Source organism: Clostridium sp. YIM B02555, assembly GCF_022320955.1.
In the GTDB taxonomy this organism is placed as follows: domain Bacteria; phylum Bacillota; class Clostridia; order Clostridiales; family Clostridiaceae; genus Clostridium; species Clostridium saccharoperbutylacetonicum.
In genome coordinates, this window is record NZ_JAKJJY010000029.1 from 1 (window position 1) to 57,671 (window position 57,671).

At 29.8% G+C, this 57,671-nt stretch carries 53 protein-coding genes and 1 riboswitch (1 of these 54 running past the window's edge); of the genes, 12 read left to right on the forward strand and 41 right to left on the reverse strand.

Annotated elements, in window-relative coordinates; genetic code table 11:
* Positions 1–147 precede the first annotated feature (147 nt).
* Positions 148–1,086 (forward strand): LysR family transcriptional regulator, encoded by a 939-nt coding sequence (locus L3B98_RS25895; protein WP_275298505.1) that lies wholly within the window; start codon positions 148–150, stop codon positions 1,084–1,086.
* Between the two features lie 61 nt (positions 1,087–1,147).
* On the opposite strand, the gene L3B98_RS25900 is transcribed toward L3B98_RS25895, so the two are convergent.
* The 19 genes from L3B98_RS25900 to L3B98_RS25990 form a co-directional block, all read right to left on the reverse strand.
* Positions 1,148–1,705: a TlpA disulfide reductase family protein gene (locus L3B98_RS25900; protein ID WP_238918828.1), complete on the reverse strand. Its 558-nt coding sequence runs from the start codon at positions 1,703–1,705 to the stop codon at positions 1,148–1,150.
* Positions 1,706–1,714: 9 nt separating this feature from the next.
* The gene (locus tag L3B98_RS25905) at positions 1,715–2,392 is read right to left on the reverse strand and encodes a cytochrome c biogenesis CcdA family protein (RefSeq protein WP_238918829.1); all 678 of its coding nucleotides are present in this window, start codon (positions 2,390–2,392) and stop codon (positions 1,715–1,717) included.
* Positions 2,393–2,607: 215 nt separating this feature from the next.
* Positions 2,608–3,786 (reverse strand): acetyl-CoA C-acetyltransferase, encoded by a 1,179-nt coding sequence (locus L3B98_RS25910; RefSeq protein ID WP_015391822.1) that lies wholly within the window; start codon positions 3,784–3,786, stop codon positions 2,608–2,610.
* A gap of 463 nt (positions 3,787–4,249) precedes the next feature.
* Positions 4,250–5,068, reverse strand: coding sequence for a sulfite exporter TauE/SafE family protein (locus L3B98_RS25915; protein WP_015391821.1), 819 nt, complete (start codon positions 5,066–5,068; stop codon positions 4,250–4,252).
* Positions 5,069–5,246: 178 nt separating this feature from the next.
* Positions 5,247–6,023: a prolipoprotein diacylglyceryl transferase gene (gene lgt, locus L3B98_RS25920; protein WP_238918830.1), complete on the reverse strand. Its 777-nt coding sequence runs from the start codon at positions 6,021–6,023 to the stop codon at positions 5,247–5,249.
* A 45-nt stretch (positions 6,024–6,068) separates the two neighbouring features.
* Positions 6,069–7,211 carry an ROK family protein gene (locus tag L3B98_RS25925; protein WP_238918831.1) on the reverse strand — a complete coding sequence of 381 codons (1,143 nt, stop codon included), beginning with the start codon at positions 7,209–7,211 and terminating at the stop codon, positions 6,069–6,071.
* Between the two features lie 525 nt (positions 7,212–7,736).
* Entirely contained in the window at positions 7,737–8,069 is a 333-nt protein-coding gene (locus L3B98_RS25930; RefSeq protein ID WP_238918832.1) for a hypothetical protein, read from the reverse strand.
* Between the two features lie 81 nt (positions 8,070–8,150).
* The gene (locus tag L3B98_RS25935) at positions 8,151–8,411 is read right to left on the reverse strand and encodes a hypothetical protein (protein WP_238918833.1); all 261 of its coding nucleotides are present in this window, start codon (positions 8,409–8,411) and stop codon (positions 8,151–8,153) included.
* A gap of 92 nt (positions 8,412–8,503) precedes the next feature.
* The gene (locus L3B98_RS25940; protein WP_238918834.1) at positions 8,504–9,013 is read right to left on the reverse strand and encodes a hydrogenase maturation protease; all 510 of its coding nucleotides are present in this window, start codon (positions 9,011–9,013) and stop codon (positions 8,504–8,506) included.
* Positions 9,010–10,401 (reverse strand): nickel-dependent hydrogenase large subunit, encoded by a 1,392-nt coding sequence (locus tag L3B98_RS25945; RefSeq protein ID WP_238918835.1) that lies wholly within the window; start codon positions 10,399–10,401, stop codon positions 9,010–9,012. Before L3B98_RS25945 ends, L3B98_RS25940 begins: the two co-directional genes overlap by 4 nt.
* Positions 10,402–10,410: 9 nt before the next feature.
* Positions 10,411–11,286 (reverse strand): hydrogenase small subunit, encoded by an 876-nt coding sequence (locus L3B98_RS25950; protein ID WP_238918836.1) that lies wholly within the window; start codon positions 11,284–11,286, stop codon positions 10,411–10,413.
* Between the two features lie 536 nt (positions 11,287–11,822).
* Positions 11,823–12,071, reverse strand: a complete 249-nt coding sequence (locus tag L3B98_RS25955) for a hypothetical protein (RefSeq protein ID WP_238918837.1) — start codon at positions 12,069–12,071, stop codon at positions 11,823–11,825.
* 124 nt (positions 12,072–12,195) lie between these two features.
* Positions 12,196–12,357: a FeoB-associated Cys-rich membrane protein gene (locus tag L3B98_RS25960; RefSeq protein WP_015391817.1), complete on the reverse strand. Its 162-nt coding sequence runs from the start codon at positions 12,355–12,357 to the stop codon at positions 12,196–12,198.
* Between the two features lie 61 nt (positions 12,358–12,418).
* Entirely contained in the window at positions 12,419–14,566 is a 2,148-nt protein-coding gene (gene feoB, locus L3B98_RS25965) for a ferrous iron transport protein B (RefSeq protein ID WP_238918838.1), read from the reverse strand.
* A gap of 17 nt (positions 14,567–14,583) precedes the next feature.
* Positions 14,584–14,805 carry a ferrous iron transport protein A gene (locus L3B98_RS25970; protein WP_015391815.1) on the reverse strand — a complete coding sequence of 74 codons (222 nt, stop codon included), beginning with the start codon at positions 14,803–14,805 and terminating at the stop codon, positions 14,584–14,586.
* A gap of 17 nt (positions 14,806–14,822) precedes the next feature.
* Positions 14,823–15,032 carry a FeoA family protein gene (locus tag L3B98_RS25975; protein WP_015391814.1) on the reverse strand — a complete coding sequence of 70 codons (210 nt, stop codon included), beginning with the start codon at positions 15,030–15,032 and terminating at the stop codon, positions 14,823–14,825.
* Positions 15,033–15,619: 587 nt separating this feature from the next.
* Positions 15,620–17,020, reverse strand: a complete 1,401-nt coding sequence (locus L3B98_RS25980) for a HAMP domain-containing sensor histidine kinase (RefSeq protein ID WP_238918839.1) — start codon at positions 17,018–17,020, stop codon at positions 15,620–15,622.
* Positions 17,017–17,733, reverse strand: a complete 717-nt coding sequence (locus tag L3B98_RS25985; RefSeq protein WP_238918840.1) for a response regulator transcription factor — start codon at positions 17,731–17,733, stop codon at positions 17,017–17,019. Before L3B98_RS25985 ends, L3B98_RS25980 begins: the two co-directional genes overlap by 4 nt.
* 97 nt (positions 17,734–17,830) lie before the next feature.
* Positions 17,831–18,040 (reverse strand): SHOCT domain-containing protein, encoded by a 210-nt coding sequence (locus L3B98_RS25990; RefSeq protein WP_238918841.1) that lies wholly within the window; start codon positions 18,038–18,040, stop codon positions 17,831–17,833.
* 373 nt (positions 18,041–18,413) lie between these two features.
* Here L3B98_RS25990 and L3B98_RS25995 point away from each other — a divergent pair, with 373 nt between their 5' ends.
* From L3B98_RS25995 to L3B98_RS26010, 4 genes are all read left to right on the forward strand, one after another.
* Positions 18,414–19,397 carry an FAD-dependent oxidoreductase gene (locus L3B98_RS25995; RefSeq protein WP_238918842.1) on the forward strand — a complete coding sequence of 328 codons (984 nt, stop codon included), beginning with the start codon at positions 18,414–18,416 and terminating at the stop codon, positions 19,395–19,397.
* Positions 19,398–19,423: 26 nt separating this feature from the next.
* Entirely contained in the window at positions 19,424–20,062 is a 639-nt protein-coding gene (locus L3B98_RS26000; protein ID WP_238918843.1) for a thioredoxin family protein, read from the forward strand.
* A 283-nt stretch (positions 20,063–20,345) separates the two neighbouring features.
* Positions 20,346–20,516, forward strand: a riboswitch (M-box (ykoK) riboswitch).
* Positions 20,517–20,748: 232 nt separating this feature from the next.
* Positions 20,749–22,005: a CBS domain-containing protein gene (locus tag L3B98_RS26005; RefSeq protein WP_238918844.1), complete on the forward strand. Its 1,257-nt coding sequence runs from the start codon at positions 20,749–20,751 to the stop codon at positions 22,003–22,005.
* Entirely contained in the window at positions 22,002–23,243 is a 1,242-nt protein-coding gene (locus L3B98_RS26010; RefSeq protein ID WP_238918845.1) for an Nramp family divalent metal transporter, read from the forward strand. The genes L3B98_RS26005 and L3B98_RS26010 overlap by 4 nt, the downstream gene beginning before the upstream one ends.
* Before the next feature lie 120 nt (positions 23,244–23,363).
* On the opposite strand, the gene L3B98_RS26015 is transcribed toward L3B98_RS26010, so the two are convergent.
* From L3B98_RS26015 to L3B98_RS26050, 8 genes are all read right to left on the reverse strand, one after another.
* Complete coding sequence (locus tag L3B98_RS26015; protein ID WP_238918846.1) at positions 23,364–23,624, reverse strand: DUF1871 family protein; 261 nt, start codon at positions 23,622–23,624, stop codon at positions 23,364–23,366.
* Positions 23,625–23,852: 228 nt separating this feature from the next.
* Positions 23,853–24,812: an ankyrin repeat domain-containing protein gene (locus L3B98_RS26020; RefSeq protein ID WP_238918847.1), complete on the reverse strand. Its 960-nt coding sequence runs from the start codon at positions 24,810–24,812 to the stop codon at positions 23,853–23,855.
* Positions 24,813–24,981: 169 nt separating this feature from the next.
* Positions 24,982–25,500, reverse strand: a complete 519-nt coding sequence (locus L3B98_RS26025; RefSeq protein WP_238918848.1) for a hypothetical protein — start codon at positions 25,498–25,500, stop codon at positions 24,982–24,984.
* Between the two features lie 376 nt (positions 25,501–25,876).
* Entirely contained in the window at positions 25,877–27,676 is a 1,800-nt protein-coding gene (locus L3B98_RS26030; RefSeq protein ID WP_238918849.1) for a heme NO-binding domain-containing protein, read from the reverse strand.
* Between the two features lie 263 nt (positions 27,677–27,939).
* Positions 27,940–28,353, reverse strand: a complete 414-nt coding sequence (locus L3B98_RS26035; protein ID WP_015391769.1) for an Rrf2 family transcriptional regulator — start codon at positions 28,351–28,353, stop codon at positions 27,940–27,942.
* Positions 28,354–28,420: 67 nt separating this feature from the next.
* Positions 28,421–29,302: a DUF1002 domain-containing protein gene (locus L3B98_RS26040; RefSeq protein WP_238918850.1), complete on the reverse strand. Its 882-nt coding sequence runs from the start codon at positions 29,300–29,302 to the stop codon at positions 28,421–28,423.
* Between the two features lie 570 nt (positions 29,303–29,872).
* The gene (locus L3B98_RS26045) at positions 29,873–31,297 is read right to left on the reverse strand and encodes an amino acid permease (RefSeq protein WP_238918851.1); all 1,425 of its coding nucleotides are present in this window, start codon (positions 31,295–31,297) and stop codon (positions 29,873–29,875) included.
* A 282-nt stretch (positions 31,298–31,579) separates the two neighbouring features.
* Positions 31,580–32,965: an amino acid permease gene (locus L3B98_RS26050; RefSeq protein WP_238918852.1), complete on the reverse strand. Its 1,386-nt coding sequence runs from the start codon at positions 32,963–32,965 to the stop codon at positions 31,580–31,582.
* 751 nt (positions 32,966–33,716) lie between these two features.
* Here L3B98_RS26050 and cooS point away from each other — a divergent pair.
* Together cooS and L3B98_RS26060 are read left to right on the forward strand one after the other, a co-directional pair.
* The gene (gene cooS / locus L3B98_RS26055; RefSeq protein WP_238918853.1) at positions 33,717–35,636 is read left to right on the forward strand and encodes an anaerobic carbon-monoxide dehydrogenase catalytic subunit; all 1,920 of its coding nucleotides are present in this window, start codon (positions 33,717–33,719) and stop codon (positions 35,634–35,636) included.
* A gap of 372 nt (positions 35,637–36,008) precedes the next feature.
* A complete protein-coding gene (locus L3B98_RS26060) occupies positions 36,009–36,572 on the forward strand; it encodes a 3D domain-containing protein (RefSeq protein WP_238918854.1) in 564 nt (187 codons plus the stop codon).
* Positions 36,573–36,595: 23 nt separating this feature from the next.
* Here the strand turns inward: L3B98_RS26060 and L3B98_RS26065 are convergent, their stop codons facing one another.
* Positions 36,596–37,669, reverse strand: a complete 1,074-nt coding sequence (locus tag L3B98_RS26065) for a galactose ABC transporter substrate-binding protein (protein WP_238918855.1) — start codon at positions 37,667–37,669, stop codon at positions 36,596–36,598.
* A 565-nt stretch (positions 37,670–38,234) separates the two neighbouring features.
* Positions 38,235–38,735: a prolyl-tRNA synthetase associated domain-containing protein gene (locus L3B98_RS26070; RefSeq protein ID WP_238918856.1), complete on the reverse strand. Its 501-nt coding sequence runs from the start codon at positions 38,733–38,735 to the stop codon at positions 38,235–38,237.
* Positions 38,736–39,457: 722 nt separating this feature from the next.
* On the opposite strand from L3B98_RS26070, the gene L3B98_RS26075 reads away from it, so the two are divergent.
* On the forward strand, positions 39,458–39,817 hold the full coding sequence (locus L3B98_RS26075) for a hypothetical protein (RefSeq protein WP_238918857.1): 360 nt from the start codon (positions 39,458–39,460) through the stop codon (positions 39,815–39,817).
* Here L3B98_RS26075 and L3B98_RS26080 read toward each other — a convergent pair.
* Positions 39,814–40,989 (reverse strand): cyclopropane-fatty-acyl-phospholipid synthase family protein, encoded by a 1,176-nt coding sequence (locus L3B98_RS26080; RefSeq protein ID WP_238918858.1) that lies wholly within the window; start codon positions 40,987–40,989, stop codon positions 39,814–39,816. The two genes, L3B98_RS26075 and L3B98_RS26080, sit on opposite strands and share 4 nt — an antisense overlap.
* A 76-nt stretch (positions 40,990–41,065) precedes the next feature.
* A complete protein-coding gene (locus L3B98_RS26085) occupies positions 41,066–41,311 on the reverse strand; it encodes a hypothetical protein (protein ID WP_238918859.1) in 246 nt (81 codons plus the stop codon).
* 173 nt (positions 41,312–41,484) lie between these two features.
* Here L3B98_RS26085 and L3B98_RS26090 point away from each other — a divergent pair, with 173 nt between their 5' ends.
* Together L3B98_RS26090 and L3B98_RS26095 are read left to right on the forward strand one after the other, a co-directional pair.
* Positions 41,485–41,874, forward strand: a complete 390-nt coding sequence (locus L3B98_RS26090) for a hypothetical protein (RefSeq protein WP_238918860.1) — start codon at positions 41,485–41,487, stop codon at positions 41,872–41,874.
* 105 nt (positions 41,875–41,979) lie between these two features.
* Entirely contained in the window at positions 41,980–42,231 is a 252-nt protein-coding gene (locus L3B98_RS26095; RefSeq protein WP_238918861.1) for a hypothetical protein, read from the forward strand.
* Positions 42,232–42,348: 117 nt separating this feature from the next.
* On the opposite strand, the gene L3B98_RS26100 is transcribed toward L3B98_RS26095, so the two are convergent.
* The gene (locus L3B98_RS26100; protein ID WP_238918862.1) at positions 42,349–42,798 is read right to left on the reverse strand and encodes an Hsp20/alpha crystallin family protein; all 450 of its coding nucleotides are present in this window, start codon (positions 42,796–42,798) and stop codon (positions 42,349–42,351) included.
* Between the two features lie 259 nt (positions 42,799–43,057).
* A complete protein-coding gene (locus L3B98_RS26105) occupies positions 43,058–44,245 on the reverse strand; it encodes a class I SAM-dependent rRNA methyltransferase (RefSeq protein WP_238918863.1) in 1,188 nt (395 codons plus the stop codon).
* Between the two features lie 111 nt (positions 44,246–44,356).
* Between L3B98_RS26105 and dcd the strand changes: the two genes are divergently transcribed.
* Entirely contained in the window at positions 44,357–44,875 is a 519-nt protein-coding gene (dcd, locus tag L3B98_RS26110) for a dCTP deaminase (RefSeq protein ID WP_238918864.1), read from the forward strand.
* 440 nt (positions 44,876–45,315) lie between these two features.
* Here dcd and L3B98_RS26115 read toward each other — a convergent pair whose 3' ends face one another.
* From L3B98_RS26115 to L3B98_RS26145, 7 genes are all read right to left on the reverse strand, one after another.
* Complete coding sequence (locus tag L3B98_RS26115) at positions 45,316–46,509, reverse strand: DegT/DnrJ/EryC1/StrS family aminotransferase (protein WP_238918865.1); 1,194 nt, start codon at positions 46,507–46,509, stop codon at positions 45,316–45,318.
* Between the two features lie 13 nt (positions 46,510–46,522).
* Positions 46,523–47,683 (reverse strand): methyltransferase domain-containing protein, encoded by a 1,161-nt coding sequence (locus L3B98_RS26120; RefSeq protein WP_238918866.1) that lies wholly within the window; start codon positions 47,681–47,683, stop codon positions 46,523–46,525.
* Between the two features lie 187 nt (positions 47,684–47,870).
* Positions 47,871–49,046, reverse strand: coding sequence for a DegT/DnrJ/EryC1/StrS aminotransferase family protein (locus L3B98_RS26125; RefSeq protein WP_015391754.1), 1,176 nt, complete (start codon positions 49,044–49,046; stop codon positions 47,871–47,873).
* Positions 49,047–49,309: 263 nt separating this feature from the next.
* The gene (locus tag L3B98_RS26130) at positions 49,310–51,019 is read right to left on the reverse strand and encodes a ribonuclease J (protein ID WP_238918867.1); all 1,710 of its coding nucleotides are present in this window, start codon (positions 51,017–51,019) and stop codon (positions 49,310–49,312) included.
* Positions 51,020–51,675: 656 nt separating this feature from the next.
* Positions 51,676–52,446 (reverse strand): DUF4931 domain-containing protein, encoded by a 771-nt coding sequence (locus L3B98_RS26135; RefSeq protein ID WP_238918877.1) that lies wholly within the window; start codon positions 52,444–52,446, stop codon positions 51,676–51,678.
* Positions 52,447–52,480: 34 nt separating this feature from the next.
* Positions 52,481–54,454, reverse strand: coding sequence for a type I pullulanase (pulA, locus tag L3B98_RS26140; RefSeq protein ID WP_238918868.1), 1,974 nt, complete (start codon positions 54,452–54,454; stop codon positions 52,481–52,483).
* Positions 54,455–54,512: 58 nt separating this feature from the next.
* On the reverse strand, positions 54,513–55,856 hold the full coding sequence (locus L3B98_RS26145; RefSeq protein ID WP_238918869.1) for an alpha-amylase family glycosyl hydrolase: 1,344 nt from the start codon (positions 55,854–55,856) through the stop codon (positions 54,513–54,515).
* Between the two features lie 162 nt (positions 55,857–56,018).
* Here L3B98_RS26145 and L3B98_RS26150 point away from each other — a divergent pair, with 162 nt between their 5' ends.
* Positions 56,019–56,498: a hypothetical protein gene (locus L3B98_RS26150; RefSeq protein WP_238918870.1), complete on the forward strand. Its 480-nt coding sequence runs from the start codon at positions 56,019–56,021 to the stop codon at positions 56,496–56,498.
* Between the two features lie 132 nt (positions 56,499–56,630).
* Here the strand turns inward: L3B98_RS26150 and L3B98_RS26155 are convergent, their stop codons facing one another.
* Positions 56,631–57,671: the 3' portion of an HD domain-containing phosphohydrolase gene (locus L3B98_RS26155; protein WP_015391748.1), read on the reverse strand. The gene runs 18 nt beyond the window's last position; only the last 1,041 of its 1,059 coding nucleotides appear in the window; its start codon lies beyond the right edge, outside the window — the gene reads right to left on this strand; its stop codon occupies positions 56,631–56,633.

The window sequence follows — 57,671 nt, forward strand, 5'->3', positions numbered from 1 at the left end:
AAGCCCACATTTAGAACCTTCCAGCGAAAATTTCACTAGTCCTGTGGAAGACAAATGTATTGGATTTCGGTAAGTTCCGCATATGTCTAATTCTTGCTTTGAATATCTATAATTTAGAAATTATTTAAGAAAGGAACAGGTGAATACATGTATAAAGTTTCTTTTCAGCAAATCAACTATTTTCTGGTAATGGCAGAAAAATTAAATTTTACTGAGGCTTCAAAATCATTATATATTTCGCAGCCTGCACTCAGTAAACAAATACAAATATTAGAAAAGGAATTGGGATTATCCCTTTTTATACGTAATAATCAATCCATCTCCTTAACACCAAGTGGGCAAGCTCTTGTCAAGAAATGGAGCAATTTAGAAGAAATGTTTACACAATCCGTTTCTGATGCTAAACTCTTAAGTCATACTTCGACAGGCACATTAAATATTGGAAGTACTGAAACCTTCGACTGTGAAGAATCCATTCTTGAATTAGTTGAAACTTTTCGAAAAGCTTATCCAAATATAAATATTAATTTAGAGTTATATGGTTTTAAGGAGCTACGTGAAAAGTTAAATTCAAAGGCCTTAGATATTGTCTTTGTTCCATATTTTGAACTTGCAGCCTATAAAGATATTACAAGTATTCACTTTAAAGAAGTTGAACTTGCAATTGCCATATCAACTTCTAATCCTTTATCTAAATTAGATAACTTAACAATAAAAGATTTGGTGGATGAACCTTTCGTAGTTATATCTTCTGATGAATCTTCCAATGGAATTGAAAGAATTAAAGAAGCCTGCAAACTAAATGGATTTTCCCCAAATATAGTAAAATACACTAAGAATATGAATTCCTTAATTCTAGCTGTTAAAAATGGCGATGGAGTTACCTTTTGTAATAATAAAATACCAGTTGATAAAAAAATTCGCCTATATAATTATTCTAACCCTTCAAGGGACTCTGATATTTTTGCGGTATGGAAATCAAATAACCTAAAAATAGAATTAAATTTTTTTAAAGATGAACTTTTAAAATTCAATAATAAAGAAGAACTTAATGGCACTCCACTACCTCAGAGAAATTCTTCATAATTTACAAGAAAACCATAGAGCATTGTGCTTCTCTATGGTTTCTTAATTATAATATGCCTCACTAACTTAATAGGCCTTTAATTTGAGCATCCATTTCTTTTTTACTTATCTCTCCCAAATGATCATTAACTATATCTCCATTTTTATCAATAAACAAAGTTCTAGGGATAGATTCAATATTATAACTTCGTGCTGCAGAAATATCTTTATCAAATAATACCTTCATATTATAATTATTATCACTTATATATTTCTTAGCAATATCAACAGTTTCTCTTTGTCCATCAGTCATATTCACCATTAAAACTACCAATTCTTCTTGCTTATATTTACTTGAAACTTCATTGAATATTGGCATTTCATCTTGACAAGGTGGACACCAGCTAGCCCAGAAATTTACTATAACTGGTTTTCCTATATAATCTGATAATTTTACTTTATTCATATTTTCATCATATACAACGAAGTCTTTTTCTTTCTTTTTGTTTTGTGAATTATCTGTTTGACTCTGAGTATCCTTTTGGCTATAAGAGGTACTCAAGGAGTTATAGCCTATATAAGCTATTCCCAAAAATCCTACAAAACATATTATTGCTATTAACAATTCTTTCTTTTTCATAAAATCCTCCTATACAGTTAAAAATGAAAGTAATTTATTTAAATATCCAGTCATAATAGAAATACCAATAACAATAAGAATTATTCCAGATACAGTATTGATAATTTTATAATTTCTCTTTATAAAATCAAAGGTTTCTTTAACTTTATCAATTAAAATGGCACATAGCACAAAAGGAATTCCTAAGCCCAAACTATATATTAAAAGCATTATCGCTCCCTTTGTAACGTCTTGAGCATTAACAGCAAGCATAAGAGCTGCTCCCAAAAAAGTTCCAACACATGGTGTCCAACCTATTGCAAAAATCATTCCAAAAAGAATTGAAGATAAGAATTTCAAATTTTTTATTTGTGCATTTAGCTTCAAACTTCTTTCCAAAAATGGAATTTTAAATATTCCAATATAATTCATCCCAAAGATAATTACTAATAATCCACAAAAAAAGTTGATAATAGAATTTTCCTCTTTAATAAAGCTTCCAAAGGTTCCTGCTAATGTCCCTAGTAATGTAAATATTATGGTAAAGCCTAATACAAAGCCCACTGAATTTGCAAATGCATCATATTTACCTCTTTTCTCCTTTTCATTGCTTCCAATAAAATAAGAAACATATAAAGGCAAAAGTGGTAAGATGCAAGGTGATATAAAAGTTATAATGCCTTCTAAAAATAACAAAAAATATTCCATCTCTTATCCTTTCTATATTTTTATTTACTTAAACTATAATTCTTCACCTTATATTATAGATGATTTCCATATTTTTGTATGTGATTAAGTTACATATGAATATCCAAGTTTGGTTATGTAAAGCATAAAAAAGCGACTTAACTTTAAGTCAAGTCACTTTTTTCAACTTACTCTTTGTGAAGGTATAATAGTTATACGTATCAATTTATCTATTATTATAATCTTTCTACAATAAGTGCAGTACCCATACCCCCACCTATACATAAAGTTGCTAATCCATATTTTGAATCTCTCTTTTGCATTCCATAAAGCAAAGTAGTAAGTATCCTAGCGCCTGATGCTCCAACTGGATGCCCAATTGCTATAGCTCCTCCACTTACATTAACTTTCTTCATATCAAAATTCAAATCCTTTGCTACAGCTAAACTTTGAGCTGCGAAAGCTTCATTTGCTTCTATTAAATCTATATCTTCTATCGTTAGATTTGCTTTCTCTAAAGCCTTCTTAGTAGCGTGAAATGGTCCATATCCCATAATAGCTGAATCTAATCCTTTTGATCCATAAGATACTATTTTTGCCATTGGCTTTAAGCCAAGTTCTTCTGCTTTTTCAGCACTCATAACTACTATAGCTGCAGCACCATCATTTATTCCCGAAGCATTTCCAGCTGTAACAGTTCCCTCTTTCTTAAAAGCTGGTTTTAGCTTAGCTAAATCTTCTATAGTTGTTCCAAATCTCGGAAACTCATCTGTATCAAACACTATCTCGCCTTTTCTAGTTTTTATAACTACTGGAACTATCTCAGCTTTAAATATCCCTTCTTCTATAGCCGCTTGTGCTTTTTGTTGAGATGCTGTTGCAAATTCATCTTGCATTTCCCTCGTTAAATTCCATTTTTCAGCTATATTTTCTGCTGTAATTCCCATATGATATCCCTCAAAAGCATCTGTTAAAGCATCATTAACCATTGTATCTACAATAGTTCCATTCCCCATTCTTTGTCCCCATCTTGTAGTTGGTAGTACATATGGTGCTGCTGACATATTTTCCATACCACCAGCTACTATGACATCAGCATCTCCTGCTTTTATTAATTGAGCTGCTAAACTTACTGCTCTTAATCCTGACCCACAAACTTTATTCAAGGTAAATCCAGGAACTTCTTCTGGTAAACCAGCTTTTACTATAGCCTGTCTAGTTACATTTTGACCTAAACCTGCCTGTATAACATTTCCCATTATAACTTCATCTACTAATTCTGGTTTAACTTTTGCTCTATTAAGCGCTTCTTTAATAACTAATGCCCCTAGTTCAGCTGCTGGAACTTCCTTCAAAGCTCCACCAAACTTTCCAACTGCAGTTCTAACAGCACTTACAATAACTACTTCTTTCATTTATGCTCCTCCTATATTATTATTTAAAAATACCTCTTGCTTTATCCTTAGTTACCTGATTAATATCTTTGCTTCTCTTTTATCTTTACGCATCATTGCAATTATTACTATTTCTCTCTATTGATATCAATCATACTCTCTTCTATTTAAGTTCGTACTATCAATTAAGAAGCAATTACCATGCCACAAATTATAATTTTTCAACTCTTCCTCATACAAGAAATATGTATAATGTTCTAAATTCCACATTTAGCCATCAAATTTTTTTGTAAAATTTGTTTTCAATTAACCAAAAACATTCTGCCCATGAAAATGTTAATTCGAAATCAACTTAACTATATTATTTATTTTAAGTCAGGAATGTATTATATTTTCACATAACTCTATTTTAAACTAAAAAATTATGGATAGCATTTCTTCAAAATACTATCCATAATTCTTATTACAATATTTTTATATCACTTTAAAAGGCCATAATAAATATTCTTACTCCCACAATAGCTAAAGCAACTGCAAGACTTTTAATTATTGCTGTCCCACAGATTTTCTTAGAAAATCTTGCACCTATCTGTGCTCCAAATAATACTCCTATTGATAAGGCCACTGTCTGTATAATGCTAGATTGAAGCACTCCATTTACTACATGAACTGCTGTCCCTGAAAAGGACATTACTGCTAAAACAAAATGGGAAGTTGCAGTTGCAATATGTACAGGGTAATTTAAAAGATTAACTAGTACAGGAACATGTATTATTCCTCCACCTATTCCTAAAAAGCTGGACATAAATCCTACAAATACACTTACAACAATCCCTGTTATAGGATTGTAGGAAAATGTATGTTCATTTCCTTCAACATCAATTACTGTTCTTGTTACGTATCCATTCTTTACTGCTATAGTAGTTTCTTTTGTTTCATTTTTAGTCTTAAATATCAAAAATATTCCTACTACAACTAATATCACTCCAAATATTCCATTAAAAAGTTGTCTTGGTACATATGAGGTTATTATTGAACCTAATATTGAACCTGGCAGTGTTGCAATTGCAAAAACTATTCCAGATTTATAATCTATACGCTTCATTTTATAATATGCAAAAGAGCCAGATAATGCATTAAAAAATACAACTGTTAATGAAATACTAGTTATTGTATCTGGACTTTTATCCGGATATAACAGCAATAATATAGGCACTAAAATAAATCCTCCACCAGCTCCTATTAAAGTTCCAAAGGCACCAACAAGGAAACCTAACGGGGTTAACCATAAAAATTGCAACAAATTTAAGACCTTCTTCCATATTACTTATAATTTTTAGTATCTATTGACCAATCTCAACTTTCTCATTATATTAATTTACAAATCCTTTATTAAATATTATACCATACTTTTAACCATTTTGGTGATAAGTTTTCATATTTTTAGAAACCCCTTAAGAGATTTCTAAAATATAATTAAATCAATTTCTACTTGTCTTAAGTCCTACTCTATAATAACTTACTGCTAAAAAAATTATCCAAGCTATAACTCCTGTTAAACTTACAAACTGAGCCATTCTAATATTTCCAAGCATCAAGCTATCAGTTCTCATACCTTCAATTACAAATCGTCCTATTGAATATAGTCCAATATATGTCATAAATACAATTCCATTCTTTTTACTCTTTCTAAGTAAAAGCATTAATATTACGAAAACACTAATATTCCAAACAGATTCATATAAGAACGTAGGATTATAATAAACTCCTTGTATATTCATTCCCTTTTGTATGAACATAGGAAAATGTTTAATAAATTCATAGCTTACTGCATCCCCATGAGCTTCTTGGTTAAAGAAATTCCCCCATCTGCCTAAGGCTTGGGCCAAAATAATTGAAGGTGCAGCAACATCTGCAAACCTAATAAAGTTTAATTTTTTGACTTTTGTATAAATCAATGCTGTTCCTATAGCAAAAATAAGCCCTCCATGTATAGCCAAACCTCCATTTCTTATGTTAAAAGCATCAATAATATTATTTTTATAATTATCAAATTCAAATATAACATAATACAATCTTGCCCCTACAATACCAATTGGCAGTGACCATAGTACAATATTTAATAAATTTTCATAATCAACTTCTCTCCACTTGCAATTATATTGTGAGATTAATATCCCTAGTACAATTCCTGTTGCAATTAATATTCCATACCATCTTACATCAAAGCCTCCAATTGAAAACGCTGTTGGATTCATAATTTCACATCCTTATCATTTCTCGTGTAGCCGGCGCTAAACGGATTAATTTAGTATTTTTTCTATAACCATAGCACATGCTCCCACTGCTATAGAATTATCTTCAAAGTATCCTCCTTTGCTAAATTTAATGCGTGTATCTTTTATATGACACTTTTGAGTAGCAATTTCTTTTGCTTTATCATAAAACAACTTTGAATGTTGTATTAATGGCCCACTTAAAATTATAAGTTCTGGATTGAATAATTTTATATAATTTGCAAGTCCAATTCCAAAATATAAAGCTGAATTTTTAATGATATTTTCAGCAATTTCATTTTTTCTTTCTGCTAAACTGCAAACATCCATGTAGTTTATGTGGTTTAGATCTTTCTTTAAGGCTAATGCTTTACTTCCTTTCATTTCCTCTATAAATTTATCCGTTATGTTTGATATAGATACATAACTTTCTATACATCCATAATTTCCACAGGAACACTTTTGTCCATTTGCTTCTACAATCATATGTCCAAAGGCATCCTCTAAATTATTAATTGTTCTTATTAGTACCCCTGACGATATAATTCCAGTTCTTATTCCAACACCACAATTAATATATGCTATGTTATTTTTGCCCTTTCCCATTCCAAAATTATACTCTCCAATAACTGCTGCATTAGCACCATTATCAATAAATATTGCTGAAGCAAATTTTTTTTCTAATTCTTTCTGCAATGGAATGGCATTAAAACCACCAACTATACCTATACCTATACCAACAATATACGAATCATTAATATGCACTTTTTCAGCTAACTCTTCTATGGCATTAGGTATAATTTCGGATATAGAGTCAATATTATATTCATTACTTAACAATCTTTCTCCCTTTATATCCAACTTTAAATTTGTTATAACTATTTTTGTGTATATTCTGGATATATCAAGCCCTATAAGATAATATTCCTCTTTATTTACATCATATAAGCTTGGTTTTCTTCCTCCTGTAGATTCTCCAATTTCACTTTCTACAATTAGTTTTTCACCAAGTAATATCTTAAGACTTCTATTTAATGTGGTTAACTTAATTTTTGTCATATCTATTAATTCGTTTTTAGTAATAGGCCCCTTTTCTTGTAGAACACTAAAAATGTATTTACATCTTTCATCTAATGCTTCAAAGCCCTTATATGTTTTCAAGAAATCCACTTCCTTTCTCCTTACTTAAGAATATCATCTTTTAACCACCTTGGAAATAAGTATTTAAAATAAAAATAGATAGATTTTTATATAGATATCCAAATGAATAATCAAACTTATAAATGGAATATGCATACACTCTTGAGAACACTACACTAGAAATATGATATATTTTTTTCTGGAGCAGGCATGTGAAATTGAGCTGTTGAAGGGTATTAAGCAGAGAACCCAAATCTATGATTTGGTGTGAATCGCTTACTCAGCGAACGAACGTGAGTCGAGTTTCCCCTACGGCTTGTTTCATTTTCAGCTTGTCAAGATTTTATATCTGGAGCACGCTGAAATGACTGCAAGCCCACATTTAGAACTTTCCAGCGAAAATTTCACTAGTCCTGTGGAAGATAAATGTATCATATTTCGGTAATTGTTGCATAAGTCTAATTCTTGCATTGTATATCTATATATTTAAAAATCTATCTATAGACATCAATATTGTTAAAAGGCCCCAGAACTAATTTTCTGAGACCTTTTTATTTATTCTAATTTTTCTTTTACTCCTTCAACCTCAAAATCAGGAACTACATTTTTTATATCTTTAAGTTTGGTTTCTTTTGAAATTGATGTAGGTAGATCAATCTTTATATATATTTCACTTAAATCCATTCCTAAACCCTTAGACAAATCTTCTAAAGTCATATAAAGTTTGATTTCATCCAAATTTATCTTATTCTCACCTGTTATAGATTTAGCTATGATTTCAAAGTTTCCTGTAATTCTTGCAACTCCTATGCCTCCAAAGAATATCAAAAATACTATTACAAATATATATATTGGTTTTACTGCTTTATCCTTAACTTTAAATTCCAATGTAGAATATAATTATTCTATTTTTTCCTTACATTCATCAAATTGTATATCTTAATAATATGATATTTCTAAGCTAATTTTTTAGTTTTCATTTTGTTCCCCTACAATGCTTTTAAGAATCGCAGTTTGATCTTGTACATCCTCTCTTTGTATATCAATTTTTGTCCATTCTCCAACTAAATCCCCACAAGTATGCTGAAGATGATCATAAAGATTGTCCGAATGTACATGGCTTCTAGGATTTGCAATAACAGTAAATGTCTTAACTTTATTAATATTATTAGCTACACATATGGTTTTTAATTCCTCTGAAATCTTACTTAATAAAATAGTATCATGCATATTTTTCACTCTCCCTTATTTTTACATTCCACTTGTAAATTGTCACCTAATTGTGAAATTTCTTCAGGATTTCTTAAATTGAGATTATAATCTTAATTAGAACTTATATATTTATCTATTTGATCTAAAATTTCTTTAGAAATGACTTCTAATTTCTCTTGTAATCCAGAACTTAATCCGAAACCAAATTCAACTTCCTTTACCTCAATTGCAAAAATCCTTCCTTTAATACTAGGATAATAAAGTTTCAATAGATCTAAAAAACTATAATTATGCTGAGAACATCCTTTTTTCTTAGAAATAAAAGTACTTAATGGCAGGCAGGTAATTTCACCTGGATTTTTTCCATAACACGCTGCATCCAAAACAATTATATGAACATCTTCTTGTATATTTGAAATGCCATATTGAATATCAGTTTCAGCATAAATAACTTCAATTCCTCTTTCTAAAAGTCTTTCTTCTATACCTTTTGCTACTTCAATCCCTATAGCATCATCTTTCATCAAACTATTTCCCACAGCAATAACCTTAATATTGAAGCTTGTATTTCCTGGACTATCTACTTCTTTGACTTCCGAACTATTTACATTCGTATTCAAACCAAAACCTCTACTATTTCTGTATCACCTGTACTTCCAATCACATGAGTTGCACAAGATACGCAAGGATCAAAGGTTCTTACAATACGACCAATTTCTATGGGTTCTTTAATATTTTTTAATTTAGTTCCAATAAGTGCTCTTTCTATAGTTCCAGGAATATTTGATGCATCCTTAGGTGATAAATTCCATACAGTAGGAGTTATAATATTATAATGATTAATAACTTTTTTATCTATCTCAATCCAATGTCCAAGAGAACCTCTAGTAGTATCTATCATACCCACTCCATATGCTTTTTCTGGAATATCGTAAACCTTTTGATTATTTGATTTTAGTTCTATCCTTTCAGCAAGTTTCTTCATTATGCCGAGTATCTTTTCTGTTTCTAATACCCTTGCGATGTTTCTATCCATTGATGAATGTCCATTTGTGTACTCACCACTAACTATTAGTCGTGCTAAGGGACCAACCTCCATAGGCAGACCTAAATAGCGAGGAGCTTTTATAAAAGTGTATGCATCCGGTTTAGATAAATCTACTTCTTCTAATCCTGCATCTTTTCTATACCACGAATAATGAATTTGCTCTGTAATTTTATCTGGTTCTAAATTATATTTAATATTATCCTTCATTACTCCTGGTTTAACATAAGTAATATCTGGATCATCATATTTATCAAATACTCCATAAGTCATAAAATATGGATAAGATGCTCCTTTATTAAAATAATCAGAATAATATTTAGAAATAATTTCTACATCTTCTCTCATTTTGGTTGTTACAAAAGCTTCTATATTTCTAATGATACTTTTTACTTTTTCTAACTTGTAGGCATCTATATTTACCGTGACCCCTCCTACAAAAATCCCATGATTATGTGGAGCCTTTCCTCCCAAAAGCGCAAGTCCTTCATGGGCTAATCTGCTAAGTTCAATACTTTTCACATAATCCTCTTCGATTTTCTTATTTATTCTTTCTGGAAGTCTAAAATCAGTATATTGCTGTTCTTCTATTAATTTAATGCTGGATATTTTGGCATAGCTTGGCATAGAAAGCAAATAAAAATGTCTTAAATGATTTTGTATAAATTCAAAGCCATGCATAATATCTCTAATATAATTATCATTTAAGCTAACTGTTATCTTAAGCGCATCTTCTAATGCTAAAGTAGAAGTCATAGCATGAGCTGTTGAACATATTCCACAGATTCTCTCTGTAAAATATACAGCATCTAAGGGTGCTCTTCCTTTTAACATTTTTTCAAAGCCTCTAAAAAGCAATCCACTAGCATTTGCTTTAGCAATTGTATTGCCTTCTACTTCTGCTCTTATTTCTAAAAAACCACTGATTCTAGTTACTGGATCTATAGTGATTGTCTTTCCCATATCTCCCTCCTAATACCTTACAAAAGGTTCCATTCCATCTGGGAATTGTGCTTGTGCACATCCAATGCAATTTGTGTTATCTCCAATAGGCCAATTAACATATCCATTCCATTTTCTTCTTGGGCAATCAGTTTTTGTTACAGGACCTCTACAGCCTAATTTAAACATACAGCCTTCTTCACCAAATTTTTGTGCAAAGATACCTTTATCAAAAAATCCTCGCCTAGTGCAAGTATCATGGATTGTAACTCCATAAAAAAGAAGAGGTCTTCCTTCATTATCTAACTCAGGCGTACCATAACCAACCAAATGCGCTATAGTTCCAACTACCCAATCTGGATGACAAGGGCATCCAGGTAGTTTTATAACTTGGCGTTCTAAAACTTCTTGTACACTTTTACTTTCTGAAGGATTTGGTTTTGCAGCAGATATTCCACCATGAGAAGCACAAGTTCCCACCGCAACTACATACTTTGCTTTTCCTCCAGCTAATTGTATTGCCTCTAACGCTGTAATACTTTTTCCATTGTAATTAGCTACAATATTATAACGTCCATTTTCTTTAGTAGAAACTGCTCCATCTACTAATAATATAAAATCTGTATCTAATGTTTCTAAGAACTTTTCAAAAGCAAACTCTCCTTCTGAACCCATAAGTGCATTATTAAAAGTAAAATTCACAATATTAGTTAAAACATCATAAAGTCCAGGATTTTCACTATTAAGTAGGGATATTATGTTTCCAGAACACCCTGTTACCTCCAACCAAATAGCATTCATCTTTAGGGTTCTTTTATTGTTAACTATTTTCACAACATCATCTGCAATTCTCTTTGAACTATGAATCTTAACTTCTGTAAGTGGACATACTTTCCCACTGTTCAACTTAATTCCTCCAATATACATTTCTTTATTACAAGTTAAATATCAAATTATTTTTTTGCCTGTAATAATTATTATATATATGCTCTATATAGTTTTAAATTAAGGTAAATATACACTAAAGCCTTCAATTTTAAATTTATGATTATATTACTGTAAAAATGTATATAGACAAAAAAGATGAGATAAATCATTTTAACACCATTATCTTTTCCAATTACCTATGACTCTTTGACTATATTTATAATAAATTGTTAATTACTCTAAATACAGTAATAAACTCAATCAAACTGAATATATTAATTCTGTAAAATCAATTTTTGTAAGAGGTTACAATGAATAACTTTCCCTCATTTTCTTCACCTCCTGATTATTGTAGTTTTAATCAAATGCAGAAACCCTATAAGACCTTAGATGAAGCTCTCATTTTAGTTAAAAATGCAGTACAGGGTGAAAGAGAAGGAAAATTGCAAAAAAAATGGCTAGGGAGCTCTCTTACTCCCTAACCTATCTATAATACTAGTAATTCAATTTTACACTTACGCCATTTTCATGCGCATTTTTATTTGTGCTATCTCAAAACTATTTTGTGCTGTTGCTAGTTCTGAATTTCTTGCATCTTCTCTAGTTTCTTTTATATTCACTTTAATCGAACCAGTATCAACTTTTATGTCTTTTATGTCAGATTCTATTCTGTCTAATCTTCCATTAATACTTTTAATGTCAGCTTTCATTTCCTGCTGATCCTTTTGCATTTGTTTTAGTATCTCTAGGATTTCATTATCCACTAAATATGCACCTTTAAAAAGAGCAGCTCTGCTGCAATAAGGAACTTATATTAGCAATTTTTGACTTGTTATTTATTTTCATGTGCCTAACATAAAAATATATGAAGTGTCATAATTATTTTTATCAATTTTTTATTTTAATTCCGTGACATGAATCGCTTGAAGAGCAGCCACTACAGCCGCATCCACAGCCACTTTCACCACTTTTAGCTTTTTTGATTTGTTTACCAATTACAAATGCTATAAATCCAAATATAATTGCACTTAATACTATTGTTGCTATCATAAATACCACTCTCCTATTTCTAAAATTTGAGGCAGTGAATGAACACTGCCTTTTTTCTTTATTATCTTGTATAACTCAATTGTCCCTTAACTTCTTTTTCTTTAGTATTTCTTCCAGTTAGTATAACTATTGCCACAACACCAACTGCAATAATTACAGATACTACTGCACCAATTAAACTTCCTGTTCCTAATATATAATTTCCCACTTGATTAATAACCAAGGCAACTATATATGCAGTACCAGTTTGGAAACCTAAAGTAATAAATGTCCATTTCCAATTTCCCATTTCACGTCTTATCGCACCAATTGCTGCAAAACAAGGAGCGCAAAGTAAGTTAAAGGCCATAAATGCAAAGCCACTTGCTGCTGTAAACATTACTCCAATATTACTAATTAAAGCTGGATCAGTTTCTGACGCACCATCAATTCCATATAAAACTCCAAATGTACCAACAAGATTTTCTTTAGCTACAAGCCCAGTTACAGTTGCAACTGCTGACTGCCAATTTCCAAAACCAAGCGGTGCAAATATAGGTGCTACAACATTTCCTATACTAGCTAGTATACTATTATCTGCATCGACCATTTCAAACGACCAGTTAAAGGTCTGTAAGAACCATACTGCCGAACAAGAAACAAGAATAATTGTTGCTGCTTTTTTCATAAAAGCTGTTACTCTATCCCACATATGAATCATAACACTCTTTAAACCTGGAATATGATATTGTGGAAGTTCCATAACAAATGGTGATGGATCACCGGAAAACAATCTAGTTTTCTTTAAAATGATACCACAAGAAACAATCATAATTATTCCTAAGAAGTAAGCTGATGGAGCAACCCAAGTTGCATCATCAAAGAAGGCTGAAGCTATTAAAGCTATTACTGGAAGCTTAGCACTACATGGAATAAAAGTAGTTAACATAATAGTCATTTTTCTATCTCTTTCATTTTCCATTGTACGAGTAGACATTATACCAGGCACACCGCAGCCTGAGCTAATTAACATTGGTATAAATGATTTTCCTGATAAACCAAACTTACGGAAAATTCTATCCATTATAAAGGCAACACGTGACATATATCCACAATCTTCGAGGATAGACAAGAATAAGAACAATAAAGCTATTTGTGGAACAAACCCGATAACAGTTCCAACACCACTAATTATTCCACTTGATATTAATCCTTGTAACCAATCTGCAACTCCTGCCGATGTCATCCAATCAGAAACATTTCCTTGAATTATTTCTCCAAACAAGGTGTCATTTATCCAGTCAGTTCCTATTGTTCCTATTGTTATCGCAATATAATATACAACATACATTATAGCCACAAAAATAGGTAAAGCTAAAAATCTATTAGTTACAATTTTATCTATTCTATCAGAAGTTGTTTCCTTAATATTACTATTTTTCTTAACAGCAGCTGAAACTACTTCTCCAATAAATGCATATCTATCACCTGTGACAATACTTTCACTATCATCATCAAGTTCAGTTTCACATTCAGTAATTAAGATCTCAACTTCATCTAATATAGCTTTAGAAATTTTTAACTTTTCAATTATATTTTCATCTCTTTCAAAAAGTTTAACTGAAAGCCAACGTTTCTCTATTCCTTCAATTGAAATATTTTTAGTTATGATTTCTTCAATTTTTTTGAAAGCGTCATTTGCTTCCTTTGAATATTGTAATGCAAATTTAGGTTTATTATTTGAATTAGCGACCTCAATTGCTTTTTCCGCTGCTAATTTAATACCTTCACCTTTAAGGGCAGAAGTTTCAACTACAGGGCAGCCAAGAGTTTTTGATAATTTATTTATATCAATTTTATGACCATTTTTCTGAACAATATCCATCATATTAAGAGCTATAACTGTTGGTATTCCAAGCTCTAAAATTTGAGTTGTTAAATATAAGTTTCTTTCAATGTTAGATGCATCTATTATATTAATTACTGCATCAGGCTTATCATTTAACATAAAATTACGAGTTACAACTTCTTCAAGAGTATATGGTGATAAAGAATATACACCTGGTAAATCTACAATTTCAACATCCTTATGACCTCTTAATTTACCACCTTTTTTTTCAACTGTAACCCCTGGCCAGTTTCCAACATATTGAGATGAACCTGTAAGTTCATTAAACATAGTCGTTTTACCGCAGTTAGGATTACCTGCTAAACCTATTTTAATTGACATTTCTATTCCCCCTAATCTTACTCTACAATTATCATTTCAGCATCAGCTTTACGAAGTGATAATTCATAACCTCTAACTGTAACTTCGATTGGATCTCCAAGTGGTGCTACCTTACGAACATAAACTTCACAACCTCTTGTAATTCCCATATCCATGATACGTCTGCGAACAGCTCCAAGCCCATCAACCTTTTTTACTTTAACTGTTTCTCCACATTTTATTTCTTTTAAAGAACTCATTATAATTCCATTCCTTCCTAAACTATTATTCTGCTTGCTAAACTTTTATCTAATGCAACTCTACTGTCCTTTACACTGATTATGAGATTTCCTCCAAGTTCAGAAATAACCTTTATGCTTTCTCCAATAACTAAACCTAAGCTATTTAGAAATCTTTTTGTTTCATCATTTCCAGTAATTTTTTTAATATTCATTTCATTACCTTTGTCTGCTAGTATCAATGGCATACAAATCTCCCCCTCTTCTATTTTCATATAGTTAAATCATAGTTTTAGTTAAATCCAGTACTTAAACTACAAAAAAATTTAAATTAATAATTCCATTCAATTGATACTTTCTATCAATCACTACACTTATATGATACCACTCTTTTCACTTATTGAAAATGATTTTCATTCATATTTTGTCAAAATGCAACTTTATCATTGATAACGTTCTATTTTTATTTTTTTTTCATTTTCTTCATTAATTTCATATACTTTTTTATTAATATATCATTCTGCTATCATTTCAATTCTCAACTACCGCTTAAGAAACCTTTATATATTTACTTTAAATAAGCTTTTTTTTATTATTTATTACTTAGCCCTTTTATAATTCATTCCACAAAAAAGCACTTCCTTTAAGAATAGAGCTTTTCTATATCTTATCAAGGGAAGTGCTTATAATATATTTACTAAATGTTTATTAATTATATTAAGCATATCAATGGTTACTTTACGATATTAATTGATTGTAATTTCATTTTCTAAAATTTCTTTTAGATAGTTAATGATTTTCTCATTCTCTCCAACATATTATGCTATTTCAGTTTTTATTTTATTAATCCCGGAAGTACTATTGTAAATGTAGTACCAACATTCACTTCACTTTCTACTTCGATCTTCCCTCCATGAGCTTCAACAAAAGCTTTTGTTATTGTAAGCCCTATCCCTGAGCCTCCAGTATTTTTATTTCTAGATATATCACTTCTATATAACCGTTCAAAAATGTAAGGAAGATCTTTTTCAGGTATTCCTAACCCGTTATCCATAACTTTGATTATAATATTATCCTTCTCTTCTTTTAATATAACTGTAACTTTTCCTTTATCCTTCAAATATTTATAAGCATTTGAAAGTAAGTTATTCATAATCTGTACCAATTTATCTTTATCTATCATTCCTGTTATGTCTGGAACTATGCTGCTTATTAATTCATAATTCTCTTTATTATAAATAGGTTTATAATTATCTATAATTTTCTCTATTTCAGCTGAAACATTAATTTTACTTTTGCTTAAGATCATATTCATTTGTTCGAGCTTTGCTAAATCTCGTAGATTATCCACCATTTTAGTTAGTCTTTCTATTTCCTCATAAAAAATTTCAAACCGTTCATTAGTTGGTTCCCAAATTCCATCCATAAAAGCTTCTACATGAGTCTTTAAGGTAGTTAATGGAGTTCTAAGCTCATGAGCCATATCTGAAGTCATTCTCTTCCTAAGCATTTCTTGATTACTTAAGGTTTCTGCAAGGTAATTTATAGAATTTGAAAGTTCAATTATTTCTTTTGTATTTGAATTAGTCTTTACCCTAACATTCAACTCACCATTTCTCATTAAATTTGCTGTTTCTGTTATCTTAGCTAGAGGCTTTGATATTTGCCTTGAAATAACTACACTAAGAATAATTCCAAAAACTAATGCTGCTAAAGCTGATATCATAAAGGAATGATTTAAAGTACTAACAAAGGTTACTGATGCTGAAGATAAGTAAGACGTTCCAAAATAACCTATAATTATACTTCCAATATTTTTATCATTAACAGTTAAAGGATATTTATTTTCATTATATTCTCCAACATTAATGCCTGAAAAATTTCGCATCATTCCTCCACCCATCATAGATCCCATCATATTTTTATGCTGCAAATGAGCTTTTCCCGAAGAATAAATTGTATTGTTATTTATATCTTTAATTTCTATATACATTTCTTGTAACTCAGCATATCTTTGTATTTCATCTGTGTTTATTTTGCTGTTTCCATTTTGTGTACTATATAATTCATCAATAATTTTAACAACATTTTCTACCTTTGCATTATGCTCATCGACTAAATAATTTTTAAATTTACTTCCTACTGTGTAATTGGAAATAACACTTACTAAGATAATTGACCCTAAAACAGCCAAAATAAAACCTAAGGATAATTTTTTTACTAAAGATATTTTCATTTCTCCACCTCTTCAGCATTTGGTTTAAATTTATATCCAATTCCATATAAGGTTACTATGTATCCAGGTTCCTTGGGATTACTTTCTATTTTTTGGCGAATATTTTTAATATATGTATCTACTGTTCTGTCAAAACCTTCATACTCCCCTCCAAAAGCTTTTTCCACTAATTCTTCTCTTGAAAATACTTTTTCAGGGTTCATGATAAAAATAGTTAATATTTTAAATTCATTTGCTGTTAAACTGGCAAGTTTGCCTTGTTTTTTAACAAGCATTTTTTTGATATCAACTTCTAAATCCTTATTGTTAAAGGTTAATATATCTGCCATAGGCGCAAAATCCTTATAGGTTCTTCTAAGTAAAGCCCTAACCCTTACAACAAGTTCACGTACACTGAAGGGCTTTGTTAAATAGTCATCAGCTCCTATTGATATTCCTTCTATTTTTTCATCTTCTTCTGCTTTAGCTGTAAGCATAATTATTGGTACGCTGGAACTTGCCCTAATCCTTCTGCATACTTCTTCACCTGTTAGCCTTGGAAGCATTAAATCCAAAATTATTAGATCAATGTTTCCACTATTAAATATATCTATTGCTGTCTTTCCATCCATGGCAGAAATAACTTCAAAGTTTTCTTTTTCAAGGTATGCCTTAACTACATCTAATATATTTTGTTCATCATCAACAACTAATATTTTAAAGTTATTACTCAATTCTCTCACCGCCTTTATCCTATGACTATATTATATAGCTATAAAAAAGACTAGAGTATAGATTATTTTAAAATTACCTTACTCTAGTCCTTATGCTTTACTTAATTTTTCTGTCTAAAAGTATATTTCTTCTCTTTATATATTCTTCCTCGCTAATTTCTCCACCTGCATATTTTTCATTAAGTATCTTTAAGGCTGAATTAGATTTATTGATAAATTCTTTATATAATTTTACACCTATAAATATTACTGCAATAAATATCAATAATCTAAAGCCCATTCCTAAAAACATTCCTTCATATCCCATAGCATTACCTGGTCCAAAACTACCACGTCCTACAAAATTACTACAAAATATAAATCTTTTCCTCCTTTACACATATTATAATGTATTGCTTTCTATATATTTATTATATAAAGGAAATGTGGGGGAATTATGAAGATAAATTAATTATCTCTTATTCCTTATTATTACAAATTATGATTTTTATTTCGTTTTTTCTTTAACATTAAGTTTTTTTGTGTATAATTAATATTAAGAAAGAATTTTTAAAATTTTTTGAATTTTAAAAATTCATATAAAAATAACTATATAAAATTTAAATAAAATTTTCTGTGACTTTGTCACAAATCAATTAATAATATTTTGTTAAAATTTTTTTGAATAAGGAGGGATTTATATGGATTTTAATTTATCCTTCAGTACTGCAGATATATTTAGAAGTCAGCCAGAGCTTGAACCTGACAACATCTATGATTTACTAATTATCGGAGCCGGTCCAGCTGGACTTAATGCTGCTTTATATGCAAAACGTAAAGGTCTTGATGTTGCAATTATTACAAAAAGAAAAGGTGGTCAAATCCTAGATACTTCTACCGTTGATAACTATCTAGGTTTTGCAAATATCAGTGGCGAGGGCTTAGTTGATGAATTTTTAAATCATGTTGAAAAATTAGAAATACCTATTCTAGAAGATACTGAAGTTATTGATACTTTTTCTGATAATTTAATACACCAGATTGTATTATCAACTGGTGAAACTTATAAAACCAAAACATTATTGATTGCCACAGGCTCAAAACCTCGACAATTAGATGTACCTGGTGAAATTAAGTATGCTGGCAAAGGAGTTGCTTATTGCGCAATATGTGATGCTCCTCTATTTAAAAATAGAAATGTATTCATTGCTGGTGGCGGTAATTCAGCTGTCGAAGCAGCACTCGATATTGCTAAATTTGCAAATTCTGTAACTTTAATTCACAGAAGCCAGTTAAGGGCAGATAAAATTTTAGTGGATCAACTTTATAGTCATTCCAAAATATCTGTATATTTAAAAACAAAGATATTAGAAATTACAGGTGATGATGTTATGACGGGGCTATCGCTAGAAAATACTGAAACCCTTAAACACTTCCGCTTAAAAGGCGATGGAATATTTATAGAAATAGGCCATACACCTAATATAGGTCCTTTTAAAGATATTTTAAAGCTTAATGAGCGTGGCGAAATTATAACTAATGAAAGAAAAGAAACTAATATACCAGGGATTTTCGCTGCTGGTGATATAACAAATTCGATGTATAAACAAATTATTATTGCTGCAAGTGATGGCGCTGTTGCTGCACTTGCAATCAATGAATATATTAATCAAAACAAATTATAGAAATTATTCAAGGAGGAATGAATATTATGAAACTTTTTAATAAAGAATTAGAAGAACAATTAAAAGATGTATTTAGTAATTTAGTTGATGATGTGAATATACTTTTATTTACAGATAACAACTGTGACAGTTGCGCTGCAACTATAGATTTTGTAGATGAAATTGAAGCACTAAGTGGTAAAATTCACTTAGAAAAATATACTTTAGCAGATAATGCTGATTTAGCTGATAAATATAACGTAAAATTAGCACCAAGTTTGGTTTTATTAGATGCAAAAAGGAACTATCTAGGTATTAAATTCAATGGAGTACCTGCTGGGCATGAAATAAATTCATTTATTAGTACTATATTAGAGGTTTCTGGAGCTCAAAAAGGCCTTCCAGAAAGTATAGTAGCTAGAATAAAGGCAATAGACAAACCTGTTAATATTAAAGTCTTTGTTACACTAACTTGCCCTCACTGCCCTGGTGCAGTTCAAACAGCTAATAAGCTTGCATTAATGAATGAAAATATTGAAGCAGAAATGATTGAAGCTCAAACATTTAGAGATTTATCTTCTCGCTTTAAGGTATCAAGTGTACCTAAAATTGTCATTAATGACAAGTATGAGCTAGTTGGAAATCAACCAATACAAGAATTCTTAAATGCAATAGAATCAATGTAAAAATAGACTTATTATAAAGCAAGGAAAACAGTAATTTTCCTTGCTTTTATTTTTGGCACATTCAAACAAATAACAAGTCTATTTTCTAGCCTATTTTCCATCATTCTACGTCGGCAAATTGCCCTAATAGCTCGCTATAAGAGCAATTTGCCTCCTTGCCTGATGAAAAATATGCATAGAAACTTTTGACTTGTTATTTACTTTCATGTGCCTTATTTAATTAAATATTAACAAAGATACACTTGACTAAACATTATATATAGTAGTAAAATTATCAAGAAAATTGAAACTTTGTTAGGTGAGGCTCCTATACAGATACATGCTGCTGCCCGGAAACGTCGAAAGACGCCAATGGGTCAACAGGTATTACCGGATTAAGGTTCTACTTAATGTAGCCGAAAACTTTAGTTTTTCTATGCTGTATAGTGCTAAAACTCAACGAGTGAAGGCAAACATCAAAATTAATATTAGTATAGGCATTTTATGTGCATTTATATGATTTTTATTTAGATTACTACCCCTTCACCTTAAGTGAAGGGGTTTATTTTTTAAGGAGGTGTATCCAAATGGATGATAATGATACGGATGAGGATAATATGTATTTTTATTTAAGTTCAAGTAATACTATTTTTATGGGCATTAATTTGGATACCCTTTTGATGCCCTAATTTAAAGGGGTGAAGTACATGAAAAGAACAACAAATTTCTTTTTCAGTAAAATTCTCAATAAAGAGGTTCATAATATTTCAGATCAAACTATTGGTAAGTTAAAGGACTTCGTTTTAGACTTTAACAAAGAAAAACCAGCAATAGTTTATGTACAAATTACTAGCGGCAGAAAATCCTTTTATATATCTGCTGAAGCGCTTGATGTTTTTAAAGATGATAGAGAAAAATATTATATTAAAATTAACAGCGAAAGTCTTGTAATGAAATTTCCAAATGAAAAAGATGTTTTTTTAGTAAGAGATTTCTTAGACAAGCAAATAGTAGATATTAATGGTAGAAAAGTTGAGCGTGTAAATGATGTGCGACTTGGAAACATAAATTCTCTCTGGCAGATTGTTGCTGTTGATATAGGAACAAGAGGTTTACTTAGACGACTTGGTATTGAGTATCCGTTTATTAAAGTTATAGAAACTTTTAATTATAGATTAAGAAATAAATTAATTATTTGGAATGATGTTCAAACTCTATCCACAGATATTAATAATTTGCAGCTTCATATGCCTGCAAATAAAATTGAAACTTTACATGCAGCTGATATTGCAGATATAATCGAAGATCTTGATACTAAAAGTCGAGATATATTATTCCACAGTTTAAATAATCAAAAAGCTGCTGAAGTTCTTGAAGAAATTGAAACTGATGTCCAAGTAAATATCTTAAAGTCAATGTCTGACGAAAAAGCTTCTGATATTCTTGAAATAATGCCATCTGATGAAATAGCTGATATCTTAGAAGAAATAGAAGAAGACAGAGCTGAAAAGTTATTAACTCATTTAGATGAAGAAAGTCAAGACGAAATCAGAGAACTTATGGAATACGAAAAAGAAACTGTAGGAAGTATAATGTCAAAGGATTTCCTAACTTTTCTACCTGACATAACCGTAAGCGATGTGTTGAAATGGATTGAAGATAATACACCTGATGATGAAGAAGGCTATTATATATACATTACAAATGATAAGGAAAATCTTATAGGCATGATTTCTTTATTTTCTCTTATTACTTCAAATAAAAATGATAAACTTTATAACATTATGAATACTAGACCTCAAAGTTTACACGATACTGATGAAATAGAAGATGCAATCAGCCTAATGCATAAGTACAATCTTGTTTGTGTTCCTGTTATGGATGAAGAAAATTATTTAGTTGGTGTAGTCTCCTTAAATGATAGTATTCACGAATACAAACAATTAAGGAGGGTTGTATTATGAAGAAAGTATTCTCAGGAAAATCAAAAAAATTATTCTTTATTATGACAATTATCGGACCAGGCTTAATAACTGTAAACGCTGGAAATGATGCAGGTGGAATTACAACCTATGCAACTGTTGGAGCTAGCTATGGCTATAAAATGTTATGGGGATTACTTTTAATCACCTTCAGCCTTGCAGTAATTCAAGAAATGAATGCTAGAATGGCAGTAGTAACAGGCAAAGGCTTATCTGACTTGATTAGAGAAAAATTTGGAGTTAAATTAACTTTTTTTGCAATGAGTATTTTACTTATAGCCAACATGGGAGTTGTATTTGGAGACTTTGCTGGTATTGCTGCAAGTTTAGAATTATTTGGTATAAGTAAATTTATTTCAATACCTATAGTATCGATAGCTATATGGCTTCTTGTCACTAAAGGTTCTTATAAAAAAGTTGAAAATATCTTCTTACTTTTTACCTTTGTATTTTTTACTTATATTATATCTGCTTTTTTAACAAAACCAGATTGGGGTAATGTTTTTAGATCAATGGCAACTCCTACAATTGAACTAAATTCAGCTTTCCTACTTACTTTTATAGGTATGATTGGTACAACTATAACACCTTATATGCAATTTTATTTACAATCCTCAATAGTTGACAAAAAATTAAGTCTTTCAGATTATAAATATGAAAAACTTGATGTTTATTTAGGCTCCTTTTGGGGTAATGCAGTAGCATTTTTTATAATTGTATGTACAGCAGTAACTCTTTATAAAGCTGGAATATCAATAAATAGTGCCGAAGAAGCAGCTCTTGCATTAAAACCACTAGCTGGTGATGCTGCCTTTATGCTTTTTGGTGCAGGTTTATTTGGAGCTTCTGTTTTAGCTACAGCCGTTATTCCCCTATCAACTTCCTATGCGATATGTGAAGCCTTTGGATGGGAAAGTGGTGTTGATAACGACTATAAGGATGCCCCTGCTTTCTTTGGAATATATACTGGTATAATTATTCTTGGAGCGTTATTTATATTAATTCCAGGTATATCACTTATTGATATTATACTTGCTACTCAACAAATAGCAGGATTACTATCACCAATAATATTAACCTTTATGATAATATTAATTAATGATAAAAGAATAATGGGCAAATATGTTAATACAAAAGTACAAAATATTATTTCTTGGGCAACTGTACTATTTATTATTACTCTTTCTGTAATTTTATTTGCATCCCAATTAATTGGTTAATAGAATAACTTTAAAAGCAAAATTTTAGTGGTAGCTGTCATTGTGACTTGCTACCACTTTTGCAATAAATTGCCATTATCCACTATTTAATCATTAATATTTATATAAGTAATTATATATTTATTTTTCATCAACTTTATTGATTATTTCTGCTGCTATCTTCTTACATTCATTTAAACTTTTTGTATATATGTCATCACCAAATGTTTTTAAAAAAATATTATTTATCTCAAATGCTAATTGTTCTATTGTTATATAATTATTTGATTTCAAGACTTCCTGTATTTTTTCTATTTCTGAAATATATTCATCGGCTGGAGCAATAGGAAACAATCCAATAGGATCCCAATCATTTATTATTGTCATTATTATATCTTTCATATTCTCTTTCCCCCCAAAGTCACAGCTTCTTCTGCCCAACTTAATGATAATCTAAAAATCAAATTTATCAGTTGCTTCTTTCACAAACCTCACATCCCATTTTAGCACTAAATTTTAACCAATCTCTCATTTCCAATATTTATAAATAAAATCTGCCATTTTCCCTTACAAATAACTTTCGATACATTTTGTATTACAGACTTTATTTCTTCGTATACATTCCATCTATTAATACTTTTTTATATATTCCTCCCACGTATCTGGATAAATCTTTTTAATTTGTTCAAGTCTATCTTTGGGAATTTTAGTCTTCCAATAATCAACGCCTTGTCTTTCAAACTCATCAACTATTTCCATCTTTTCTTTATGTCCTTCTGAACCTAATTCAGTAATCCAATTTCTTAATATATCTACTGGATAGAATTTATCTTCTGGATTTTCACCAGGCATCGTAACATTTTCTCCTCTATAATATGGCTCATTTACTTTTGCTTTTTTTTCCACTATTAAATAATATGCATATTTAATTTCTTCACTTTTAGTGTTAGGCCCCACATGATTCAATGCCTCAATTGCCGCACTTGCTCCACTTTTCGTTTTATAATTAATGTCAGCCCCTCCTTCTACTAACGCCTTTGTTTTTTCAAGCCCACACCCAATAGAATTCATCAAAGGACTTGTCCCTTTCTCCAAAATATCACGAGCATGTCCAACATAATTTTTATTAGGATCCGCTCCATAACTAAGTAAAATTTTCACATACTTAGGATCAGTTTTGTAATTATTATCTATCCAAGAATAACCTGCAGCTAAAAAAAGTGGTGTTTCTCCATCCTTTGTTGAAGCTATATTAGGATTAGAACCACATTTTAATAATGCTTCTACTGATTCATACTTTTCCATTCCTACTGCCCATAATAAAAGAGTAGCACCATATTTAGGATCTTGATAGTTTAATAACGCTTGATTATTCTTTCCTATTTTTTCTATCTTTTCTGTCTCCTGATCCCTCACAGCTAATGCTAATTCCCACACTGGAGTAGCCCTATAAATCATTATATTATTAATCCTATCTCCACCCTTATCAGCCATTTTATTTATCACATAGTTAGAAGCCGTACCAATTATATGATAAATAGATATTATAACTATAAAAATTACTGTTATAGCAATTATTTTCTTACGCATAACCTAACTCTCCTCTTAATTATCTTCCTTTAAAATAATAACAAATGGAACTACATATATAATTTTTCTTTTCATTACTCTACCTACTTTATAATTTAATATATTCCTATCTTCAACGATATCTCTAAAAAATCCACTATGATAATTGTATTAACAATTTCAATATTTACTAATCAATAAATATTTGATTTTCTTGGTCAGGAGTACGAATATCCCATATTTTAAAGTTTTCATATTGTTCATCAGAATCGCCATTCCTAATGCAGTGAAATTCAAACAAAAAATTTCCATTTCCTTTTTTATTATAAAATCTGATATATATTTCATGAAAATCATTATGATACTTTTTATTATGATATTTTTCAATACTGGAGAATACATCATCAGTTAGCAAAAAATCTCTAGTATCTTTAAAAACCTCTTTAACTCTAATAAAATCCACATCTTTCTCTAAAGAATACTTAAGAAAAATACACCTTTCATTGTCGTAAACTTCCACATTTTTTATAGATCCATATTCTTTTTGTATGTTTTTTTCAAATTCATTCCATCCCTTTGGATGTAAATCATTATATTTTACACACATGTATACTCCTAATATAAGAATACCAATAGCAATTATTAATATAATCATATACTTGACCATATATTTAATAACATCTATAATAAAGTTTTTAATCTTATCCAAGAATATTCCACCTCTCAAAACTTTATATAATAATTTTCGATTGGTAACACCCTTTAGTTTAATTTTTTCAATAGTATTTATAAAATTAAACTTCATTTCATATAATTGCAATTAATAAAGGATATCTTATATTAATCAGATATTTGATTGAATTTAATAAAAAAATAAAGGTAGTAGCTAAACTATTACCTTTATAACTTTGCCTCAAAATATTATTTTTGTTGAACATATGTATATAAATTTTCATTCTTAATTATAGTAAATCCTTGATAAAAAGCAAACTCTTTATAAGCATTTGCTACACTAGAGGTTATTGAAAATTAAAAAAGGAGCAAACTGTTTCCTGTCAATCAGACACAGCTTACCCCTCTTTAATTTAGATTTGATACTTCGATAAATCATTTTTAAAGGTTTCAGTAATCCCTTTAAAGTCATATATATTTTCTATAAGTCTCTTAATTTCATTAGTATAATTAGTTACACTTGCACTTACTTCTTCAGAAGATGCTGAATTTTCCTCTGCAATAGCAGCTAAAGATTCTATATCATCATAAACTTTAGTTATAGAGTCAGCCTCTGTATTTAATCTATTAATTGTTTCAATCATAGAATTAGCTACACTTTGTACAGATTGATTAGCTTCGAAACTTATATCTCTAACATCTTTTAAACTGTCAGTTTCTTTTGCTAATACATCGTATTGACTATCAATTTGATCTGATAATACTTCGATTTCTTTAACAAATATCTCTAAATTCGAATTTATTTCTAAAACAGCATCCTTTGACTGTTCAGCTAATTTTCTTATAGAATCAGCTACAACAGCAAAGCCTCTTCCTTGTTCACCAGCTCTTGCTGCTTCTATGGATGCATTTAAGGCCAACAAGTTAGTTTGTTCAGCAATTCCTGAAACAATGGCAACAATATTAGTTATATCTTTTGCCTTACCTTCAAGATGTGTACCTTTTTCCTTAACTTCATTAAATTTCTCTAATGAATCTAAAATATTCTTACTTGTGTTATCTACATTTTCATAACTATTATTTATCTTTATCATTGCATTTTCAAGTTCTGATTTATTACCATTTTCTTTATTTACTATATTTCTTAAGGCTTCAATATTACCATTAAGAGCTTGCACAGCAGTTTCTGTATTTTGCGCCTGCATAGATGCACCATTTGCAACTTGTTCAACTACTCCACTTATTTCATTAGTAGTGTTATCCATAGATGTTGATATTTCATTAATTTTATTTACAAAAGTATTCATTTCATCTGTAACACCTTTAAATCCAACAAAATCAGCTTGAATAACCTTCTTATGATTCTTAAGAAGCTCATAGATTTCCTCAAAGAAATCATTTGTTTCAATTTTTCCATCTAGATTATATTTATTTTTTATTATTCTATCAAGTTCTTCTTTTATTTGATTCATTGGGGACATCATCAAAGAAACTCCTACAAAAGTTCCTACTCCAGCTACAATACTTCCAATCAACGCTTTAATAATGTTCTCAAAACCTAACATTGGAAGCATTACTATTGCAGATATTACAAAAGTAAATAAACCGGCTTTAGCACCAAAGCTTTTTATAAAACCTAAAGAAAGTAATTTATTGAAGAAATATTTCTTATTATAATATATATCCTTGTCAAAAGTTAACTTTAGCTTTAATTCATTACTAGTTCGTGATAATTCTTCCATCTTTACTTTTTCATTAAAATGCTGACAAGAGCCTTGTAGCATTCCCATGAAATAATCAAACATTCCTCTTGAAGAATTATAACTAAAAATAGCTTCATTATTTGAAATTGGTTCCATCAATACTAATGGTGGCTTTGCTCCTGCAAATTTCTTTGTCATAACAACATGTACATCAAACATTGATTTTAAAAACGAATAAACATTTTCATGTTTAAAAAACGCAGGATAATCATGACTAAAGGATACTATATTGTCTTGTCCAATTTTCCTCCAAAGTTCCCCAACTTTCATATTTTCCTTATCTGCTATGTAATTCATTATTTTATTAACTTCTGCATCATCTATGTTTTCGATAGGTGAAAAAATTTTTTCTGCTCCCCACCCAACATAATCCATTGCATCGTTAACAGTAACATCACCAAATAATTTTCTATTGGTTCTCATCCAAGTCGCTACAACTGTGCCTTTCATCTCATTCTCCTCCTTAGAAAATCATACTGTCTAAATTTTTATTTAATATTATTCTTAATATACTACAATTTAATTGACATTTATAATTATTATATCATTATTAGTAAATTTGTACTATTAACATTAACATTTCCTTATAAATTATTTTTTGTAATTTAATAGATATTAAATTGCAAAAATAAAATCCTCATCAAGTAATTAATACATGAAAAGGACTTAAGGTCAGCACACTAATCCTAAGTGCTAATTTACTGTGCAAAGTATTAAAAGTTACCATCTTTTAAATCATTAAAATTTATCTTTGATAGCTGTAAAACAAGACTTTTCTGCACTCCTGAAAGAGCTCTATGAATTTCACATCTATTTCCCTTTTTAGCATTGCAAAAGCCTGGATCAGCAATACATCTATTAACATATATTGGTCCATCTATGGCTTCTATAACATCTAATAGTGTAATTTCTTCTGGTAACTTATTAAGAGAATACCCCCCATTAATACCTCTGAAAGATTTAATTATTCCAGGTGCAATTAATTTCCTTAAAAGTTTTAATAAAAACCTTAATGGAAGCTCCTCATGTTTTGCCATTGTTGCTGCATCAACTTTAGCTCCATATTCTAACTTTGACAGATAAAGTATTACACGCATTCCATAATCTGCTTCTTGAGTTATTTTCATCTTATCTCCTCTAAACCTTACTACTTTAGTATACTTTTAATATATTATTTTTATTTTCATTTGTCAACTAAAATAAACTTTTTACTGAATCTAAAAAATCTGCAAACATTTCTTCTAATCTAGCAAAAAATCCTTGGGCTTCTTTTGTATTTAATTTATCTTTTAATTGATTAGTTATATCATTCATTTGATCCTTTAAATTGTTATAATTAAGATCTAAGTCATTTATTTTACTCATTACATTTCTTATATTTTCAATATCTTTGTCTGTTAATTTATCCTTATATTCATTAGTAGCCTTATCAACAATTTTATTCAATTCCTCTTTTGTTTTAGGTTTATCTTTTATTACATCTTTCTTGATATTATTCATTAAATTGCTGGCATCATTTTGCCCAATTTTCTCACCAACATCACCAGTTGTAATTAATTCTTCATTTGCTGCTTCCTTTTTATTTTCATCTATTTTCTTTCCTGTGCTAGTATTTTCAAAACCTTTTAATATTCCAGTTAATGCTGCTGTTCCAGATACTTCAAAAGGTGCTGATGCTTTAACATTAGCATTTTCTATACCAGCAGTGATCAATGCATTTTTTATCATTCCATCATTAACCCAAGTTAGATTATTGGTTGAAACATTTAATCCGCCTTTTTCTGTTGGTTCAACATAAGAGCATGATATTGCTTTATTTCCAAGTTGAGCTTCTGATGCAACTTTAGCTAAATAAGTATGTTCTTCTTTTGAAGTTACTTCTAATATACTAGCACTGTTTTTAGTCACTCCAAAAGCTTTTAACATTTCTTGTTTTTGAGCTTCGCTTAAATCAGCTCCTAAAGTAACAGACTTAAATGAATCTGCAAAAACTGGAACTGCTTCAACTGATGTAAAGAAAAGACATATTGCTAAAGATGTCATAGTTAACTTTGCTATAAATAATTTAGATTTCATAATTTTAAACTCCTTTTATTATGCAATAAGTATATTGTCCATACTCTATACTATTTTTTCTTCGTACATTATAGCATAAAACCAATTAACTTTTTCTAATAATAATCTTACATTTATATTAAAATTGTCATTGTTCAAAGAAAGCACCTTCTGGATTTCTTTATAGATATCCAAAGTGAGAATTAGACTTATGCAACAATTACCGAAATCAGATGCATTTATCTTCCACAGGACTAGTGAAATTTTCGCTGGAAGGTTCTAAGTGGAAGGTTGCACCCATTTCTGCATGTTCCTAAAGTAAATTTATGACAAGCAGAAAATGAAACAACCTTCCACTAATAACCATCATCAGCTCAATTTCACATGCCTGCTTCCAGAAAAATGTATCTAATTTCTAGTGCAGTGTTACGATTATAATTTCTTGATAATGCATACATATTCCATTTATAAGTTTGAGTATTAATTTGGATATCTATGATTGATATGTGCAATCTTAATTAGAACTTATATGTAAAATAAAGATGCAAGCTTTCAAATTTATATTGAAAGCTTACATCTCTTATTTTCTTTTTAGTTTTCTATATTTTCTGGTGTTAAGTTTTCTGTATTTTCTGCCCTATCTTCATTTTGAAGTACACTATGCTTACGTCCATAAACAAAGTAAACTATAAAGCCTATTGCTATCCAAACTAAGAAGCCTTCCCAAGTAATTAATTTCAAACCGCATAATAACACTATACAACAAATTATAGCTATAATTGGTGTAACTGGTGCTCCAGGAACTTTAAATATTCTTTTATAGTTTGGCATAGTTATTCTTAGAACTACTACTGCAGCAGAAACTGCAATAAATCCAAATAAGGTTCCTGTATTTAAAAATTCTACAATAATGTCTAATGGTAAAAATCCTGCTATTATTGCAGCAATTGTTCCAGTTATTAAAGTTGAAATATGTGGTGTTTTATGAGTTGGATGAACCTTTGAAAATACCTTTGGTATAAGTCCATCTCTTGACATAACCATAAATACTCTAACTTGTCCATAAAGTACAACCATCATTGTAGAAATCATTCCAAGGATAGCTCCTGTACCTACTAATGCTGCTCCCCAATGTATACCTACTCTAGCTAAAGCACCTGGCACTGCATTTTCAGAAATTATTTCCTTATAAGGAACCATACCTGTAAGTACTACTGCCACTGCAACATACAAAATTGTAACTGCTGCTAAACAAGTTATAAGTCCTAGTGGAATATCTCTCTTTGGATTTTCTGCTTCTTCAGCTGCTGTTGAAATAGCATCAAAACCTATAAATGAAAAGAATAAAGTAGAGGTTGCCGCGAAAATTCCACCAAATCCAGCTGGCGCAAAAGGTACATAGTTAGCTGTATTTATATGTCCTACACCAAGAATTACAAATATAATAATTATAGATATTTTTATTGCAACAATTATATTATTGACTTTTGCACTTTCACTCATACCATAATATAAAAGATAAGTTATAATACCTATTATTAACATTGCAGGTAAATTTACTATTCCGCCTTTACTTGGTGATGCTGTTAAAAATTCTGGTAACATAACCCCAAAGGATTTTAATATATCTACAAAAGTACCTGACCAACCTACTGCTACTGCACTACATGCAACTAAGTATTCAGCTGTAAGGCACCATCCAATTATCATTGCAACTATTTCACCAAATACTATGTATGAATAAGAATATGTACTCCCTGCTACAGGAAACATAGTTGAAAGTTCACAATAACACAATGCACAAAGACAAGCTACGATACCAGCCAAAATAAATGAGATAATTACTGCTGGTCCCGCTAAGTGAGCTGCTGCACCTGTTGCAACAAATATACCTACTCCCACTACTGCTCCTATACCGAAGGCAGCGATATCTTTTGCTTTAAGATTTTTCTTCAATCCTGTCTTCTGCACTCCATCCAGCAGCTTATCTACTGATTTTTTCTTAAAAATGTTCATAAGGGTCCTCCTATTTTTTAATTAGCCCAAAATTCATATCTTATATCTTACAATTTTCTAAGATTTAATTTTTTCCCCAAAATAATCATAAAAAATTAACAAATCACTTAGTATATTATCATATTTTGATATTATTCCGCAAGATATTAACATTCTGATAAATGAGTTTTTTTTAATTTTAATTCTCTATATATAATATTAAAGTACCCTTAATCCTTAAATTTACTATGTATAAGCACTATTAAAAAATTATTTAAAATAATTTAGAAATAAGTATAGATCTTATATTTTTTCTTCATTTTGAAGTAAGCTATGTTTTCTTCCATAGAAAGTATATACCAAAAGTCCTATTATTAACCAAATCAAAAAACCTATCCAAGTTTTCATATGCAAACGACTCAACAAAACAATGCAACTTATTATTGACACTGCTGGAGTAAATGGCACCCATGGAGTTTTAAAAGTTCTCTTAAAATCAGGCATTGTTTTTCTAAGAACTATAACTGCTAATGAGACAACCGAAAATCCTAATAAAGTTCCGATGCTCAAAAATTGTACTATAAAGTCTAGTGGTAAAAATCCTGCTATTATTGCTGCTAAAGTACCTGTTATTAATGTAGAAAGATATGGAGTTTTAAATTTAGGATGTACTTTTGAAAATAGCTTGGGTAAAAGGCCATCTCTAGACATGACCATAAATATTCTAACTTGACCATAAAGTACAACCATTTGTGTCGAAATCATTCCTAGTATAGCTCCAATTCCTACTAATGCAGCTCCCCAATTTATCCCCACTGTTGCCAAAGCCCCTGGCACTGCATTTTCTGATATTATTTCTTTAAAAGGAATCATTCCTGTAAGTACAACTGCGACGGATACATAAAGTATTGTAACCACTATCAAACAAATAATAAGTCCTAAAGGAATATCCCTCTTAGGATTTTCAGCCTCTTCTGCAGCTGTTGATATAGCATCGAAGCCTATATATGAAAAAAATATAGTCGCCGTTGCTGCAAAAATCCCACCAAAACCATATGGGATAAATGGCTGATAGTTGACTATATTTATATGACCTGCTCCAAGTGCTATAAATATAAGAATTATTGCTATTTTTATTCCTACAATTATATTATTAACCTTTGCACTTTCTTGCATACCATAACACAAAAGTAAAGTTATTATTGCAATTATTATTATTGCTGGTAAATCCACTATTCCTCCTTTTGCAGGTGATGATATAAACGCGTTTGGCAATGAAATTCCTAGGGAATTTAATATTCCTACAAAAGTGCCTGACCATCCTGATGCTATAGCACTGCAAGCAACTAAATATTCTGCTGTAAGACACCATCCAATAATCATAGCAACTATTTCACCAAATACTATATAGGAATATGAATATGTACTTCCTGCTACAGGAAACATTGTTGAAAGTTCACAGTAACATAAACCACAAAGACATGCTACTATACCAGCTATAATAAAGGAAATAATAACTGCAGGTCCTGCTAAATGTGCACCCTCTCCAGTAGCCACGAAAATTCCAACACCTACTACTGCACCTATTCCAAAGGCTGCTATATCCTTTGCCTTAAGATTTTTCTTTAATGCAGTTTTATGTACGCCTTCTAATAATTGCTCAACTGATTTTTTCTTAAAAATATCCATATTGTCCTCCTAGTAATGATATTTATCTAAAGTTTTTACACTTAAGTACTTTATTACATAAATAGTATTTTATTATTTAGTGCTTTATATACTTAGAAAATCCAATAAAATTTTAATTATATTGCAAGGTTCAACATTCAATACTCAATGATCGATTCTCAATTCTCAATTCTCAATTCTCAATTCTCAATTCTCAATTCTCATAAAGAGTCTATAGATATCAAAATTAATAATCAAACTTCTAAATGGAATATACATACATCATTGAGAAATTATAATCGTAACACTAAACTAGAAATCAGATACATTTTTTCTGGAAGCAGGCATGTGAAATTGAGCTGATGATGGTTGTTAAGCAGAGAACCCAAATCTATGATTTGGTGTGAATCGCTTACTCAGCGAACGAATGTGAGTCGAGTTTCCTCTATGGCTTGTTTCATTTACAGCTTGTCCAGATTTTACATCTGGAACACGCTGAAATGACGACAAGCCACCATTTAGAACCTTCCAGCGAAAATTTCACTAGTCCTGTGGAAGATAAATGTATTTGATTTCGGTAAGTCACCACATAAGTTTAATTCTTGCGTTGGATATCTATATATTACGTTAATCATCCTTGGCAATTAACGATTTATGAATAATTAATTTTATTTTTGGAAAAATTATTCTTTGATTAACAATAAAATCTTTGTAGAAACAAAATACAACTGTGTTCATGTTTTTATAACCAAATTTAAGGAGTGAAAATTTTATGAGTGAAAAAAGTCCTGAAAGATTTCAAGGCAGAGTCAGTTATCATGATTCTGTTGAAGAAATGATTAAAAGAATTCGTGAAGATAATATGTCTAATGTATTTGACAGATATGCTCAGCAGGAAAAAATCAGATGTACCTTTTGTCTTCAAGGTGTAAGCTGTCAATTATGTTCTAATGGACCTTGTAGAATAAGTGAAAAAACTGGTCAAGAAAAAGGAGTTTGTGGAATCGATCCTGATGCTATGGCCATGAGAAACTTTCTTTTAAAAAATATAATGGGTGCTGGCACCTACAGTCATCATGCTTATGAAGCTTTTAGAACTTTAAAGGCTACCGGGGAAGGAAAAACTCCATTTAAAATCACTGATGTTAATAAGCTTAAGTTCATGTGTGAAAAAGTTGGGATAGATACAAATCAAGATACTAATGCTATGGCTATTCAATTAGCTACCCTTCTTGAAGAACAGCAACATATCGATATTGAAGATAAAAACATAATGGTTGAAGCTTTTGCTCCAAAAAAGAGAAAAGAATTATGGAAAAAGTTAGCGATCTATCCTGCAGGAACAGTTCATGAAGAACAAAATTGTGTAGCCAGCTGCTTAACTAATGTGGATGGAAGTCATGTGTCCTTAGCGATGAAGGCCCTTAGACTTGGTATTGCTACAATTTATAATACACAAATAGGACTTGAAATGGTTCAAGATATACTCTTTGGAACTCCTACTCCTCATGAGGTTAACATGGATTTAGGGATTATGGATCCTGACTATGTAAACATAGTATTTAATGGACACCAACCTTGGCCAGGAGTTGCAACAATCTTAAAAGCCAGAACTCAGGAAGTGCAGGAAAAAGCAAAAGCTGCTGGTGCAAAGGGACTTAGAATTGTTGGTTCAATTGAAACAGGTCAAGAATTGCTTCAAAGATTTGAAGTGGACGATGTATTTATAGGGCATATGGGAAATTGGCTTACTATTGAGCCATTACTAGCTACTGGTACTGTAGATGTATTTGCAATGGAAGAAAATTGTTCACCTCCAGCCATAGATATGTATGCTGAAAAATATCAAGTAACTTTAGTAGCTGTAAGTACTATAATCGATTTACCTGGTGTTGAACACAAAATACCTTATAATCCTTATGAAATTGATAAAATGGCTGATAAATTAATTGAACTCGGTATAGAAAACTATAAAAAGAGAAAAGAAAGAAACATTGTACCTATGGTTCCAAAGAAAATACAAAAAGCCATTGCAGGTTTTTCTACTGAAGCCGTCTTAGGAGCTATCGGCAACAAACTTGACCCATTAGTAGAAGTAATAGCTGCTGGTAAAATAAAAGGTGTTGTGGCCCTTGCAAACTGCTCAACCTTAAGAAATGGTCCTCAAGACTCGATGACTATAAATCTAACAAAAGAACTTATAAAAAAAGATATTTTAGTGGTTGCTGGCGGTTGTGGAAATCATGCTCTTGAGGTAGCTGGCTTATGTACCCTTGAAGCAGCTAATGAAATGGCTGGAGAAGGCTTAAAAGAAGTGTGTAATATGTTAAAAATCCCTCCAGTACTAAGCTTCGGAACTTGTACTGATACAGGAAGAATTTCAATGCTTGTAACAGCTCTTGCTGATCACTTAGACGTGGATGTCTCTGCTCTGCCAATAGCAGTAACTGCCCCTGAATGGATGGAGCAAAAAGCAACCATAGATGGAATCTTTGCTTTAGCTTATGGTGCTTACACTCATTTATCTCCTACTCCATTTATGACAGGAGCTCCTAAATTAGTTGAATTATTAACCGATAAAGCTGAAGATGTAACTGGTGGAAAAATTGCTTTAGGTGATAATCCAGCTGATGTAGCTAATGATATTGAAGCTCATATTCTAGCAAAAAGGCAAGGCTTAGGATTAAAGTAGTTAATTATGAATATTGAATAATAAATGATTAAGGAGGATATTCCTTCGGAATATCCTCATCTTAATAAGTTTCAAATTGCAGATAAGTTCCGTTGTTGCAGCATAGCTGCTCTTTTTATATAAGTTCCGTATTGTGGCATAGCCACTCTTTTTATATGTGCGTATTGTGGCATAGCCATCGACTTTTCTACTCAATTGTAAATTGTAAACTGTGAACTGAAATAATTAAGATCCGTTGTTGCAGCATAGCTGCTCTTTATATAGGTGTATAATTTTTTAAATTTTACTGTTAATATTTTACATTTATGTTATAATTTAAAAATAAATATTTATGTCATATTAAATTTAGGATTGCCAAAGGAGAGTTGACAAATGTTTAAAATAAAGACGCTACTGTATTTATTAAATGTTATTTTTTTATTTAATGCTAGTAATATAAATACCACAACACCAATTCATATGGTAACTGAAGAAATTATAAAAGATAAACCTCAAACAATTATACATAGCACAGAACTGCATTTAATTGAAAATCCTATTGAAATTCAATATGAAAAAGACAAGCAAGAAGAAATGAAAAAGAAATCATTACTGAAAGAGAATGTAAATTCACCTGAATGGAAAGAATATATTCTTACCTTCTACACCTCCCTGGACTTTGAAAATAGCAGTGCTGGTGCTGTTACATGTGAAAACAAGCCTTTAATACCTGGAGGTGTTGCCAATAATGTAATTCCTTTAAATACAAAAATATATTTAGAAAACTACGGACAAGTAGTTGTAAATGATAGAGGCTCACATGAACATTTTGATACAGCTAATAGATTAGATGTCTTTATAGAACGAGAACCTGGTGAAAGTGATAAACAATATGCTCATAGAATAAACAGTTATGGTGTACAAAAAGTGCAGGGTTATATATTGAAACAAACCTAATCCCTTCCTTAACATCCTTATTCCTATGGCTCACTAGTCTTCTTCACATATTTATCATATGGCAGAGTAATTACAACCTCTCCATTTTCAAATTTGTAATCAGTATTTGCAAGTGGATTTTCATTCTTAATTAAATTCATTCCAACGGCATAATATGCTTCCGCAAAAGCTTTCGGATCCTGAATAACTGTTCCCTCCATAAATCCTTCGTCAACCAAAGCTCTAGCTTCTGGTATCGCATCAATTCCAACTACTGGTATATATTTAAATTTATCACCTGTATTATATCCATATTTTTGTAGTGCTTCAATTGCACCAATTGCCATAGCATCATTATTAGAAATTATGGCTTCAACTTTACCACTATACCTAAGCAATAAACTATCCACCGCATTTTTTGCCATATCTTTTAACCAATTTGCATTAACATGCGCGAGTTCTTCAGTTTCTATTCCTGAATCATTGATTGCTTTAAGGGCATATTTTGATCTTTCTATTGCTCCTAAATTATTTGCTTCCCCCTCCAATAAAATATATTGCAAAATACCATCACCATTTTTGTCAATGCTGTCCTTATCAGCCTTCCATAAATCAACTAGAATTTCTCCTTCAGCAAAGCCTGATTTAGGCACATTAGGTGTAATAAAAACTACTTTGTTATAATTTTTCGATAGCTTTTCTGCTATTTTAGGATCAACATGAAACACTATTAAAGGAATTTCCTTAACTTTAACTTTATTAACAAAGTCTTCAACCACGCTTTCTTTCACATCTGCTAAATTTGCTATTATAAGGTCTTCATTGTTTCTAAGTAGTGAATCTAGTATTTCATTTTGTTTGGCTATATTATTTTTTCCGTCGTAAAAAGTAAATTTAACTTTATCTGGATTTTCCTCTTGAATTTTTTCTAACTCTTTTTTAACATCTTGTAAGAATAAATCTTCAAAACTATATAGAAGCACTGCAACATTTGCAGCATTCCTACTATTTAAATTTTGTGTTTGGTTAGCAAAAGTAGTAACAAAATTTTCACCTATAGCGATAGTATTTATCATTATAATCATAATAACTATAGCTGCTTTTCTTATTATTTGCATTGTAGCCTCCATATTATTTTGTTTTATTAATAATATATTAAACTATAAGTGCAATATTTATTCCTCATATAGATATCCAATTTAATAATCAAACTTATAAATGGAATATACATACACTCTTGAGAAATTATAATCGTAACACTACACTAGAAATTAGATACATATTTGTGCAAGCGGCATATGAAATTAAGCTGTGATGATTATTAAGCAGATAAGTGAAAGTCCAAATCTATGATTTGGTTTCTTGAACTTAGTTAACTCATTCATGAGTTAACCTCCTTTAAAAAACTGATTTGGTGTGAATCGCTTACTCAGCGAACGAATGTGAGTCGAGTTTCCTCAAAGGTTGTTCCACTTTCTGCTTGTCATAAATTTACTTTAGGAACATGCAGAAATGGGTGCAACCTTACACTTAGAACCCATCCAGCGAAAATTTCATTAGTCCGCTGTAATAAATCTGTGTTTAATTTCGGTAAGTTCCGTATATGTCTAATTCTTGCTTTGGATATCTATAAACCTCGAAAAAAATACTTATCTATCAATGAAAAATCGCATTTTAATATGCTTAAATACTTATGTCTACATAATAAATTTTATTTCCACGCCATTTAATAAATTTTTCAAGATCTGAATATGAAAGACCTATTGTTGCTGTATTTACATTAGGATGAAAATTTACCACATCAGCCTTGGTTATATCTTTATCAATTAAAACTATAACTTCACTTTCAATATCATTAATTATGCCAAATGGTGTAACTGAACCTGGCCTAAGACCTAAATATTTATGTAACCTTTCTTCTGATGCAAAGGAGAGTTTTGTGCTTTCTATTTGTTTAGCTAAATCTTTTAGATTAACCTTTTTTGCATCATCTAATAAAACAAGATAATGTACATTCCCTTTGGAATTCCTTAAAAACAGATTTTTACAATGCTGTCCTGTAATGTTTATATCTAATTTCTTAGTGTCTTCAACAGTATAAAGTGGTTCATGCTCATACCTTATATATTTAATTTCTAAGGCTTTTAGTGCATCATATACTTTTTGCTCATTTCCTTCAGTCATTTTACACGCCTCCAATTATATCTTTTTATCAAATGTAATCTTTATATAATTTTGAATAACTCCCCTCTGTTTAGTAAAAGATAATATATATGTTCTGATTCTTACATTTATAAGTTGAATTATTAATGGAATATGTATACATTCTTGATAAATTATAATCTTAACACTACACTAGAAATTAGATACATTTTCCTGGAAGCAGGCTTGGAATCAGTTATGGGTTATGAGTTACGTATGAAATCTCTTTAAAGATTTCAAAAACGTATAATTTAAGAAAAGCTATTAGCTTTTCTTCCTCAACTGATAACTGTTAATTGTTAACTGTAAACTGATTTAAGTCCTGTGGAAGATAAATGGATCTGATTTCGATAATTGTTGCATAAGTCTAATTCTCGCTTTGGATATCTATATTATTACATCTATCAATTTAAGAAATTATAAGGGAAAAGTGAAAATCAAAAAATTGATATTCTATAATTGAACATTGATAATTGAAACAGATATATTAAATAAATTTACAATGAGGTGTTATTATGAATTATAATACATTGTTATTAATTATGACTATTATTTTTTCTATTATAACAATATATACATGCATTAATATAATAATAAAAAAAAGATATAAGCTCCTAGGTGAAAACATAGTAGCCTATATCGCATATTTGTTTTTTCTATTTATCCAATATAAATATGCATTTAAAATTAATATTTATATTATAATGTTAGTTTTAATAAGTATAATTGGCAATAATTTTATTGGTGATTATATGGATCTTTATAATACCACTAAACGCTACGATAGATTTTTACACGCTTTAGGTTCATTTTCTTTCGCACTTTTCTTTTATTCCATCTTAGACAAACTAGTGCTTCATATAACCTCTCCGAAATATTATGTTTCTATATTTGTAGCAACTATTGGAATTTCACTAGGCTGTATTTATGAAATATATGAATTTATTCTAGATTCAACTTTAAACTTTAATAATCAACATGGGCTTAAAGATACAAACTTTGATTTATTATCTGATGTTATAGGCTCTATTATTGCTGCAATTATTGCTTTATGGATTTTTTAATATAAATAATCTCTAGTCATAGGAATATTATTATTTAAGCCTTTTGTAATTAAAATTTGATGTAGATCTATTATTCCATTATTAAAAGTCGCTGCACATGAACTTAAATAAAGTTCCCACATTCTTATAAATTCTTGATTAAACATTTTTGATATTTTATCTATATTTTTATTATAATTATCCCTCCAGCACAAAAGTGTTTTTACATAATGTCTTCTGAGACTTTCAACATCAATAACATGGAATTTATAATCACCACAAATGTTTATTATTTCTCTAAGACTTGGAATTACCCCCCCTTTAAAAACATACTTTTTAATCCAAGGATCCCCTGGATATTCTTTTAAAGCACTAATATAGTGTAGTAAAAATACTCCTTCTGGTTTTAAAACACCATCAACATTTTTAATAAATAATTCATAATTTTCTCTTCCAACATGCTCAAGCATGCCTATGCTTATAACTCTATCAAAGCCTCTGCCACTCTTAATCAAATCACGATAATCCATAAGCTTAACTTCCAATAAATTTTCAAGGTTTTCTTCTTTTATTCTTTCATTGCACTTTTTGAATTGCTCTTCACTTAAGGTAATTCCAAGACCATGAACTTTATATTTTTTTGCTGCTTCTATCAGTAATGAACCCCATCCACAGCCAATATCTAAAAGACTCATGCCTTCCTTTAAATTAAGTTTTTTTAATGAATGATTAATTTTGTTAATTTGTGCATCATGTAAACTATCATTATCCGATTTAAAATACCCACAAGAATAAGTCATAGTATCATCAAGCCAAAGAGAATAAAAATTATTGCCTATATCATAATGAGATTGAACTTCACTTTTTTGATTTTTGGGAGAACTCGATGTAAAAATCAAGTTTTTAAGAGATTTAGCATCAGTTGTGAATTTATCCATTTGGCTAAGGAATAAATCTAAAACTTGAAATAAGTCTCCTTGTATCTCAATATCACCTCTCATATAGGCTTCTCCAAGGGCAATAGATGTACTTTTTAATAATTCTGTTTTGCTTATCTCATTCTTAACAGTTATTTCAAACTGTGGTGTACCCTCCCCAATAACATATTCTTCGTTATTTTGAAATTTTACTTTAAACGGTATATCATCGAATTTCTCCAAATACTTAATATAAAAACTATTAATAAAGCTCACAAAATAGCCTCCTCTATAATATAACTAATTATTTATATTAAGATTGGTTCTCAAATATACCATTCACTTCAGTTTTCTATTTGTTTCTCTGCTTACTCTCTCTTTCGTTTCCTCTTTTAAAGTTACCTGTAACCTTTGCCATTATTAGTTGTGCTGTCAAAAAATCGGCAGCTTCTATTTTTCTCAAAAATTTTTCACCTTCTTTACCTCTCAATATAGTCACTTGCTTTCCATTCCATGAGGTAAATACTGTATTATCCTTTGATATTCTATATAAAAAAACTTCTTCTTCAAATTTATTACGTTTATCAATTGTATTCAAAAGCTCACCCCTACAAAATAAATATTTTCTATACAATTTATTTAATTTTATATAATTTCTACCATTAAAAAAATTATAACTTAGCTCATACTCTTTTTCCAGTATCAAAGTAACTTTATAACTAAATATATATTATGATATAATTGTTACAATATGGTAATTTGGAGGATTTTATGAATAGAAAGATTAAATTTATACTATTTGCCTTAGTAATCTTTTTATTAGTAGTTATTGGTATACTCAAATTTAATTTTAGTAGCGGATATAAAATATCTATTACCAACAATACTAATAAAACTATTAAAAATTTAGAACTAAGATATAAAGTAGGTGACATTATACAAAACATTTCACAAATAGAATCTAAAAAATCTTGGAAAGGCACTATTGATACTAATAGTATTCAAGGTGAAAATGCAATAATTTTAACCTACAAAAATAACAAAGGAACTTCATATGAAGAGTATGTAGTTGGATACTTAGAAAAAGGATATAGCGGAAAGGCTGATGTAGTTATTAATAAAATTGATGAAAACGGTAAATTAGAGATGGAAGTTAAATGAATCAAATGTTGATTAGTATATCGAACTTCTCCTTCAAATTTATTACGTTTATCAATTATAACTTACATATTATTCAACTAATTTCTAATATGGAGGTATTAAACTATGAAAAATAAAAAACTTCAAAATGCAATTATAGTTTTCGTTATTATTTTTATTTGTGGATTATTAATTGTTATAAATTCTTTCAATTTAGGAACTTCTTTTTCAAAACAGTATGATAATTCAGGATGGTCTTTATCTGATTACGAAGTGAACATAAAAACAATTTCGTTTATGGTAGTTGGTGCATTGCTTTCATTAATATCAGGACTTGGATTAGTATTATTAACTATAAAGAATATTTTTGATGTTTAAGAAATGATCATAAAATAATGGAACCCTTTTAAAGGGTTCCATTATTTTATACAACTTTTATTTATATAAACTAGAAAGAGGGACAATTTAAATCATACTAAGGTAATTATATATTCTCTATTGAATTAAAATTCTACTATTTTCTTTAATAGCTTCATTTAATTTAGGTAAAATAATCTTTAATTCACCATTTTCAAATTTTGCTGAAATTTGTGCATTATCAACATTTTCTACATGGAAAGCTCTAGAAATTTGTCCATAAGTTCTTTCTCTTCGGATGTAATTATCCTTTTCTTCATTAATCACTTCATCTCTTTTAGCAGAAATAATTAATGTATTGTCCCTATATTCTAGGCTGATGTCTTCCTTTTTAACACCAGGTAATTCTGCTGATACTAAATATTCATTTTGAGTTTCTCTTATATCAGCCTTAAATTTTTGGTTGCTACTAAAACCAAAATTCATTGGTGAAAAGAAATCATCATTGAAGAATCCATCAAAGAAATCATCAAATGAACCTCCTTTCTTGCTTACTCCATTAGTTCTAAAAGGTATCAATCCAAACATACTTAAGACCTCCTTAATTTATTTTATTTTTATACTTGTTTTTGTATTGTTTGTTTTTACAAGTAAATTATAATTTAATAGTCAAAGAAGGTCAAAGTCTATATAATTAATTTTTTATATTTTTTAGGCGTTTTACAATTAATATTCAAAATTAACTCTGTATAGCTAATTATTTCTCTTATATTCTTCACATATCTTGCAAATTTATTATTTTAGAAACCACGTATATTTTACTTATAGTAGTGTAATCACTTTTTTATTAATAAACTTTTACAAACACAACTTTTAAGTAATTCCCTTCTGGGAACTTTTCTGTCACTGCAAAATCCTCTGGAAGGCTGTGCTCTTCTAAAATCCCATAATTTTTATGTAATTCTTTAAAAGCATCATCTATAAATTTTTTAAACTTAGCCATATTAAAGGTAGCGCAATTAGTTGAAGCTACAATTATCCCTTCGTCTTCTGTTATTTCAATAGCTGACTTCATTAAATCTTTATAATCCTTTGCTGCACTAAATCTATTGTCCTTAGAGGTTGCAAAGCTTGGTGGGTCAAGAATAACCACATCAAATTTTAATTCTTCTTTCTTAGCTCGTTTAAAATACTGGAAAATATCTTCAACAATTATTTCATGTTTTTCTGGATCAATATTATTTATCTTAAAGTTTTCAGTTGTTTTTTCTAAACTTCTGCTTGCTAAATCAACACTTGTAGTAATAGCACCACCTTTTGCTGCTGCCATAGAAAAGGCTCCTGTATAAGAAAAGGTATTTAATATTCTTTTATTCTTAGAGTATTTTTCTTTAATAGACTTTCTAACTTCCTTTTGATCCAAAAATACCCCTACCATTGCTCCATCATTTAAATAAATTGCAAAATTAACTCCATTTTCCTTAACTACAAGAGGTTCTGGTGCTTTTTTTCCACATAAATAACTATCTTCATCAACAACCATGCCATTTTCTTCAAATCTTTTCTTTTCATATATTCCATCAAAAGAAACTAAAGCTTTTATAGCTTTAATTATATGTTCCTTAAATACATACATTCCTTTGCTGTACCATGTTACAAGATAATATTCATCAAAATAATCAATAGTAAGTCCTCCTATTCCATCTCCCTCACCATTGAATACTCTAAAAGCCGAGGTATCCCTTGAATGATAATATTTCATTCTCTTAGAAAATGCATTTCTAAGCTTATCATAAAAAAACTTATAATCTAAGTTACTGTTTTTACTGTTACTTAAAATCCAGCCACAACCCTTATTTTGCTTTCCATAATACCCTTTACCTAAAAAAGCTTTTTTATCATCTATAAGCGTTATAAGCTGACCTTCTTCTTTTAGTACCATTGGATTTACCAAAGCCTCTTCTAAAATTAAAGGATATCCTTTTTTATATTTATTTACAAATTCTTTCTTTACACCAATCATTACTTCTTTCATATATGTACCTTCCTAAACAAATTATTGTATTAAATTCTAAATAATTATATCATATATATAAGATTGTTAATTAATAATTTATATATATGAATTAAAAGGAGCAAAAGGAAAATGATACTTTCTGGAAAAGAAATAAAGAATAAGTTAGGAAAAGAAATAATAATAGAACCCTTTAGTGAAAAACAACTTAATCCAAATAGTTATAATCTAAAATTACATAACGAATTACTTGTTTATGATGAAACAGTATTAGATATGAAAAAACAAAATAAAGCAAAAAAGATAATTATACCTGATGAAGGATTAGTTTTAGAGCCTGGGAAGCTATACTTAGGAAGAACAATAGAGTATACTGGAACAGATAAATATATACCCATGTTAGAAGGACGTTCTTCCGTTGGAAGATTAGGCTTATTTATTCACGTTACTGCTGGCTTTGGTGACGTAGGTTTTCATGGATATTGGACATTAGAGATATTCTGTGTTCAACCAATAAGAATTTATTCAGGAATCGAATTGTGTCAAATATACTACCACAGCATTGAAGGTGATTATGATGTGTATTCTAGTGGGAAATATCAAAATAATCAAGGGGTTCAGCCAAGTCTTTTATATAAGGATTTTGAGTAGAATTTAACCGAATTAATTATTAGGATATAGATATCCAACGTGAGAATTAGACTTATGCAACAATTACCGAAATCAGATACATTTATCTTCCACAGGACTAGTGAAATTTTCGCTGGAATGTTCTAAGTGGAAGGTTGCGCCCATTTCTGCATGTTCCTAAAGTAAATTTATGACAAGCAGAAAATGGAACAACCTTCCACTAATAACCATCATCAGCTCAATTTCACATGCCTGCTTCCAGAAAAATGTATCTAATTTCTAGTGTAGTGTTGCGATTATAATTTCTCAATGATACATGTATATTCCATTTATAAGTTTGATTCTTAAATTTTATATGTATATGTAAATTGAATATTTAATATGTTATATAACTGGAAATCTCATTTCCAGTTATATTTTTCTTCAGATACTAAAATTGATTAGTACTTTATTTTTAATTTTTATTTATAAATTATATTTTTTATTGTATCAACTATATATTCTTTTTGCTCAGTATTCAGTTCTGGGTAAACTGGTATAGCAAAAGTTCTATGTGATAGATATTCTGCCACAGGTAAATCTCCTTCTTTATATCCAAGGTTCTTATATACCTTTTGTAAATGCATTGGCACTGGATAATAAACTCCTGTGCTTATACCTTCTTCTTTTAATTTACTAATAACTTCTTCTCTATTCTCAGCTTGTACAACATACATATTATATACTGACTTGCCTTCTTCTATTATTACAGGTAAAGTCAATGCTGTTTCCTTTAGTTTTTCATCATAATTTTTTGCATTTTCTCTTCTTTTTTCATTCCAACTATCTATAAACCCTAGTTTTATTCTTAAAATTGCAGCTTGAATTGTATCTAATCTTGAATTAAATCCAATTAAATAATTATAATATTTTAATGGATTATATACTGTATCATCATGTCCTTCTGAAACTTCAATTTCCTCATTAATATTATTTAAATAATTATATGCTCTTTGTCCATTTTCACCACTACCGTGAGTTCTAAGAGCCTTTACAATAGTTGCTAAGTTATCATCAGAGGTAGTTATAATTCCCCCATCTCCTGCACATCCAAGATTTTTAGTTGGGAAAAATGAGAAACAACCTATATCCCCTATAACTCCAACTTTCTTACCTTTATACTCAGCACCAACAGCTTGAGCTGCATCTTCTATAACTTTCAAGTTATGTTTTTTAGCAATTTTATTTATTTCCTCCATCTTTGCTGGTTGTCCAAATATATGAACTGGCATAATTGCTTTAGTCTTTTCAGTAATTTTTTCTTCTATCTTTGTTGAATCAATATTATAAGTATCTTTTTCAACATCTACAAAAACTGGAGTTGCTCCTACTGCTGAAATACTTTCTGCTGTTGAGAAAAATGTAAAAGTTGTTGTAATAACTTCATCGCCTTTCCCAACACCACAAGCCATAAGTGCAATAACTAAGGCATCTGTTCCATTTCCTACGGATATTGCATGTTTAGCTCCCACATAATTTGCAAATTCCTTTTCAAATTCTATTACATCTTTCCCCATAATGTAATTTGCTGATGAAAGTACTTCACAAGCTGCCTTTGTTGCTTTATCCTCAATTGTTTTAAATTGTGCTTTTAAATCTACTAATGGAATGTTCATTTTTTACTCTCCTTTATTTCTCTGCTTTAAACATACAGGTTTTTGTTGTTATTGATATATGACCATTTTTTCTTATATGCTCTTCTAAATACTTTGTAAATTCCTTTTTTCTTTCACCCACAAGTATAGAGCTACCTTGAATTGTTGATGCTTTATAAGACACTACAGGCTTTGGATCATCTACTATTATTTTTCCATCTAAAATTTCAACCTCAACTTTGCTAAAATATTTTTCAAGTATTCCTTTTCCATGTTCTAAGTCAAACCTCTCTGAATACCCGTTTGTATCCAACCCTAAATTAGGTGCAAATTTTTCTGCAAGCTTATTTAGTTCCTTCATCGCCTCGCAGGAGTTTGCTGTCACATAAAAGATTCCCTTAGGCTTCAATACTCTTTGTATTTCAGCTAAAGCTTTTTCAATATCAGGAATGAAGTATATCATATGCTGTGCAATTATTATGTCAAAGGTTTCATCTTCATAGGGTATATTTTCAGCATTAATTTCTTCATAGCTAAAATCATGAGAAACTTCTTCTAATCTACCTTTAGCTATTTTTATCATGCTTTTAGAGAAATCTGATAAAGTAATATCTAAATCGCTACTTATATATTCTTTGTTTTTAAGCCAAAGCTTACCAGTTCCACATCCAAGCTCTAAAATTTTTGCATTTTCAAAAAAGTTTATATTACTAAAGCACCATTTATCAAAATCTACTTCATTTGTATTATAACTATGAAGATTACTCCTAATATTTAAGTTTTTATCACTCTTATATTGTTCTCTTACCCTGCTCTCCATATTAGTTACTTTAATAATATCAATTAAATTGCTAGCATCTAAAAAACCATTTTTCCTTGCAGTATTTTGTGCTTTATTAAAAACTTCAATAACTGCATCAATATGCTTTTTCTTTTCCTCTAGGGCCTTCTTTTGAAAACTTATCATACTCTCTAAGTTTTCTCCACTTTCATGTAAAATATGGCTTATTTCATTTAAGGATAATCCAATAAATTTTAAGGTTGTAATCTGCTGTAGTTTTAATAAATCTTCTTCACAATATATCCTATATCCTGAATCAGTTTTTTCACTAGGTTCAAGCAATCCAATTTTGTCATAATGAAGCAATGTCTTTACTGTTACTCCTGATTTTTTAGCAAATTCACCAATTTTCAATACCTTCCCCCCTTATCAACTATATTTTATTCTACTACCTTAGGTCAGAGTCAACTTAAATTATCGACTTTTCTTCTTTAATCCTTAATCATTTATTAAAAAAGGATATATGTCCTTGGTGCTAACTATGAAAATAATCTACACCTTAAAACATACATCCCATTTTTTGTTAAAAACCCACTAAAAATTATAATAATTCTTTTATTACCTTTACAACTTCTTTTGCTATATATTCAGCATCTTCTAATGATAATATAGTGTATACTGGAAGACTAATTTCATTTTCATATTGAGCATAAGCATTTGGATAATCTTTAATATCATATCCAAGATTCTTATATAATGTTAACATTGGTAATGGCTTATAGTGTACATTTGTAGCTATTCCCATTTGAGCTAACTTTTCAATAGCAGCATTTCTCTTTTCTTCATTAAAGCCTTTAACTCTGTAAAGATATAAATGATATGAAGTTTCTGTTCCCTTATCATCTTTAGTAAATGGAATTATTGAAAAATCTTCTTTTCCTAAGATATCTGTATATACCTTAAAGATTTGTCTTCTTTTTTCAAGCATTGCATCATATCTCTTAAGTTGAACTACACCAATTGCAGCACCAATATCAGTCAAATTACATTTCATTCCATCATTTATGATATCATATTCCCAAGCTCCAGCCTTAAGTTTACTTAAAGCATCTTTAGTTTGGCCATGCATTGCAGTATATCTCATATACTTAAGTAAATCTTCGTGATCCCCAAAATGATTATCATTGAAAGTAACGGCTCCACCTTCACCTGTAGTTAAATTTTTAACTGCATGGAAAGAAAATGAATGAAAATGTGCTTGTGATCCAACAGGCTCTCCTTTATATTTTGCTCCAAAAGAATGAGCTGAATCACAAATTATCATAATATCTTCACGATTTAAATCCTTAAGAACTTTTTTTAATGCATCATAATCAAATGGTACACCTGCAATATCAACTGGGATTATTGCTCTTGTCTTATCTGTAATTTTTTCTGCAACTTTATCTATATCTAACATAAAAGTATCTTTTTTTACGTCAACATATATTGGCTTAACACCTCTATGTATTGCTGCACTTGAAGTAGCTGTATAAGTATAAGGAGTTGTTATTATTTCATCTCCTTCTTTAAAATCAAACACTTTAAGTACTAATTCTTCTGCTGCTGTTGCACTATTTAATGCTAAAGCTTTATTAACCTTACAATACTTTTCTATTCCTTCTTCAAATTCTGCAAGCTTTGGACCTGAAGTTATCCAACCAGATCTTAAGACGTTAGCTACTGCCTCTATTTCTTCTTCCGTTATATCTGGTGGTGAAAATGGTATCTTCTTCATAAAATTCAATCCTCTCCTAATCAAATAAGATTTATTAAGTCAACTTAAAAATCATTAACTTAACTTTTCCTTCAGCACAATCAATTACTTACAAAATCTATCAGCTGTAAGCTTTAGTCTTGTTATCTATTTCATGTACCTTAATCTTATTATAAACTCACACCTTAGGTCAGAGTCAAGTAAAAATTAGCAATAAGGCTAATTGATCATATTTTCAATAAAACATTTAGCAAAAACTAGCAATAAAAAGCATTCTTCTGATATTATATTTCAACAATAACAGGCAAAATCATAGGCTTTCTCTTCATCCTATCATAAACAAAATTATCTACTTCTCTTCTAATACTATTTTTTATTTCTGCCCATTGAGTTATGTTTCTATCTAAACAGCTCTCAACAACATTAGTGACTATATCCCTAACTTGATCAATTAATTCTTCTGAATTTCTTACATATACAAAACCTCTTGAAACTATGTCTGGCCCTGAAATTATGATCTTATTCTTCATATCTATAGCTACAACCACTGTTATAATTCCATTCTCCGCTAAATTCTTTCTATCTCTAAGTACCATGTTTCCAATATCCCCAACGCCCATACCATCTACAAGTACTCTTCCAAAAGGGACTTTTCCTGTAACTTCCCCATTGGTCTTATTCAATTCAAGGACATCCCCATTTTCTAAAATAAAGGTATTAGCTTTATCAACTCCCATGCTTTGGGCTATTTTAGCATGTGTAAATAAATGCCTATATTCTCCATGCACAGGTACAAAAAACTTAGGTTTCAAAAGTGCCTGAATAAGCCTAAGTTCCTGCTCACAGGCATGACCTGATACATGTATATCTTGTATTGCTTTATATATAACATTAGCTCCCTTTTCGATTAAATCATTTATTACGTTTGACACGGCTTTTTCGTTTCCTGGAATTGGTGCTGCTGAAATTATGACCATATCTCCTTCTTGTATATGAACATGTCTATGTGTTGAAGCTGCTATTCTAGTAAGTGCAGCCATAGACTCACCCTGACTACCTGTTGTTACTATAGTCAACTTATCATTAGGATAATTCTTAATTTCATCTAAACTTATAATCATATCTTCTGGGATAAATAAATAACCAAGTGCTCTAGCAGCTTCTGATACATTTTCCATACCTCTTCCGCTAAAAGCTATTTTTCTTCCACACTTTATAGAACAGTCACTAATTTGCTGTAACCTATGTACATTAGATGCAAAGGTAGACACTATAATTCTTCCACTTGCCTTACTGAAAAGATGTTCTAAAGTCTCACCTACAGATTTTTCTGACATAGTGTAGCCTTTATGAAGAGCATTTGTACTATCAGCCATTAAAAGCAATACACCTCTTTTTCCTAGTTCTGCATACCTTTGTAAATTCATCATCTTTTCATCAATAGGAGTAAAATCAACTTTAAAATCCCCACTATGAACTGCAACACCTATAGGTGTGTGTAACGCAATAGAGCAGCTATCAGGTATACTATGATTGTTTCTAATAAATTCAACTTTAAAATTATCAAGCTTTATTAACTCTCCAGGCTCAACCATTACTAAAGTACAATCATTTAGCATTTTATGATCTTTAAGCTTTATTTCAATTAATCCCAGACTCATTTTGGTTCCATATACAGGAATATTAATTTGTTTCAAAATATATGGCAATGCACCTATATGATCTTCATGTCCATGAGTAATAAAAATTCCTTTAACTTTTTCTTTATTTTTAATCAAAAAAGTTACATCAGGAATCACACTGTCAATTCCATAAAGATCTTCATCCGGAAAAGCTAAACCGCAGTCTATAACAATTATTTCATCGTTATACTCAAAGGCAGTCATATTTTTACCTATTTCGCCTAAGCCGCCTAAGGGAATTATTTTTAAAGGAACTTTTTTACCTCTTACTTTTTTATTGCTTTTTACTTCTTCCAATTCACTTTTATCCATATTTTCACCCCGCAATATTAATTATCTACTTTAATTATTTGCAATATTTATAATTATATTAGTAGCAATTTCCTCCTTAATTATTCATCATTTCTACTTCATAATCTAAGATTCCATTAGGCAATAATAAACTTATAATTTTCTAGCTATATATGTTAAAAAGAATTTTTCAAAACTTAAAGCTTTCAAAAGGAAATCAGCTTTGATTGATAGTTAAGCATTGAACATTAATATAGATATCCAAATTAATACTCAAATTTATAAATTGAATATGTATGCATTATGGAGAAATTATAATCGTAACACTACACTAGAAATCAGATACATTTTTCTGGAAGCAGGCATGTGAAATTGAGCTGATGATGGTTCTTAGTAGAAGGTTGTTTCATTTTCTGCTTGTCATAAATTTACTTTAGGAACATGCAGAAATGGGTGCAACCTTCCACTTAGAACCTTCCAGCGAAAATTTCACTAGTCCTGTGGAAGATAAATGGATCTGATTTTGGTAATTGTTGCATAAGTCTAATTTTCGCTTTGGATATCTATAATTTACTTGTCTATTGAGAATTGATAATTAACAAAAAAGGAAATAGTAAAAATAATTATGCAAATCATTTTAGCTATTTCCTTCTATCATATGTACAAATACCTCTTTTTCAAGAAAAATATAATGCTTTAACCTTATCAGCAATTTCTTTTTCAATACTTGATATCTGTCTTATTCCATAACCAAGCAACAATGGTGAACTAGTGAACCTAGGCATAACTTTACATATAATTCTTTCATCTAAATGGTAGAAATATATATTAAAACTATCACACTTCACAAAATAATTATTTAAAAGATAATGAACTATTTTTCTAAGACTTCCTGAAATTTCTGTTATTGCTGATAAATCATCCTTTATAATTATATTAAATTCAGTAAATCCATTAAATGGCGTTTGAGATAAATTTACTAAGCAGTTATCAGTTTTATGAATTTCTATACCTTGAAAATATGCTTCTTTTATTCTTTCTTTATAATCAATATCATCCAAACCCACAATCTGCATATGTGGATGTTTTAAACTTCCTCCAGATCGTGGTCCATGATTTTTATAAAAAATGACAGACTTATATTCTTCACTTTTTTCTATTCTTAACCAATGTTTAATTCCAAACTTCATTAAGTCAAGCATATATTCTTCTGAATATTCACCCATATTAGTATTACAATCATAAGTTTCTATAATAACTAACTGACAAGTATCTTTTATAGTTGGATATTTATTTTTAAGTAAAATAAATGGACCACTTTCATCAATAATATCAGTTAGTTTATCTCTATTACAAAATGGGCATTCCTTCATATTTATATTATGAAATTCATTTGGTTTATCTTTATTTACATCATTTAAAAACACTAAGTATCTCTCTTTTTCCACCAATATCACCGAAAACCTTCCGTCTAAATCTAAATCATTTTTTTATTAATACATATGCACTCTTCGAAGGAACAGTAACATTATTACCTGGTATAGGGTAAATCTCTTCCACTCCTGCTCTTTCTTTATTAACTAGTACACTCCATCCACATTGCTTCAAATCTACAAATGCTTCCTCATCATTTGGATTAAAAATCACAACTATAGTATTACATAAATTTTTTCCACTGTTATCTTCTATTTTGTACGCAACAACATTTGGTTTATAAAATTCTTCACCAAATTCTAAAAATGAAAGATTTTTTCTAATTTCTTCCCTTGTATTCATTCTAAAAGCCTTATATTTCTTTCTTAACTTTATTAATCCCCTATAATAATTAACAACTTCCTTATACTCCTCTACTCTTGACCATTCTAAATTATTAACCCTATCTGGAGCATTATAACTATCATGGTTAAAGCTACCATCATCATTTTTCTTTGATCTTAAAAATTCTTCTCCTGCTTGAAAGAAAGGTATTCCTTGAGAAGTCAAAATTATAGCTGCAGCTAGTTTATTCATATTAATTCGCTTTTTCAAGGAGGAATCACTATTAGCCATATATAACTTATCCCATAAAGTATAATTATCATGAGCTGAAATATAATTTATACATTGATACGGCTCGTTAGCCCATGCCCAGCGAGAATATATAATTCTATCATAATTAATTCCTACTTGACCTGTTGCTCCAACTATGCAGAATTTAATACTTTCTTCTAACCCTGGTCTACCGTTTACATATCCCCTTTCATTTATATTAAATACATGTCCCTTAACAGAATCTCTAGTATCATCACTAAAGGCTGCAATTTGCATATCTTCAAATTTTACAATGTTTTGTTTTACTGCTGAATCTTCTCCTCTAAGAGGTGTCCATCCGCCAGTCCATCCTTCTCCATATATTAATATTGATGGATCGATTTTATCAAGTTCATTCCTAATCATTCTTATAGTTTCGATATCATGTAGTCCCATTAAATCAAATCTAAATCCATCAATATGATATTCCTTAGCCCAATATAATATTGAATCCACTATGAGCTTTCTAACCATATATCTTTCAGATGCTAATTCATTACCGCAGCCTGAACCGTTAGAAAAGTTACCATATGAATCCTGCCTATAATAATAGTTGGGTACCGCTAAGTTTAGATTTGAGTCATGACTTTTATAAGTATGATTATAAACCATATCCATTACAACTCTTATACCTGATTTATGAAGAGTTTTAACCATTTCTTTAAATTCCATTATTCTTTTTTCTCCACTAAATGGATCTGTTGAATAGGAACCTTCTGGTACGAAATAGTTTTGTGGATCGTATCCCCAGTTATATTGTGGCACATCTGGTTTACTTTCATCTACTGTAATATAATCAAAGGCAGGAAGCAAATGAACATGAGTTACCCCTAAATCCTTCAAGTAATCTACTCCTGTTTTTGTATATTGTCCTGGAATGCTAGTTCCATGCTCACAGAACGCAGGAAATTTTCCTTTTTTCTCATCTTTAACTCCAGAATTTTCATTTATAGAAAAATCTCTTACATGCAGCTCATATATTACTGATCCTGTTGGGCTGCTGAGCTCAGGTCTTTTATCTTTATCAAAGTCTATTGGATTAGTTTCTTTAAGATCTACAACCATCCCTCTATTTCCATTAACACCAACTGCTTTTGCATATGGGTCTGTTACTTCACTTTCATTTCCACTATTTGTGACCAAGTAATTATAGAATTCCCCTTTTAAATCTCTTTTTACTTCTATACTCCAAGTGCCTTTTTCACTTCTATTCATATCTAATATTTCTTCAGGTGGATTGGTATAATTCATACCATTCTTACCAAAAAGAATTAATCTTACATTATTTGCATTTGGTGCCCAAATAACAAATTTTGTCATTTCCTTTGAATATTCTGCACCCAATTTACCACCATAATTATTATAATCATTATCTAATAAATTCATTCTACCTACCCCTTTGTTATTGTTATTAAATCTATAATTTCATTAACAAATATACCAATTATTTTAACCCTTTTATTATTTTTCCAGAAAATGCAGGTACTTTAAGCATAGCTTTTCCACCATTAATTATGGTCTTATTTTCATCTAATAAATCAATTCCCTGAGTAAACTTCGCTTCAAACTCCAAATTACTTTCTTTATCACTTAAATTTAAAACCACATATACTTTATCATCATCGCTTGTTCTAGTAAAAACAAATTGTTCATTCTTAACTATTACTTGCTCATAATTCCCATATTTTAATGCTTTGCTTTCAGTTCTGATTTGACCTAATTTCTTAATTAATTCAAATAATTTCTCATTTGAATCATCTATTTCTTCAAGCGTTAATTCAGGCCTCAATGGCAAGTCTGTGCCTTTTCCCTTAACTCCTTTAATACCATACTCGCTTCCATAATATACGCTTGGTACTCCTGGCATTGTATATAACAAAGTATAACAATTATATAAATATTCAGGGAACTTTAGAGTACTTGCTAATCTATTAACATCATGATTATCTACAAAATTATACAAACATAAATTTTTGTAAATTCCACCCGCACCAAACAATCTGTTTAAAGAATGAGCAATCTCAAAATAATTTTTATCATTATGACTTGAATAAATACCTTTATAACATTCATAATTTGTTACAGAATCTAAACTTTCAGGATTTGCCCATCTAGTATAGTCTCCATGAATGACTTCACCCATAAGCCAAAAATTCTTCTTTTTAGTTTCTGTAAACTTCTTTAGAACTTTAAAGAATTCAAAATCTATACTATCTGCTGCATCTAATCTTAATCCATCTATATCAAATTCATCTATCCAAGTTTCAACCGCCTTTAATAAATGATCTAAAACTTCATTATTCTTCAAATTAAGCTTAACTAAATCATAACAGCCATTCCAACTTTGATAATTGAAATCATCACCCATAGGACTTCTACTATCAAAATTTAAATTTACAAACCAATTACAATATTTCGAGTTTCTTCCATTTGCCTGAACATCTTTAAATGCCCAAAAGTCTCTGCCTACATGGTTAAACACTCCATCTAATACAATTTTAATTTGATTTGTGTGTAGCTTATTACATAATTTTTTAAAATCTTCATTTGATCCAAGTCTTTCATCAACTTTATAATAATCCTTTGTATCATAACCATGATAAGTTGATTCAAAAATTGGCGCAAAATATACTGCATTTATACTCATTTCTTTCAAATGAGGTATCCATTCTTCAATTTTAATAAATCTATTCTTTCCTTTTTCATATACTTTCCCCGGTTCCAATACACCACAAAGACCTAACGGAAAGAATTGGAAAAACACACTTTCTCTAATCCATTCATTCATAAATTCATCCCCTTTAGTTTATATTTACATTATATCATTTTTAGTATAATATTTGCCAGTTTTCTCCGTTGAATATCATATTAAATTTTAATATCTGCTTATAATTTTTTATTTTTTCCACATACTAATTATTGAAATTAAATTAATTACGGAGGTATTAATATGACTAAAAAAACAATTTCATATATTATAATTTCTCTAATCTTCCTTAGTTGCCTAACATCTGTTTCTATTAAAGCAACGGCAACCCCATCATCTTTTTCAGATAGTTCTGATGTTATTTGGTCTACAAACAAAGCTGATGAAAATAGAAAAAGCAAAGGCTTCAATGTATTTGGCAAGGAAAATCATAAATATCTTTCCTATGACCAAAAAAAAGTATTATTAGAATTAAAGAAATGTAAAGAAAAAGGTGATACATTTTCAGAAGACCAACAAAAAACTTTAAATTCAATTACTGATTGCATTATTAAAGGAAAACTTGGTGATAAGGATTATGAAGACTTTAAATACTTAATGGAAAGAAAGAACTCAAATAAAAGCTTATCCGAAGATGAATCTAAAAGATTAAATGATTATAATGCAATCCTTGATGGAACCAAACACACAACTGAAGAAATACTTGACCAATTTTTAAGATGAATTTAATTATTTTTTTGATTATTAATTTTACAGATAAAATTCAACTCTAATTAGTACAAAAATGGTAGCCTATTGCTTATCCCCTAGCAATAGACTACCATTTTAAAACTATATATACATATATAAAATAATTTATTGTAATACTAATTCTTTAATATATACATCTTTATGTTTACTTAAATCCAAAAATTCTCCGTCTTTTAATAACAGCGGTTTTGCTATTTCGTTAATATTAATTTGGAGTATTTTTGCCTTTTCTCCTGTATTTAATAATACATCTTCACCCATAAAATAATTTGTTATATGTTCCAAAAATATTTTTGAATATTCAAAATCTAATTTATTTAAACTTTTTTCTTTTATTATTTCTAAAATTTCAAATGGGCCTCTTTTATCTATGTAATTTGGATCTGAATTCATTACATCGAGTTCATCAGCAATAGCTATAATTTTTGCAAATGAATGTATTTTTTCACCAGTTATTCCTAACGGATACCCAGATCCATCTTCTCTTTCATGGTGCATAAGAACTCCGTAACTTACAGCTTTATCTAAATAGTCAATACTGTCAACATATTTATAAGCTATTTTTGCATGTTGGCATACTTCTTTATACCTGTCTTGTATTAAAATATCTTGTTTTGTATGAAACTTCTTTTCTAATTTAGTAATACCAAAATCATGTAGTAGTGCTGAATAAATTAATAAGTTAACCTTTGATTGTTCAAGACCAACCCATTTTCCTAAAAGACCACTTAATACAGCTACATTTACTCCATGTCTATATAGTGGATCATTACCGCTACCTTTAAATGCCACTGTACTTATCACTATTTCTATAGAATTCAATTCCTTTAAAATCTTTTCAGCAAATAATCTAAGCTCACTAACTTTATTTTCTTTTACTCTCCCAAACTTTTCATACAAATCTTTTAACCCATCACTTATTTCTTTAAAGGTTTCTTCTACCCTTTGCATTTCAGCTTCTTTGGTACTTTGTGCTATTACAGCTTGAGATACTTTAACTTCAATTTTTTCGAGGAAATATGCCTTCTTTAATCTTGTTATTATCTCGTCATTTACTACAGTACCTTCCTTAATTAAAAGAGCTCCATTTTTAAGCACATCTCTTGTAATAATCATTCCAGATTTCAGCTCTTGAACATTAAAATA

Coding starts and splice junctions, on each gene's coding strand:
- L3B98_RS26020 (WP_238918847.1), bottom strand. CDS start 24,812: ATGCGTAAGAAAATAATTGCTATAACAGTAATTTTTATAGTTATAATA.
- L3B98_RS26115 (WP_238918865.1), bottom strand. CDS start 46,509: ATGAACATTCCATTAGTAGATTTAAAAGCACAATTTAAAACAATTGAG.
- L3B98_RS26145 (WP_238918869.1), bottom strand. CDS start 55,856: ATGAATGAATGGATTAGAGAAAGTGTGTTTTTCCAATTCTTTCCGTTA.
- L3B98_RS25905 (WP_238918829.1), bottom strand. CDS start 2,392: ATGGAATATTTTTTGTTATTTTTAGAAGGCATTATAACTTTTATATCA.
- L3B98_RS26050 (WP_238918852.1), bottom strand. CDS start 32,965: ATGGATATTTTTAAGAAAAAATCAGTTGAGCAATTATTAGAAGGCGTA.
- L3B98_RS26000 (WP_238918843.1), top strand. CDS start 19,424: ATGAAACTTTTTAATAAAGAATTAGAAGAACAATTAAAAGATGTATTT.
- lgt (WP_238918830.1), bottom strand. CDS start 6,023: ATGAATCCAACAGCGTTTTCAATTGGAGGCTTTGATGTAAGATGGTAT.
- L3B98_RS26095 (WP_238918861.1), top strand. CDS start 41,980: ATGAAAAATAAAAAACTTCAAAATGCAATTATAGTTTTCGTTATTATT.
- L3B98_RS25970 (WP_015391815.1), bottom strand. CDS start 14,805: ATGAGTTCTTTAAAAGAAATAAAATGTGGAGAAACAGTTAAAGTAAAA.
- L3B98_RS25980 (WP_238918839.1), bottom strand. CDS start 17,020: ATGAAAATATCTTTAGTAAAAAAATTATCCTTAGGTTTTATTTTGGCT.
- L3B98_RS26045 (WP_238918851.1), bottom strand. CDS start 31,297: ATGAACATTTTTAAGAAAAAATCAGTAGATAAGCTGCTGGATGGAGTG.
- L3B98_RS25910 (WP_015391822.1), bottom strand. CDS start 3,786: ATGAAAGAAGTAGTTATTGTAAGTGCTGTTAGAACTGCAGTTGGAAAG.
- L3B98_RS26030 (WP_238918849.1), bottom strand. CDS start 27,676: ATGAAAGGCACAGTTGTAGCGACTTGGATGAGAACCAATAGAAAATTA.
- L3B98_RS26035 (WP_015391769.1), bottom strand. CDS start 28,353: ATGAAAATAACTCAAGAAGCAGATTATGGAATGCGTGTAATACTTTAT.
- feoB (WP_238918838.1), bottom strand. CDS start 14,566: ATGTCAATTAAAATAGGTTTAGCAGGTAATCCTAACTGCGGTAAAACG.
- dcd (WP_238918864.1), top strand. CDS start 44,357: ATGATACTTTCTGGAAAAGAAATAAAGAATAAGTTAGGAAAAGAAATA.
- L3B98_RS26070 (WP_238918856.1), bottom strand. CDS start 38,735: ATGACTGAAGGAAATGAGCAAAAAGTATATGATGCACTAAAAGCCTTA.
- L3B98_RS26125 (WP_015391754.1), bottom strand. CDS start 49,046: ATGAAGAAGATACCATTTTCACCACCAGATATAACGGAAGAAGAAATA.
- L3B98_RS25945 (WP_238918835.1), bottom strand. CDS start 10,401: ATGGGAAAGACAATCACTATAGATCCAGTAACTAGAATCAGTGGTTTT.
- L3B98_RS26060 (WP_238918854.1), top strand. CDS start 36,009: ATGTTTAAAATAAAGACGCTACTGTATTTATTAAATGTTATTTTTTTA.
- L3B98_RS25900 (WP_238918828.1), bottom strand. CDS start 1,705: ATGAAAAAGAAAGAATTGTTAATAGCAATAATATGTTTTGTAGGATTT.
- L3B98_RS26040 (WP_238918850.1), bottom strand. CDS start 29,302: ATGAAATCTAAATTATTTATAGCAAAGTTAACTATGACATCTTTAGCA.
- L3B98_RS26010 (WP_238918845.1), top strand. CDS start 22,002: ATGAAGAAAGTATTCTCAGGAAAATCAAAAAAATTATTCTTTATTATG.
- L3B98_RS25975 (WP_015391814.1), bottom strand. CDS start 15,032: ATGCCATTGATACTAGCAGACAAAGGTAATGAAATGAATATTAAAAAA.
- L3B98_RS26105 (WP_238918863.1), bottom strand. CDS start 44,245: ATGAAAGAAGTAATGATTGGTGTAAAGAAAGAATTTGTAAATAAATAT.
- L3B98_RS26100 (WP_238918862.1), bottom strand. CDS start 42,798: ATGTTTGGATTGATACCTTTTAGAACTAATGGAGTAAGCAAGAAAGGA.
- L3B98_RS25990 (WP_238918841.1), bottom strand. CDS start 18,040: ATGGGATATGAAGGAATGTTTTTAGGAATGGGCTTTAGATTATTGATA.
- pulA (WP_238918868.1), bottom strand. CDS start 54,454: ATGAATTTATTAGATAATGATTATAATAATTATGGTGGTAAATTGGGT.
- L3B98_RS26150 (WP_238918870.1), top strand. CDS start 56,019: ATGACTAAAAAAACAATTTCATATATTATAATTTCTCTAATCTTCCTT.
- L3B98_RS26065 (WP_238918855.1), bottom strand. CDS start 37,669: ATGCAAATAATAAGAAAAGCAGCTATAGTTATTATGATTATAATGATA.
- L3B98_RS25895 (WP_275298505.1), top strand. CDS start 148: ATGTATAAAGTTTCTTTTCAGCAAATCAACTATTTTCTGGTAATGGCA.
- L3B98_RS26130 (WP_238918867.1), bottom strand. CDS start 51,019: ATGGATAAAAGTGAATTGGAAGAAGTAAAAAGCAATAAAAAAGTAAGA.
- L3B98_RS26090 (WP_238918860.1), top strand. CDS start 41,485: ATGAATAGAAAGATTAAATTTATACTATTTGCCTTAGTAATCTTTTTA.
- L3B98_RS25935 (WP_238918833.1), bottom strand. CDS start 8,411: ATGCATGATACTATTTTATTAAGTAAGATTTCAGAGGAATTAAAAACC.
- L3B98_RS26075 (WP_238918857.1), top strand. CDS start 39,458: ATGTTAGTTTTAATAAGTATAATTGGCAATAATTTTATTGGTGATTAT.
- L3B98_RS26005 (WP_238918844.1), top strand. CDS start 20,749: ATGAAAAGAACAACAAATTTCTTTTTCAGTAAAATTCTCAATAAAGAG.
- L3B98_RS25960 (WP_015391817.1), bottom strand. CDS start 12,357: ATGATAGCAACAATAGTATTAAGTGCAATTATATTTGGATTTATAGCA.
- L3B98_RS25995 (WP_238918842.1), top strand. CDS start 18,414: ATGGATTTTAATTTATCCTTCAGTACTGCAGATATATTTAGAAGTCAG.
- cooS (WP_238918853.1), top strand. CDS start 33,717: ATGAGTGAAAAAAGTCCTGAAAGATTTCAAGGCAGAGTCAGTTATCAT.
- L3B98_RS26015 (WP_238918846.1), bottom strand. CDS start 23,624: ATGAAAGATATAATAATGACAATAATAAATGATTGGGATCCTATTGGA.